Source organism: Pseudomonas sp. NPDC077649 (assembly GCF_044542855.1).
Classification (GTDB): domain Bacteria; phylum Pseudomonadota; class Gammaproteobacteria; order Pseudomonadales; family Pseudomonadaceae; genus Aquipseudomonas.
Window position 1 is genome coordinate 170174 of the sequence record NZ_JBITVF010000003.1, and the last position, 54715, is coordinate 224888.

53 protein-coding genes and 2 pseudogenes (2 of these 55 cut by a window edge) are annotated in these 54715 nt (G+C 68.0%); 12 read left to right on the plus strand and 43 right to left on the minus strand.

Features of this window, described 5'->3' with window-relative positions:
* From ACIGFL_RS11045 to selD, 9 genes and pseudogenes are all read right to left on the minus strand, one after another.
* Nucleotides 1–561, minus strand: partial view of a DUF3488 and DUF4129 domain-containing transglutaminase family protein gene (locus ACIGFL_RS11045; RefSeq protein WP_397497206.1) — the start only. It extends 1425 nt beyond the left edge of the window; only the first 561 of its 1986 coding nucleotides appear in the window; its start codon is at nucleotides 559–561; its stop codon lies beyond the left edge, outside the window.
* Nucleotides 558–1511: a DUF58 domain-containing protein gene (locus ACIGFL_RS11050; protein ID WP_397497207.1), complete on the minus strand. Its 954-nt coding sequence runs from the start codon at nucleotides 1509–1511 to the stop codon at nucleotides 558–560. The genes ACIGFL_RS11045 and ACIGFL_RS11050 overlap by 4 nt, the downstream gene beginning before the upstream one ends.
* Nucleotides 1511–2428 (minus strand): AAA family ATPase, encoded by a 918-nt coding sequence (locus ACIGFL_RS11055; protein WP_397487650.1) that lies wholly within the window; start codon nucleotides 2426–2428, stop codon nucleotides 1511–1513. Before ACIGFL_RS11055 ends, ACIGFL_RS11050 begins: the two co-directional genes overlap by 1 nt.
* A gap of 98 nt (nucleotides 2429–2526) precedes the next feature.
* Nucleotides 2527–3399: a methyl-accepting chemotaxis protein gene (locus ACIGFL_RS11060; protein ID WP_397497509.1), complete on the minus strand. Its 873-nt coding sequence runs from the start codon at nucleotides 3397–3399 to the stop codon at nucleotides 2527–2529.
* Nucleotides 3382–4491 (minus strand): annotated as a pseudogene (locus ACIGFL_RS11065) (HAMP domain-containing protein); the annotation flags it as partial. The pseudogene ACIGFL_RS11065 and the gene ACIGFL_RS11060, both read right to left, overlap by 18 nt.
* A gap of 122 nt (nucleotides 4492–4613) precedes the next feature.
* Nucleotides 4614–5219, minus strand: a complete 606-nt coding sequence (locus ACIGFL_RS11070) for a flavin reductase family protein (protein ID WP_397497208.1) — start codon at nucleotides 5217–5219, stop codon at nucleotides 4614–4616.
* The gene (locus ACIGFL_RS11075; RefSeq protein WP_397497209.1) at nucleotides 5219–5497 is read right to left on the minus strand and encodes a hypothetical protein; all 279 of its coding nucleotides are present in this window, start codon (nucleotides 5495–5497) and stop codon (nucleotides 5219–5221) included. Before ACIGFL_RS11075 ends, ACIGFL_RS11070 begins: the two co-directional genes overlap by 1 nt.
* A gap of 76 nt (nucleotides 5498–5573) precedes the next feature.
* Nucleotides 5574–6674 (minus strand): tRNA 2-selenouridine(34) synthase MnmH, encoded by a 1101-nt coding sequence (mnmH, locus tag ACIGFL_RS11080; protein WP_397497210.1) that lies wholly within the window; start codon nucleotides 6672–6674, stop codon nucleotides 5574–5576.
* A complete protein-coding gene (gene selD, locus ACIGFL_RS11085; RefSeq protein ID WP_397497211.1) occupies nucleotides 6674–7708 on the minus strand; it encodes a selenide, water dikinase SelD in 1035 nt (344 codons plus the stop codon). Before selD ends, mnmH begins: the two co-directional genes overlap by 1 nt.
* Nucleotides 7709–7812: 104 nt before the next feature.
* Here selD and ACIGFL_RS11090 point away from each other — a divergent pair, with 104 nt between their 5' ends.
* Nucleotides 7813–8817 carry a patatin-like phospholipase family protein gene (locus tag ACIGFL_RS11090; protein WP_122107768.1) on the plus strand — a complete coding sequence of 335 codons (1005 nt, stop codon included), beginning with the start codon at nucleotides 7813–7815 and terminating at the stop codon, nucleotides 8815–8817.
* Here the strand turns inward: ACIGFL_RS11090 and ACIGFL_RS11095 are convergent, their stop codons facing one another.
* From ACIGFL_RS11095 to ACIGFL_RS11160, 14 genes are all read right to left on the minus strand, one after another.
* Nucleotides 8818–10014, minus strand: a complete 1197-nt coding sequence (locus ACIGFL_RS11095; RefSeq protein ID WP_397497212.1) for an ABC transporter permease — start codon at nucleotides 10012–10014, stop codon at nucleotides 8818–8820. It abuts the gene before it with no gap.
* Nucleotides 10014–11228: an ABC transporter permease gene (locus ACIGFL_RS11100; RefSeq protein ID WP_397497213.1), complete on the minus strand. Its 1215-nt coding sequence runs from the start codon at nucleotides 11226–11228 to the stop codon at nucleotides 10014–10016. The genes ACIGFL_RS11095 and ACIGFL_RS11100 overlap by 1 nt, the downstream gene beginning before the upstream one ends.
* Nucleotides 11228–11908, minus strand: coding sequence for an ABC transporter ATP-binding protein (locus tag ACIGFL_RS11105; RefSeq protein WP_397497214.1), 681 nt, complete (start codon nucleotides 11906–11908; stop codon nucleotides 11228–11230). Before ACIGFL_RS11105 ends, ACIGFL_RS11100 begins: the two co-directional genes overlap by 1 nt.
* Entirely contained in the window at nucleotides 11908–13053 is a 1146-nt protein-coding gene (locus tag ACIGFL_RS11110; protein WP_397497215.1) for an efflux RND transporter periplasmic adaptor subunit, read from the minus strand. Before ACIGFL_RS11110 ends, ACIGFL_RS11105 begins: the two co-directional genes overlap by 1 nt.
* 118 nt (nucleotides 13054–13171) lie before the next feature.
* Nucleotides 13172–14254, minus strand: coding sequence for an AI-2E family transporter (locus tag ACIGFL_RS11115; protein ID WP_397497216.1), 1083 nt, complete (start codon nucleotides 14252–14254; stop codon nucleotides 13172–13174).
* Nucleotides 14255–14331: 77 nt separating this feature from the next.
* Complete coding sequence (locus ACIGFL_RS11120) at nucleotides 14332–15135, minus strand: DUF4892 domain-containing protein (RefSeq protein WP_397497217.1); 804 nt, start codon at nucleotides 15133–15135, stop codon at nucleotides 14332–14334.
* An 8-nt stretch (nucleotides 15136–15143) separates the two neighbouring features.
* Nucleotides 15144–15806 carry a glutathione S-transferase family protein gene (locus tag ACIGFL_RS11125; protein WP_397497218.1) on the minus strand — a complete coding sequence of 221 codons (663 nt, stop codon included), beginning with the start codon at nucleotides 15804–15806 and terminating at the stop codon, nucleotides 15144–15146.
* Between the two features lie 51 nt (nucleotides 15807–15857).
* A complete protein-coding gene (locus ACIGFL_RS11130; protein WP_397497219.1) occupies nucleotides 15858–16721 on the minus strand; it encodes an alpha/beta fold hydrolase in 864 nt (287 codons plus the stop codon).
* On the minus strand, nucleotides 16718–17521 hold the full coding sequence (locus ACIGFL_RS11135; RefSeq protein ID WP_397497220.1) for an alpha/beta fold hydrolase: 804 nt from the start codon (nucleotides 17519–17521) through the stop codon (nucleotides 16718–16720). Before ACIGFL_RS11135 ends, ACIGFL_RS11130 begins: the two co-directional genes overlap by 4 nt.
* Before the next feature lie 115 nt (nucleotides 17522–17636).
* Nucleotides 17637–18080, minus strand: coding sequence for a hotdog fold thioesterase (locus ACIGFL_RS11140; protein ID WP_397497221.1), 444 nt, complete (start codon nucleotides 18078–18080; stop codon nucleotides 17637–17639).
* A gap of 55 nt (nucleotides 18081–18135) precedes the next feature.
* Complete coding sequence (locus tag ACIGFL_RS11145) at nucleotides 18136–19803, minus strand: AMP-binding protein (protein WP_397497222.1); 1668 nt, start codon at nucleotides 19801–19803, stop codon at nucleotides 18136–18138.
* Between the two features lie 139 nt (nucleotides 19804–19942).
* Nucleotides 19943–20401, minus strand: coding sequence for a phosphohistidine phosphatase SixA (gene sixA, locus ACIGFL_RS11150; protein ID WP_122107761.1), 459 nt, complete (start codon nucleotides 20399–20401; stop codon nucleotides 19943–19945).
* The gene (locus ACIGFL_RS11155; protein WP_397497223.1) at nucleotides 20398–20745 is read right to left on the minus strand and encodes a DUF4389 domain-containing protein; all 348 of its coding nucleotides are present in this window, start codon (nucleotides 20743–20745) and stop codon (nucleotides 20398–20400) included. The genes sixA and ACIGFL_RS11155 overlap by 4 nt, the downstream gene beginning before the upstream one ends.
* 10 nt (nucleotides 20746–20755) lie before the next feature.
* Nucleotides 20756–21778 carry an NAD(P)H-dependent glycerol-3-phosphate dehydrogenase gene (locus tag ACIGFL_RS11160; RefSeq protein WP_397497224.1) on the minus strand — a complete coding sequence of 341 codons (1023 nt, stop codon included), beginning with the start codon at nucleotides 21776–21778 and terminating at the stop codon, nucleotides 20756–20758.
* Nucleotides 21779–22062: 284 nt separating this feature from the next.
* Between ACIGFL_RS11160 and ACIGFL_RS11165 the strand changes: the two genes are divergently transcribed.
* The 3 genes from ACIGFL_RS11165 to fabB all read left to right on the plus strand — a co-directional run bounded on the left by ACIGFL_RS11165 (nucleotide 22063) and on the right by fabB (nucleotide 25922).
* Entirely contained in the window at nucleotides 22063–23961 is a 1899-nt protein-coding gene (locus ACIGFL_RS11165; RefSeq protein WP_397497225.1) for a response regulator, read from the plus strand.
* A gap of 213 nt (nucleotides 23962–24174) precedes the next feature.
* Nucleotides 24175–24690 (plus strand): 3-hydroxyacyl-[acyl-carrier-protein] dehydratase FabA, encoded by a 516-nt coding sequence (gene fabA / locus ACIGFL_RS11170; RefSeq protein ID WP_021443686.1) that lies wholly within the window; start codon nucleotides 24175–24177, stop codon nucleotides 24688–24690.
* 11 nt (nucleotides 24691–24701) lie between these two features.
* A complete protein-coding gene (fabB, locus tag ACIGFL_RS11175) occupies nucleotides 24702–25922 on the plus strand; it encodes a beta-ketoacyl-ACP synthase I (RefSeq protein WP_021443687.1) in 1221 nt (406 codons plus the stop codon).
* Nucleotides 25923–26027: 105 nt separating this feature from the next.
* On the opposite strand, the gene ACIGFL_RS11180 is transcribed toward fabB, so the two are convergent.
* The 7 genes from ACIGFL_RS11180 to ACIGFL_RS11210 form a co-directional block, all read right to left on the minus strand.
* On the minus strand, nucleotides 26028–27653 hold the full coding sequence (locus ACIGFL_RS11180; RefSeq protein WP_397497226.1) for a methyl-accepting chemotaxis protein: 1626 nt from the start codon (nucleotides 27651–27653) through the stop codon (nucleotides 26028–26030).
* A 180-nt stretch (nucleotides 27654–27833) separates the two neighbouring features.
* Nucleotides 27834–28595, minus strand: a complete 762-nt coding sequence (gene mddA, locus ACIGFL_RS11185; protein ID WP_397497227.1) for a methanethiol S-methyltransferase — start codon at nucleotides 28593–28595, stop codon at nucleotides 27834–27836.
* A 47-nt stretch (nucleotides 28596–28642) separates the two neighbouring features.
* Nucleotides 28643–28822 carry a hypothetical protein gene (locus ACIGFL_RS11190; RefSeq protein ID WP_147459029.1) on the minus strand — a complete coding sequence of 60 codons (180 nt, stop codon included), beginning with the start codon at nucleotides 28820–28822 and terminating at the stop codon, nucleotides 28643–28645.
* A 117-nt stretch (nucleotides 28823–28939) separates the two neighbouring features.
* A complete protein-coding gene (locus tag ACIGFL_RS11195; RefSeq protein ID WP_122107755.1) occupies nucleotides 28940–31738 on the minus strand; it encodes a PAS domain S-box protein in 2799 nt (932 codons plus the stop codon).
* Nucleotides 31739–31874: 136 nt separating this feature from the next.
* Nucleotides 31875–32579, minus strand: a complete 705-nt coding sequence (locus ACIGFL_RS11200) for a response regulator (protein ID WP_021444021.1) — start codon at nucleotides 32577–32579, stop codon at nucleotides 31875–31877.
* Nucleotides 32580–32626: 47 nt separating this feature from the next.
* A complete protein-coding gene (locus tag ACIGFL_RS11205; protein WP_397497228.1) occupies nucleotides 32627–33091 on the minus strand; it encodes a DUF3859 domain-containing protein in 465 nt (154 codons plus the stop codon).
* 66 nt (nucleotides 33092–33157) lie between these two features.
* Nucleotides 33158–34198, minus strand: coding sequence for an amidohydrolase family protein (locus ACIGFL_RS11210; protein WP_397497510.1), 1041 nt, complete (start codon nucleotides 34196–34198; stop codon nucleotides 33158–33160).
* 670 nt (nucleotides 34199–34868) lie between these two features.
* Between ACIGFL_RS11210 and ACIGFL_RS11215 the strand changes: the two are divergent.
* From ACIGFL_RS11215 to ACIGFL_RS11245, 7 genes and pseudogenes are all read left to right on the plus strand, one after another.
* Nucleotides 34869–35210: pseudogene (locus tag ACIGFL_RS11215) on the plus strand (methyl-accepting chemotaxis protein); the annotation flags it as partial.
* Nucleotides 35211–35555: 345 nt separating this feature from the next.
* Nucleotides 35556–35774: a PDC sensor domain-containing protein gene (locus ACIGFL_RS11220; RefSeq protein WP_397497511.1), complete on the plus strand. Its 219-nt coding sequence runs from the start codon at nucleotides 35556–35558 to the stop codon at nucleotides 35772–35774.
* 53 nt (nucleotides 35775–35827) lie between these two features.
* Nucleotides 35828–36229, plus strand: coding sequence for an OsmC family protein (locus ACIGFL_RS11225; RefSeq protein WP_397497229.1), 402 nt, complete (start codon nucleotides 35828–35830; stop codon nucleotides 36227–36229).
* Nucleotides 36226–37086 (plus strand): pirin family protein, encoded by an 861-nt coding sequence (locus ACIGFL_RS11230; RefSeq protein ID WP_397497230.1) that lies wholly within the window; start codon nucleotides 36226–36228, stop codon nucleotides 37084–37086. Before ACIGFL_RS11225 ends, ACIGFL_RS11230 begins: the two co-directional genes overlap by 4 nt.
* 87 nt (nucleotides 37087–37173) lie before the next feature.
* A complete protein-coding gene (locus tag ACIGFL_RS11235) occupies nucleotides 37174–37722 on the plus strand; it encodes a sigma-70 family RNA polymerase sigma factor (protein ID WP_397497231.1) in 549 nt (182 codons plus the stop codon).
* On the plus strand, nucleotides 37719–38432 hold the full coding sequence (locus ACIGFL_RS11240) for an anti-sigma factor domain-containing protein (RefSeq protein ID WP_397497232.1): 714 nt from the start codon (nucleotides 37719–37721) through the stop codon (nucleotides 38430–38432). The genes ACIGFL_RS11235 and ACIGFL_RS11240 overlap by 4 nt, the downstream gene beginning before the upstream one ends.
* Nucleotides 38433–38597: 165 nt before the next feature.
* Complete coding sequence (locus ACIGFL_RS11245; RefSeq protein ID WP_397497233.1) at nucleotides 38598–39377, plus strand: DUF4394 domain-containing protein; 780 nt, start codon at nucleotides 38598–38600, stop codon at nucleotides 39375–39377.
* A 61-nt stretch (nucleotides 39378–39438) separates the two neighbouring features.
* On the opposite strand, the gene ACIGFL_RS11250 is transcribed toward ACIGFL_RS11245, so the two are convergent.
* The 5 genes from ACIGFL_RS11250 to ACIGFL_RS11270 all read right to left on the minus strand — a co-directional run bounded on the left by ACIGFL_RS11250 (nucleotide 39439) and on the right by ACIGFL_RS11270 (nucleotide 44692).
* Nucleotides 39439–40227 (minus strand): dienelactone hydrolase family protein, encoded by a 789-nt coding sequence (locus tag ACIGFL_RS11250; protein WP_397497234.1) that lies wholly within the window; start codon nucleotides 40225–40227, stop codon nucleotides 39439–39441.
* A 254-nt stretch (nucleotides 40228–40481) separates the two neighbouring features.
* The gene (gene htpG / locus ACIGFL_RS11255) at nucleotides 40482–42386 is read right to left on the minus strand and encodes a molecular chaperone HtpG (protein WP_397497235.1); all 1905 of its coding nucleotides are present in this window, start codon (nucleotides 42384–42386) and stop codon (nucleotides 40482–40484) included.
* A gap of 84 nt (nucleotides 42387–42470) precedes the next feature.
* Entirely contained in the window at nucleotides 42471–43718 is a 1248-nt protein-coding gene (locus ACIGFL_RS11260) for an MFS transporter (RefSeq protein ID WP_397497236.1), read from the minus strand.
* Between the two features lie 51 nt (nucleotides 43719–43769).
* The gene (locus ACIGFL_RS11265) at nucleotides 43770–44216 is read right to left on the minus strand and encodes a PaaI family thioesterase (protein ID WP_397497237.1); all 447 of its coding nucleotides are present in this window, start codon (nucleotides 44214–44216) and stop codon (nucleotides 43770–43772) included.
* Nucleotides 44213–44692, minus strand: a complete 480-nt coding sequence (locus ACIGFL_RS11270) for a PaaI family thioesterase (RefSeq protein ID WP_397497238.1) — start codon at nucleotides 44690–44692, stop codon at nucleotides 44213–44215. The genes ACIGFL_RS11265 and ACIGFL_RS11270 overlap by 4 nt, the downstream gene beginning before the upstream one ends.
* Before the next feature lie 172 nt (nucleotides 44693–44864).
* Between ACIGFL_RS11270 and ACIGFL_RS11275 the strand changes: the two genes are divergently transcribed.
* The gene (locus ACIGFL_RS11275; protein ID WP_397497239.1) at nucleotides 44865–45155 is read left to right on the plus strand and encodes a hypothetical protein; all 291 of its coding nucleotides are present in this window, start codon (nucleotides 44865–44867) and stop codon (nucleotides 45153–45155) included.
* A 200-nt stretch (nucleotides 45156–45355) separates the two neighbouring features.
* Here the strand turns inward: ACIGFL_RS11275 and ACIGFL_RS11280 are convergent, their stop codons facing one another.
* From ACIGFL_RS11280 to ACIGFL_RS11315, 8 genes are all read right to left on the minus strand, one after another.
* Nucleotides 45356–45748 (minus strand): MAPEG family protein, encoded by a 393-nt coding sequence (locus ACIGFL_RS11280; protein WP_397497240.1) that lies wholly within the window; start codon nucleotides 45746–45748, stop codon nucleotides 45356–45358.
* Nucleotides 45745–46479: a DUF599 domain-containing protein gene (locus ACIGFL_RS11285; RefSeq protein ID WP_397497241.1), complete on the minus strand. Its 735-nt coding sequence runs from the start codon at nucleotides 46477–46479 to the stop codon at nucleotides 45745–45747. The genes ACIGFL_RS11280 and ACIGFL_RS11285 overlap by 4 nt, the downstream gene beginning before the upstream one ends.
* Before the next feature lie 101 nt (nucleotides 46480–46580).
* On the minus strand, nucleotides 46581–47894 hold the full coding sequence (gene brnQ / locus ACIGFL_RS11290; protein WP_397497242.1) for a branched-chain amino acid transport system II carrier protein: 1314 nt from the start codon (nucleotides 47892–47894) through the stop codon (nucleotides 46581–46583).
* Nucleotides 47895–48324: 430 nt separating this feature from the next.
* Nucleotides 48325–49212 carry a succinate--CoA ligase subunit alpha gene (gene sucD, locus ACIGFL_RS11295; protein WP_003240843.1) on the minus strand — a complete coding sequence of 296 codons (888 nt, stop codon included), beginning with the start codon at nucleotides 49210–49212 and terminating at the stop codon, nucleotides 48325–48327.
* On the minus strand, nucleotides 49212–50378 hold the full coding sequence (gene sucC, locus ACIGFL_RS11300) for an ADP-forming succinate--CoA ligase subunit beta (RefSeq protein ID WP_397497243.1): 1167 nt from the start codon (nucleotides 50376–50378) through the stop codon (nucleotides 49212–49214). Before sucC ends, sucD begins: the two co-directional genes overlap by 1 nt.
* A 241-nt stretch (nucleotides 50379–50619) precedes the next feature.
* Nucleotides 50620–52056: a dihydrolipoyl dehydrogenase gene (lpdA, locus tag ACIGFL_RS11305; RefSeq protein WP_397497244.1), complete on the minus strand. Its 1437-nt coding sequence runs from the start codon at nucleotides 52054–52056 to the stop codon at nucleotides 50620–50622.
* A gap of 66 nt (nucleotides 52057–52122) precedes the next feature.
* Complete coding sequence (gene odhB, locus ACIGFL_RS11310) at nucleotides 52123–53355, minus strand: 2-oxoglutarate dehydrogenase complex dihydrolipoyllysine-residue succinyltransferase (RefSeq protein ID WP_397497245.1); 1233 nt, start codon at nucleotides 53353–53355, stop codon at nucleotides 52123–52125.
* A 66-nt stretch (nucleotides 53356–53421) separates the two neighbouring features.
* Nucleotides 53422–54715: the end of a 2-oxoglutarate dehydrogenase E1 component gene (locus ACIGFL_RS11315; protein WP_397497246.1), read on the minus strand. 1538 nt of this gene lie beyond the right edge of the window; 1294 of the gene's 2832 nt are visible here — the last part of the coding sequence; the start codon falls outside the window, past its right edge; its stop codon occupies nucleotides 53422–53424.

A 54715-nucleotide genomic window follows, 5' to 3' on the forward strand; every position in this document is an offset into this window, starting at 1 on the left:
CAGCGGGCCCATGCGCGGGAAGAACAGAAACAGCAGAACCATCAGCGGCAGCGCCTGCAGCAGCAGGCCGCCGGCCAGGCGCAGGGTCGGCCAGGGCCGCTCGGCGAAACCGCTGTGCTGCAGCCCCACCAGCGCGGCGAGCAGCGCGGTCACCGGCAGCAGGCTGTACAGCGCGGCGAGGATGCCGTCGTCGAACAGGTAGGCGGTCACCACGCAGAAAAAGCCGAGGAAGATCAGCACCAGGGCGTCGCGCCGGCTGCGCATCTCCACCAGCTTGAGGACGAAGGTGGCGATCAGCAGCACCACCGCCGCGTCCAGCCCCACCAGGGTGCCGCGCGACAGCAGGATGCCGGCCAGCACCAGCAGCATCAGGCCGCCCTTGGCCCAGCCGTTGGGGTAGCCCGCGCGCATGCGGAAGATCTGCACGCGCCAGGCGACGGCGCCGAGCCACAGGGCGACCATCCACAGCGGCAGGTGCACCAGGTGCGGCAGGATCACCAGCACCTGGGCCACCAGCAGCCAGGTCAGGGCGATGCGCGGAATGCCCGGCAGTGTGCTCATGCCGGCTCACCGAACAGCGCCAGGGCGCGCAGGCAGGCGTCGCGATGGCCTTCGCCGGAGTCCGGGGCGATCACCTGCCCCGGCAGCTGCAGGCCGAACGCCTGCTGCCGCTCGGCCAGTTGCAGCACCCAGTGGCAGAGCAGCGACAGGCGCATTTCGCTATCGCCGCCCAACTGCTCGAAGTCCAGCCACAGGTCGCGACCGCCGAGCATGGCGAACTCCTTGACCAGCAGGCCCTGGCCGCGCGAATAGGCCTTCCAGTCCAGGCGCCGCTTGGAGTCGCCCGGCTGGTAGTCGCGCAGGCCCTGGAAATCGTCGGCGCCCTGGCCGCGGGCGCGCATGCCCTCCTCGTCCTCGGCGCCCAGGCCGGCAGCCAGCGGCAGCTCGCCCTCCAGCGGCCGCGGATAGACCAGCACCGCCTGATCCAGATCGACCCAGCTCCAGGCCACCAGCAGGCCGAGGGGAAAGCGGCTCTCCACCCGCAACCGGCCCGGGCGCAGCCAGCCACGGCGCTGCGCCGGCAGGCTCAGTTCCAGCTCGGCCTGGCCCTGGCGCGGCACGTCGCGCGCCAGCAGCTCGGCCGGCGGCCACCCCAGGGCCACGGCCTGGTGCTCGCGCTCGCGGCTTTCCAGGCGCACGCGAAAGCGCGCCTGTTCGCCGACGAACACCGCGCCGCCACCGCCGGCCTTGAGCACCAGCCCGGCCAGGTTGCGATAGGTGTGCAGGATGGCGACCACGAACACCGCCATCAGCAGGAAGGTCAGGCCGTAGGCCAGGCTGTTCTGGTAGTTGATGCCCACCAGCAGCATCAGCAGCAGGGCCAGGCCATAGGCGGCGCCGACCCGGCTGGGCAGGATGAAGATGCGCCGCTGATTGAGGCGCACGCTGGCCGCCGGCGGAATGCGCCGCGCCAGCCAGCGGCTCCACAGCGGTTTCAGCGCGGCGCGCATCAGAGCGCCGGCACTTCGCGCAGCAGCCACTGCACCAGGCTGCCGCCGCCGTGGCCGGTGGGGTCGGCGCGCTCGCGCAGGCGGTGGCCGACCACCGACGGCAGCACCGCCTGCACGTCCTCGGGGATCACGTAGTCGCGCTCGGCCAGCAGCGCCCAGGCCCGCGCCGCGGCCAACAGCGCCAGGCTGGCGCGCGGCGACAGGCCCCAGGCGAACTGCGGCTGGCTGCGGGTGGCCTCGACCAGGCGCAGCACGTAATCGATCAGCGCATCGCTGGCGCGCACCTTGGGCACCTCGGCCTGCAGCCGGGCCAGCTCGGCATGGTCGAGAATCGGCTGCAGCCGCGGCAGCAGCTCGCGCCGCGCGTCGCCCAGCAGCAGCGCCTTCTCCGCCGCCTGGGCCGGATAACCCAGCGACAGGCGCATGAGGAAACGGTCCAGCTGCGACTCCGGCAGGGCGAAGGTGCCGCCGCTGCTCACCGGGTTCTGCGTGGCGATGACGAAGAACGGCTCGGGCAGCGGTCGGGTGGCGCCCTCGATGGTCACCTGGCCCTCCTCCATGGCCTCGAGCAGCGCGCTCTGGCTCTTCGGCGTGGCGCGGTTGATCTCGTCGGCCAGCACCAGCTCGGCGAAGATCGGCCCGGGGTGGAAGACGAACTGGCCACTGTCCTTGTCGAACACCGAGGTGCCGAGGATGTCGCCGGGCAACAGGTCGGAGGTGAACTGGATACGCTGGAAGCTCAGCCCCAGCACCCGCGCCAGGGCATGGCTCAAGGTGGTCTTGCCCATGCCGGGCAGGTCTTCGATCAGCAGGTGACCGCGCGCCAGCAGGCAGGTCAGCGCCAGGCGCACCTGCGCCTCCTTGCCCAGCAGCACCTGATTGACCGAGTCCAGGCAGGCGTCCAGTTTGCTTCGCATCGTTGGCTCCTTATGCAGACCGCCGATGCTACTGGGCCACTCAGGTGCGGCAAAGTGCTATGCAATCTTTGCTGACGAAACTGTGAGCGCGCCCGCCCTTACAGACGAAAATGCCCGGCCATGCCCTGCAGCTCGCGGCCCAGCTCGGCCAGCTGGATGCTCGAGGCGGCGGTCTGTTCCATGGCGCTGGCCGACTGATCGGCGATATCGCGGATCGAGGTGACGCTGCGGTTGATCTCCTCGGCCACCGCCGTCTGCTGTTCGGCCGCCGCGGCGATCTGCTGGTTCATCTCGAAGATCCGCGCCACCGCCTCGGCGATGGCCGTCAGCGCGCCCTCGGTCTGGTTGGCGCCCTCCACCGTCTGGCTCACCAGGCTGGCGCTCTGCGCCATGTCGGCCACCGCGCGGCGGCTGCCCTCGCGCAGCGCGGCGATCAGCGCCTCGATCTCGGCGGTAGACTGCTGGGTGCGCTTGGCCAGGGCGCGCACCTCGTCGGCGACCACGGCGAAGCCGCGGCCCTGCTCGCCGGCACGCGCCGCCTCGATGGCGGCGTTGAGCGCCAGCAGATTGGTCTGCTCGGCGACGTTCTTGATCACCTCCAGCACCGCGTCGATGCGCTGGGTGTCCTGGCTCAGGCGCTGGATGCTGGCGGTGGTGGCGTCCATCGCGCCGGCCAGCTGGTCGATGCGCTGCAGGGTCTGGCGCACCACCTGGCTGCCACTGTCGACGCGCCGATCGGCCTGCTCGGTGGAAGCCGCGGCGGCCTCGGCGTTGCGCGCCACCTCGTGCACCGTGGCGGTCATCTGGCTCATGGCGGTGGCCACCTGATCGGTCTCCAGCTTCTGCCCGTTGACCCCCTGGCGGGTCTGCTCGGTCACCGTCGACAGCGACTGCGCCGAGCTGGACAGCTGGGTCACCCCGCCCTGCAGGCGGCCGACCATCTCGCGCAGGTTGCCGGCCATGGCCTGCATGGCGCCGAGCAGCTGGCCGATCTCGTCGCGCCGGTCGATTTCGATGCGCGCACTCAGGTCGCCGGCGGCGATGCGCTCGGCCAGGCCGATCACCCGTTTCAGCGGCCGCACTATGGCCAGGCTGATGGCCAGCGCGGCCCCCAGGCCGACCAGCAGGGCCAGGGCCGCCGCCAGCAGGATCAGGGCGCTGCTCGCCTGCTGCGCGGCCTGCATGGCCTGGCGCTGGGCGCCGAGGGCCTGCTCGACCTGGCCAAGCAGGTGTTCGATCTGCGCCACCAGCTGCAGGTAAACCTGCTTCTGCTGCTGCAGCTGCTCGGCGTATTCCTTGAGCCGCTCGTTGAAGGAGTCGACATTGACCACCACCTCGCCGAGCACCGCGGCGTAGCCGGGATCGCTCAGCGCATCGCGCAGTTCGGCGGCCAGCGCCTGGGCCTCGCCGGCCTGGGCGATCTCGACCCGCTCGAGCGCTTCGCTGCGGCGGCTCGCCTCCAGACGCTGGCGGGCCTGATCCAGCGCCTGTAACAGCAACTGGTGAATCTTGCCGACCTGCCCGGCCTGCAGCACCGCCTCGCCGCCCTGCTCGCCCTGGCTGCGCTTGAGCAGGTCGACGCCGTCCTCGGCCAGCCCCTCCTGCAGCAGGTCGAGGCTGTTGGCGGCGCTGACCACCAGCCAGTCGGCGGCCTGCAGCGACAGCTGCATGTTGTCGGTGAGTTCCACGTAACGGGCGAAGGCGGCGCGGTAGTCGGCCAGCGCCGGCGCCAGTGGCGCCAGGATCGCCGCGGTGCCTTCGTCCAGCTCGCCCTGCAGGGCGGCGCTGGCCTGCAGGATCGCCTCGGCCTGCTCGGCCAGGCGCGCGGCCTGCTGCGGATCGCCGGCCAGGGCGAAGGCCTGCTCGCTGTGGCGCATGTGCAGCAGCTGCTCGCCGAGCGCACTCATGCGCTGCTGCAGCGCCGCCCCGGCGTTCACCTCGCGCAGCGCCAACAGCCCGGTGCCGGCCACCAGCGCGGTGAGCCCCAGCACCAGGGCGAAACCCAACATCAGTTTGCTGGCCGTGCTCAGACTGGCCAGCCGATTGCTCCACGCGCTCCCCATGACCACCCCCGCCTACTGCTCGCCGCGAATGGCCGAACATAGGAGCGCCGCCCTGCTGGCGACAAGCCAGCAAGGCAGGGAATGGCAGGATCAGCTAACTGGAGGTCGCTTCCAGAACGGATTCATGGCCGCTGCATCTGGAACAGCTCGGTGGTGCGGCAGTAGGCGCTGCCGCCGAGACGGCCGATCAGGTCGAGCTTGAGCGGGTCGAGGCGGCCCTGCTCGCTGAGCACGGCGTCGTCGATATGCGCCAGCAGCACCTCGGCGAAGATCAGGTGGCAGTTGGGATTTGCCGCCGGATAGGGCTGGATCTGCGCCACCCGGCACTCGAAGGTCACCGGCACGCCGGCCACCCGCGGCACGTCGATGCGCTCGCACGGCAGGCTGGCGATAGCGCAATGGGCGAACTCGCTGACCTCGTGCGGCAGTATCGCCGCGCTGGCGTTCATCGCCTCGGCCTGGGCGAAGCTGACCAGCTGGATCGCCAGTTCGCCGCTGGCCTGGGCGTTGCGCAGGCTGTCCTTGAGGCTGCCGTCGTCGCGGGTGTTGACGTTGACCAGCAGGGTCGGCGGGTTGTCGCTGATCACCTGGAAGAAGCTGAACGGCGCCAGATTGGCCACCCCTTGCGGGGAGCGGGTGGAAACCCAGGCGATGGGCCGCGGGGTGACGCTGGCGGCCAGCCAGCGGTAGGCCTCCAGCGGGCTCAGCGTCGCGAAGTCGAGCTGCATCAGCGCCCCGCTCGCGATTCGCGGATGTAGAAGCGCGCCCGCTCGGCCTTGCTGGTGCAGCCCTCGTAGGCCTCGAACTGCTGCTGGGTCTTGGCCGCGGTGAGCAGCGACAGCGCCTTGGAGTAGCTGACCGTACCGGCGAAGCCTTCGGCCTCGGCGATGCTCAGCTCCTTCCAGGCCGCGTCCAGCTGATTGGCGCAGGTGTCGCGGTACACCGTCTTGCCGGCGCAACCGCTCAGCGCCAGGACCAGCACCGGCAAACAGATCCAATGTTTCATCGACCACACTCCTTACAAGGACATGACTACGGATTGACCCAGTGTAGGACGCCGGCGCCCGGGGAAAGTGCCCGCTTCAGCGTCCGGCGCGTTGACGCAGATACTCCACCACCGCCTGCTGCTCGCCGACGAACTCGATGCGCCCGGCCTTGCTCTCGCGCTGGAACACGTACATCGGATCGTAGTACTCCACCAGCAGCGCCTCGATCCAGCCGCGGTGGGTGTCGACCTGGCCGGCGGCGGCCTGCTCGCCGAGGGCCTGGTCCATGATCGCCGCCAGGCGCTGGTAGCGCTCGCCGCCCAGGCGCCGGGTGATGTTGGCCAGGCTCTCGCGCAGGCGCGCGGCGAAGGCGGCGAATCCGCCCTCCTCGCCGTGGACGGCGACGAACTCGGCGCACAGCTCGACCACATAGGCCTTGAGGATGCGCTCGACGCGATGCTCCAGGCTGTCCTCCAGCCACACCAGCGGGTAGTCCTGCATGGCCTGGTACAGCGGCAGCGGCAGCGAGCAGCGGCCGATCAGCCGCGCCTCGTCCTCCAGCACGAACTGGCGCTGGCCGCGCGCGCGACGCTTGAGCAGGTCGATGGCCAGGGCGTTCTCGAAATCGATCTGCGCCGGCTGGGCGCTGGCGCGCTTGCCGAAGCTGGAGCCGCGGTGGTTGGCGTGGCCTTCCAGGTCCGGGGCGTTGTCCAGCTGGCCGATCACCTCGGTCTTGCCGGTGCCGGTCATGCCGCCGACCAGGACGAAATCGCACTCGGCCACCGCCTGCTCGCTGGTTTCCAGGAGAAAGCCGCGCATCGCCTTATAGCCGCCGATCACCCGCGGGTAGTCGATGCCCGCCTCGCTTTTCAGCCACTGCTGGACGATCTGCGAGCGCAGGCCGCCGCGAAAGCAGTACAGGTAGCCGTCCGGATGGGCCTTGGCGAAGGCCGCCCAAGCCGCTATGCGCTCGTCCTTCAGCGCACCGCTGACCAGTTGGTGGCCTAGCTCGATGGCCGCCTGCTGGCCGTGCTGCTTGTAACAGGTGCCGACCTTCTGCCGCTCGAGGTCGTCCATCAGCGGCAGGTTGACCACCCCGGGGAAGGCGCCCTTGAGAAATTCCACCGGCGCACGGGCGTCCATCATCGGCCGGTCGCCCAGAAAGATGTCGCGGTAGTCGGCGCTGTTGTCCCGCATCACAGCACCTCGACCGCGTGACGCTGTCGCTCGACCATCTCGCCGATGGGCGCCAGCTGCAGGCCCAACTCGGCGGCCACGGCGAGGAACTCCGCCTCGCCTTCCGGCGCCACGGCGATCAGCAGGCCGCCGCTGGTCTGCGGGTCGCACAGCAGCAGCTTGGCCAGCTCCGGTAGCGGCGCGATCTTGTCGCCGTAGCTGTCGAAGTTGCGCAGCGTGCCGCCGGGCACGCAACCCTGCTCCAGGTAATGCTCAACGCTGGCCAGGCGCGGCACCTTGGCGAACTCGACGCGCGCGCTGAGGCCGCTACCATCGGCCATTTCCACTAGGTGCCCGAGCAGGCCGAAGCCGGTGACGTCGGTCATCGCCTTGACCCCGGCGAGCTTGCCGAAGCGGCTGCCGGGCTTGTTCAGGGTGCACATCCAGTCGCGCGCCAGGCCGACGTCCTCGCTGCGCAGCTTGGCCTTCTTCTCCGCGGTGGTGAGGATGCCGATGCCCAGCGGCTTGGTCAGGTACAGCTGGCAGCCGACCGTGGCGGTGTCGTTGCGCTTCATATGGCGCTTGTCCACCAGGCCGGTCACCGCCAGGCCGAAGATCGGCTCGGGGGCGTCGATCGAGTGGCCGCCGGCCAGCGGAATGCCGGCCTCGTCGCACACCGCGCGGCCGCCGCGGATCACCTCGCGGGCGACCTCCGGGGCCAGCAGGTTGACCGGCCAGCCGAGAATGGCGATGGCCATCAGCGGGTCGCCGCCCATGGCGTAGATGTCGCTGATGGCGTTGGTCGCGGCGATGCGGCCGAAGTCGTAGGGGTCGTCGACGATGGGCATGAAGAAGTCGGTGGTGGAAACCACCCCGCGCTCTTCGTCGATGGCGTAGACCGCCGCGTCGTCGCGCGAGGCGTTGCCGACCCACAGGCGCGGGTCGAGGTTCTGCGCGCCGCTGCCGGCGAGGATCACCTCCAGCACCTTGGGGGAAATCTTGCAGCCGCAACCGGCGCCGTGGCTGTACTGGGTCAAACGAATCGGCTCGCTCATGTCTCTCTCTTGCATCGACGACTGGCGGCGGATTCTAGCAAAGACCGCCTTGGCGCAGCGCCTTTGCGCGAGTAAGGTCGAAACATCGACGGGGGATTTTTCCTATGAGCAAGAAAGTGGCGCTGGTACTGGGCTCGGGGGGCGCGCGCGGCTACGCCCATATCGGCGTGATCGAGGAGCTGCAGGCGCGCGGCTACGAGATCGGCTGCATCGCCGGCTGCTCGATGGGCGCGGTGGTCGGCGGCATCTTCGCTGCCGGCAAGCTGCGCGAGTACCGCGAGTGGACCGAGAGCCTGGACTACCTGGACGTGCTGCGCCTGATCGATGTCAGCTTCCGCCTCGGCGCCATCCGCGGCGAGCGGGTGTTCGGGCGCATCCACGACATAGTCGGCGAGATCAATATCGAGGAGCTGGCGATCCCCTTCACCGCGGTCGCCACCGACCTCACCAACCAGCAGGAAATCTGGTTCCAGGAAGGCTGCCTGCACCAGGCGATGCGCGCCTCGGCGGCGATTCCCAGCCTGTTCACCCCGGTGATCCAGGGCAAGCGCATGCTGGTCGACGGCGGCCTGCTCAACCCGTTGCCGATCGTGCCGGTGGTGTCCAGCCACTGCGACCTGATCATCGCGGTCAACCTCAACGCCACCAACCAGAGCCACTACCAGCTGCCGGTGATCGAGCGGCCGGCCGCGCTCAAGGGGCGCATCGACCAGTTGATGACCACGCTCGGCTCGCGCCTGCCGAGCTTCCGCCGCAAGAGCGAGGACGACGTCCTGCTGCTGGCCGCCGAGCAGCAACAGGCCGACGCCATCGGCCCGGCCGCGGCGCCGAACCGCAACGCCGCCGGCGCCGTGCCGAAATCCGCCAGCGGCTCGCGGGTCGCCGAGTTCAGCGGCCCGGCCTCGCTGCTGGAGCTGGTCAACCAGAGCTTCGAGGTGATGCAGACCTCGCTGGCGCAATACAAGATCGCCGGCTACCCGCCGGACATCCTGATCAACGTGCCCAAGCGCGTGTGCCGTTTCTTCGAGTTCTACAAGGCGCCGGAGCTGATCATGCTCGGCCGCCAGATCGCCCGCGACACCCTCGAGCGCTACGAGCGCGAGCGTTGATCACTCGCTGTGCAGCGCCTCGACCGGCTGCAGGCGCGCCGCCCGCCGCGCCGGGGCGATGCCGGAGAGCACCCCGACCAACGCCGCCAGCAGCAGCGCCAGCAGCAGAACCCCCGGCTGCACGGCAAGCGGCAGCCCCGGTAGCGCCAGCTGCAGCGCGCCGAGCAGCGCGCCCATCAGCAGCAGCCCGGCCAGCCCGCCGAGCAGCGACAGCAGCAACGCCTCACCGAGAAACAGCGCCAGCACCTGCCGCGAGGTGGCGCCGACCGCGCGCAACAGGCCGATTTCCGCCGCGCGCTCGGCCACCGCGGTGGTCATGATGGTGAGGATGCCCACCGCCCCCACCAGCAGCGAGATACCGCCCAGCGCCGCCACCGCGACGCTGAACATGGCGAGGATGCGGTCCAGACTGCGCAACATGTCGTCCTGGGTGGTCAGGTTGAAATCCTCCTCACCGTGGCGCTCGATCAGCAGCCGGCGCACCCGCTCGCTCATCTGCGGCGCGGCGATACCGGCGTTGAACACCAGGTTGATCTTGGCCAGGCCGTCGCGGTTGAACAGGCTTTCGGCCCAGTCCACCGGCACGTAGGCGATGTCGTCGATATCGAAGCCGAGCAACTGCCCCTGGCGCGCCATCACCCCGATCACCCGAAAGCGCGTGCCGCCGACCCGCACCGTCTGCCCCAGCGGGTTGGCCGCGCCGAACAGTTCCTGGCGCAGGGTGTGGCCGAGCACCACGTAGGGCGGCGAGCGGCCGTCGCGCGGCTCGGGAAGAAACTGGCCGAGGGCCAGCGGCAGGCGCCAGGCCGTGGCCATCTGGTGGCCGCAGCCGAGCACCCCGGTGTAACGGGTCAGGCCGGCGAACTGGATGTCGCCGTTGCCCTGGATGATCGGCACCGCCGCCTCGACGTGGGCCAGGCGGCGCAACGCATCGGCGTCGGCGATGGTCAGCGGGCGCACGTTGCTGAGCACGCCGCCGAGGCCGCCGGTGCGGGTCATGCCCGGACGGATGGTCAGGTTGCGCGTGCCGAACTGGGCGAAGTTGTCCTGCACGTAGCCACGCAGGCCGTCGCCGATGGCGGTGAGCAGGGCCATGGCGGCGATGCCGATGGCCACCCCGAGCAGGGTCAGCAGGCTGCGCAGGGGCCGGCTGAGCAGCGCCGAGCCGCTCAGGCGCAGAGCGTCGCGCAGTTGCATCAACCGCCCCCCGCCGCGCCGTGCAACGCCTGCACCGGCGCCATGGCCGCGGCGCGATTGGCCGGCAGCCAGGCGAACAGCGCAGCGCAGGCCAGCGCCAGGCCGAGGCTGACCAGCCGCGCCCACCAGGGCGCATGCAGCGGTAGCGCGGTGGCCAGGCGCGCGCCCCACAGCAGCAGCTCGGCCAGCAGCAGGCCAGCCAGCGCACCGACCAGGGCCAGCAGCAGCGCCTCGCCGAGAAACACCAGGCGCACCTGTCCGGCGCTGGCGCCGAGGGCTTTGAGCAGGCCGATCTCGGCGGTGCGCTGGTTGACCGAAATCCAGGTCACGTTCATCACCAGGATGCCGGCCACCAGCAGGCTGATCGCGGCGATGCCGCCGAGCGCCTGGGTCAGGCGCACGAGAATCTGCTCGAAGGTGCCGCGCAGGGCGTCCTGGCCAACCAGGGTGAAATCCTCCTTGCCCTGGTGACGCCGGCTCAGGCTGGTGCGAATCTCCCGTTGCGCGCTGTCCAGGTAACTGGCGCCGCGCAACTCGACGAAGATGCGCAGCAGGCCCTCGCGGTCGAACAGCGCCTGGGCGTTGGCCAGGGGTATCAACAGGCTGTCGGAGAAATCCATGCCCAGCGACTCGCCACGCTCGACCAGCACGCCGATCACCCGCAGCCGCCGGTCGCCGGCGCGCAGCCACTGGCCCAGCGCCGGCCCGTCGCCGAACAGCTCGCGGCGCAGCCGCGCGCCGAGCACGCCGACCGCCTCGCCCTGGCCCGCGGCCAGTGCCGGCAGCGCCTGGCCCTGGGCCAGCTGCAGGCCGCGCATGGCGAAGAAGTGGTGGTCGGTACCGACGATCAGCGTCTCGCGGTGGCGACTGCCGGCGCGCACCTCGGCGCGCCCCGACTGCTGTGGCGCCACCCGGCGCACCTGCGGCAGGCGGGCGATGGCCAGGGCATCGCCGAGGGTCAGCTCGCGTGGCGCCAGGCCGGTGACCGGCGGCATGCCGCCGGTGGTCTGGTTGCGCCCCGGCACCACGATCAGCAGGTGGCGGCCGAGCTGGTCGAACTCGCCGATGACGAAGCGCCGGGCGCCCTCGCCCAGGCCGCTGAGCAGCACCACGGCGAACACGCCGATGGCGATCGCCAGCAGCAGCATGGCGCTGCGCGAACGGTGCCCGCGCAGCCCGCCAAGCCACAGGGCGCAGAGGTCGGCGGCGCGCATCAGGCCACCCGCAGTTGCGGTGGCCGCGCCTGGCCGTCGTGCAGCCACAGCTGGCGCCGTGCGCGCGCCGCATGCTGCAGGTCGTGGGTCACCACCACCAGGGTCTGGCCTTCGGCATTGAGCGCTTCGAGCAGGGCGAACACCTCGCTGCCGGCCTGGCTGTCGAGGTTGCCGGTGGGCTCGTCGGCCAGCAGCAGTGCCGGGCGCATGACCATGGCGCGGGCGATGGCCACCCGCTGACGCTGACCGCCGGACAGCTCGGCCGGGCGATGGCACAGGCGCTGACCGAGGCCGAGGCGTTCGGCCAGCTCGCGGCTGCGACGGCGCCGCTCGGCGGGGTCGATACCGGCCAGGAGCATCGGCAGCTCGATGTTTTCCAGCACGTTCAGGCGCGGGATCAGGTGGTAGGCCTGGAACACGAAACCGATATGGCGGCTGCGCAGCTCGGCGCGGCGACGCTCGTCGAGCGCCACGGTGGCCTCATTGTTGAGCCAGTATTCGCCGGCATCCGGCACGTCGAGCAGGCCGAGAATATTGAGCAGGGTCGACTTGCCTGAGCCGGACGGGCCGACCACCGCCAGGTAGTCGCCGGCGGCGATCTGCAGATCCAGCGCCGCCAGGCCGACGACCCGCTGCTCGCCGCTGGCGAAGCCGCGCGTCACCCCCTGCAGGCGGATCATCACTGCGCTTCCGCGCTGCGCGAGACCACCGCGATGCCGTCCTTGAGTCCCTCGCGGTCAAGGCTGGCGAGAATCCGCTCGCCCTCGTGCAGGCCGTCGAGCACCTCGGTCCAGCGCCAGTTGGCCAGCCCCGTGTTCAGCTCGACCTCGCGCAACACGCCGGTGGCCGGGTCGTAGCGCAGCACCCGGCGCCCCTCCAGCAGGGTCTCGGTGGGGATGCGCAGGCTGCCGGCGCTCTGCTCCAGAAGGATTTCCACGTCGGCGCTGTAGCCGGCCAGCAGGGTCACGTCCACCGGCAACTGGGCGAAGCGCACCTCGACGTCGACGGTGCGCGCCTGCTTCTCCAGCTCGCGCACGAAGGGCGCGATGCGGCTGACCTGGCCATGGAAATGGCGGCCGCGAAAGGCGTCCAGGCTGATCCGCACCGGCATGCCGATACGCACCCGGCCGGCGTCCACCTCGTCGATCGGCGCATCGACGTAGAGGCAGCTGTCGTCGATCAGGTCCACCGCCGGCGGGGTCGGAATGCCCGGCGGCGACGGGGTGACGAATTCGCCCAGCTCGCCGTTGATCTGCGCCACCACCCCGGCGAAGGGCGCGCGCAGCACGGTCTGGTCGAGCAGCGAGCGCTGCAGCGTCAGGTTGGCCTCGGCCTCGCGGATCTGCACCTGCTGCGCGGTGCAGGCCAGTTGCGCCAGGCGCGCCTTGGTCTCGGCCTGGTCGAGGCGCTCGAGCGAGGTCAGCTTGCGTTCACCCAGGTGCTGCAGGCGGCGGTGATCGCGCTGGTACAGCTCGGCCTTGCGGCACAGCTGCTCGCGCTCGCTGCGCCGTACCTCGAGACGCGCGCCGGCCTCCTCGACCCGCGCCTGGCGGTCGTCCTGGCGCAGGCGCATGAGCACCTGGCCGAGCTCGACGTGCTGGCCTTCGTCGACCAGTAGCTCGCTGACCTGGCCGCCGACGTTGAATGACAGCCGCGAGCGGCGACAGGATTTCAGGGTACCGGCGCGGGTATTGGCGACCAGGGTTTCCACCGGGCCACGCTCCACCGCGATCAGTTGCACGGGCATCGGTTGAGGCCGCTGCCACCACCATACAGCCGCCAATAAACCGGCGAAAACAATGAGGGAAATCGACAGGCCGCGCATAAGTGCCTCTTTCTTGACACCCCAGCTTCAGCCTAGGTCAGCCTCCCCCTGTCAACAACGCGGTACGCCCGCCATTGGTCTCTTGATAGAAGTTCTTAGTTTCAACGGTTGATACGTCTCATGCCTGTTTATCCGGCGGCAGTTGGTCGAGGGCGGCCTGGTTGTCCGGCGCCTTCTCCGCCACCCAGTCGCTGAGCAGGCTGTAAGCCACCGCCAGCAGGGTCGGGCCAAGGAACAGGCCCATAAAGCCGAAGGCGAGGATGCCGCCGAACACCCCGAGCAGCACCACCACCAGCGGCAGGTTGCCGCCGCGACTGATCAGATAGGGCTTGAGGATATTGTCCACGCCGCTGATGACGAACATGCCCCAGACGCCGAGGAACAGGGCGAAGCCGTACTCGCCCTGCCACACCAGCCAGGCGGTGGCGGGTATCCACACCAGCGGCGGGCCCATCGGCACCAGGCTGAGGACGAAGGTGAGAATGCCCAGCACCAGCGCTCCCGGCACCCCGGCGATCCAGAAGCCGATCAGCGCCAGCAGGCCCTGGGCCGCGGCGGTGCCGATCACGCCGTTGACCACCCGCTGCACGGTGCCGGCCACCAGCTCCAGGTAGTGGTCGGCACGCTCGCCGATCAGCCGTTCCAGCAGGCTGTGCACGAACACCGCCAGGCGCGGGCCGTCGCGGTAGAAGAAGAACACCAGCACCAGGCTCAGGCCCAGCTCCAGCATGCCGCCGCCGAGCTGGGCGCTGCGCGCCAGCAGCCAGTTGCCGACCTGGCCGAGGTAGGGCCGCAGGGTAGAGAAGAAGGCCGCGCCCTGCTGGTCGATGGTCAACCACAGAGTGGCCAGGCGCTCGCCCACCAGCGGCAGGCCGACCAGCCAGCTTGGCGGCGGCGGCAGGCCCTCGACCTGCAGGTCCTTGATCAACGCGTTGGCGTCCTTGATGTGATCGGCCAGGTTGAAACCCAGCCAGATCAGCGGCACCGCCACCAGGATCACCCAGCCGCAGGTGAGAATGCCCGCGGCCAGCGACAGCCGCCCCTGCAGCGCCTGGGTCAGCAGACGCATCAGCGGCCAGCTGGCGAAGGCCAGCACCGCGGCCCAGAACAGCGCCGACCAGAACGGCGCCAATACCCAGAGGCTGGCGGCCAGCAGGCCGAGCAGCAGAATCTGCACCAGCAGACGATCGTTAGTGGCCATGACCCGAAACTCCCTTCGTTGCAACGACAGAGCGCCCCTGGAGGGCGCTCTGGATGTGCCTGGTTGTGCCGCGCAGCTTAGCGCAATAGACGCACCGCCAGGGCTTCGCCGGCACCCTCGCCGAGTTCCAGACGCGCCTCGCGCACGCGCTGGGCGATCAGTGCCTCGCGCCAGGCCTGCGCCTGGCTGCCGGAGAGGCTGACGCGCAGCGTGCTGTCGAGGTTGAGGCTGCGCGCCAGCACCTCGGCCCAGGCGCTATCCGCCCGGGCTGCATCCGGCAATTGCAGCAGGCCGTCGCTACGCAGCTGGCGCAGCAGGGTCGCCGGGGTCGGCAGCAGCTCGCCCAGCGGCGCCTCGGCATCCAGCTGCTCGGCGTGCAGGTAGGCGCGGCGGTTGCCGCGGGTGATGCTGTACAGCGCCAGCAGGCTGTCGTGGTTGGGCTCGGCCAGGCGCAGCAGCGCATAGGCCTGCTGGTCGTCGGAACCGTACAGGGTGGCGTTGCCGAACACCGAATTGGCCCACAGGCTGCTGGCGCCGCATTCGCGCCCCTGGCACCAGTAGAGCAGCTCGGCGCCCTGCTCCAGCAGGGACTCGCGCGCGCTGGTAAATACCTGGTCGGCGCTGTGGGTGCGCGGCAGCTCGTAGGTCACCGCGGCGTGCCGGCCCTGCGCCAGGATCTCCCGCTCGTAGCGCAGGCGCCCGCTGATGCGGCGGATCGAGCCCTGCGGGTAGATGCGTTCCAGGCTCGGGCTTTCCTTGTAGGCGACGATCGTGCTCGCCGGAAAACGCGGCAGGCTGTCGAGGTCGCGGCTGCCGGGCAGATCGGCAACCAGCACGCCGCCGCTGCCCAGCAGCGCGACCACTAGGGCGAAACCTTTCATACGCGCCCTCATTGGATCAGCATCGCTTGCGCGGCTTTTACCAGGCGCGCCTCGTCGACCTCGCGCTGCGGCACCTGCAGGCCGCGCTGCACCGCCGGGCGCGCCGCGATGGCGTCCAGCCAGCGCTGCAGATGCGTCAGCCCGTCGAGCGAGACGCCGGCCCAGTCGTGCACGCGCACCCAGGGGAAGGTGGCGATATCGGCGATGCTGTAGTCGCCGGCCAGGTATTCGACCTCGCCCAGGCGCGCGTCGAGCACCTCGTAGAGGCGGCGGGTCTCGTGTTGGTAGCGGTCGATGGCGCCCTGCAGCTTTTGCGGGAAATAGCGGAAGAACACATTGGCCTGGCCCTGCATCGGGCCGACCCCGCCCATCTGGAACATCAGCCACTGCAGCACCCGCGAGCGGCCCTTGGCATCGCTGGGCAGCAGTTGGCCGGTCTTTTCGGCGAGGTAGATGAGGATGGCGCCGGACTCGAACACGGCGAAGTCGTCATTGTCGCGATCGACGATGGCCGGAATGCGGCCGTTGGGGTTGATACGCAGAAAGGCCGCGGCCTTCTGCTCCTTGCGCTCGAAACTGAGGGCGTGCACCTGATAAGGCAGGCCGAGTTCCTCCAGGGCGATGGATGCCTTGTGCCCATTGGGGGTGGCGGCGGTATACAGGTCGATCATGCGATCCTCCATGGCAGACCGCCACACCTTTCCCCATGAGCCGTCGGCAAGTCAAGGCAAGCGCAAAAATGGATTGAAACAATCCGCGACACGTTGCGCGCCGGCCTCGTCGTCCAGGTGCAGGTGGTGGCCGCCCGGCAGGCGGCGCACCTCGAACGCCAGCCCCTGCAGCAGCTGCTGCACCGCCGGCTGCGCCTGCATCATGCCCTGCTCGGCCAGCACCAGGCTGACCGGGCATTGCAGGGCGCGGACGAAGGCCTGGGCATGGGCCCAGCTCAGGCGCAAGGGCGAAGCCAGGGTCAGGCGGGCGTCGGTGCGCCAGGTGTAGCCGCCGGGCACCGGCATCAGGCCGCGCTGGGCGAGCAGTTCGGCGGCCTCGCGGCTGACCGCGCCGACGCCCTTCATGCGCGCCTCGACGGCTCGCGCCACCTCGGCGTACACCGGCTTGCGCTTGCCATCCAGGGCGAGCTTGGCGCGCAGCGCCTCGCCGAGTTTCGCCGGTGCGGTGTCGGCCTCGCCGGTATAGGGCACCAGGCCGTCGATCAGGGCCAGGCGGGCGATGCGCTCGGGCATGGCAGCGGCCAGCAGCACCGCGGTGATCGCGCCCATGGAGTGACCGAGGATGGAAAAGCGCTGCCAACCGAACTGCTCGGCCACCTGCAGCACGTCGTAGGCGTAATCCCACAGGGCGTAGCCGGCGCCCGCCGGGCGGTGTTCGGAATGGCCGTGGCCGGCGAAATCCAGGGCGACGATGCGCAGTCCGTCCAGCTTCGGCGCCAGGCGGGCGAAGCTGGCGGCGTTGTCCAGCCAGCCGTGCAGGGCCAGCACCGGCAGGCCGTCCTCGGGGCCATAGAGATGGGCGGCCAACTCGATATGCGGCAGGCTCAGGCGGACTTCTTCGAAACAGGCGCTCATGCGGACTCCTCAAGCGGGCCGGCCCAACGGGCGAACAGCTGGCGCAGCAGCTCGGCGGTGGCCTGCGGGCGCTCCAGCGGGAACATATGGCCGCCCGGCAGGCTCAAGTATTCGCCGCGCGGCATGCGCCGCAGCAGGCGGGCGTGATGCGGCAGCACCACCCTGCTGTGGCGGCCGCGGACCATGGCCAGCGGCACCGCCAGTTGCTGCGGGCGCCCCGGTGCGGTGTGCGGTACGCTGCGGTAGATGCTGATCTCGGTGGCCGGATCGAACTTCAGGCGCAGGCCCTGCCCCGCCGGCTGCAGGCCATGGCGCACGTAGGCGTCCAGGCATTCGGGATCGAAGCGGCGGAACAGGCTCTTGGCGGCGAAGTAGTCGCGCGCCTCGGCCGGGTCGGCGAAGGCCTCGCGCCGGCCCAGGGTGCGCCCGGCCGGGGTGATGCGGTCGATGAAGCCGAAGCGCTTGGCGGCGCGGATCACCATGCGGTCGGCCAGGGTCAGCAGCGGCGAGTCGAGCATCACCACGCCGCGGTACAGCTCCGGCCTGAGCAACGCGGCGTGATAATGCAGCACGCCGCCGAGGGAATGGCCGACGCCCCAGACCGGCTCGTCGCCGCCTTCCAGGTGATGGATCAGCTCGGCAACCAGGTTGGCCCAGTTGTCGTCCACCGGAAAGCGCGGATCGTGGCCGTGCTGCTGCAGGTGGCGCACCCGGTAGTCCGGCGCCAGGGCGGTGAACAGCTTGGCGTAGGTGGCCGAGGGAAAACCGTTGGCGTGGGCGAAGAAGATCGGCTGCGGCATGCGCGGCGCTCGCAAAATGAAGACCGGGCGATTTTCCGGCAGCCCCGTCGCCGCGGCAATGACCGTAACCGCCATTGATGGCGGCGCTATGGCCAGAACTATCGGCGGCGCCCGCTCATGCCTTGGGCGGTTGCTCGCCCAAGGGCACTATGGCCATGGTCAGGCGTGAGATGCAGCTGGGCTTGCCGTCGTCGCCACTCAGGCGGATGTCCCAGACGTGGGTGGTGCGCCCCAGATGCACCGGCCGCGCCACGGCATGCACGCGCCCTGTGCGCAGGCCGCGCAGATGATTGGCGTTGACCTCCAGGCCGACGCAGTAGAAGCGACTGCTGTCGATGCACAGGTAGCTGGCGGTGGAGCCGAGGGTCTCGGCCAGCACCACCGAGGCACCGCCATGCAGCAGGCCGTAGGGTTGATGGGTACGCGCATCGACCGCCATGCTGGCGCTGAGCGAATCGTCGTCGAAGGACTCGAAGCGGATGCCCAGCAACTCGCCGATGGTGTTTTTCTGCAAGGCGTTGAGCGCATCGAGATCGGGGGCTTGTCGCCACAGGCTCATGGGGCATTCCTTATGCTGTCGGGAAACCGGGCCGACGCCGCCGGCCCGCTCGCATTCACTCGTGCCAGAGCACTGCTTCGCTGCGCTGCTGCCACTCGGCGAAGCGCGCGCCGTAGGCACCTTCGACCACGTTGCGCTTGATCTTCAGGGTCGGCGTGAGGAAGCCGTTCTCCACCGCCCAGACCTCCTTGACCAGCACCAACCCCTGCAGCCGCTCATGCTGGTCGAGACGCCGGTTGACCTCCTCGAGCAGCGCCTTGAGGCTGCTTTCCAGCGCGCCGCGGCTGTCGTTGGCGGCCTCCTGGCGGCCCGCCTCGGACAGTACGCAGAGCGCCAGGGGTTGTGGCAGGCCGTCGCCGACCACGCAGACCTGCTCGATGCGCGAATGCTCGCCGAGACGGTTCTCGATGGGCGCCGGCGCCACGTACTTGCCCTTGCTGGTCTTGAAGATCTCCTTGATCCGCCCGGTCAGGCGCAGGTTGCCCTCGGCGTCCTGCTCGCCCTTGTCGCCAGTGCGCAGGAAACCGTCTCCGGTGAGGGTCTCGGCGGTCTTGGCCGGGTCCTTGTAGTAGCCCTGCATGGTGGCGCCGCTGCGCACCTGCACCTCGCCGTCCTCGGCGATACGCACCTCCACGCCGGGGCTGTTCTGGCCGATCCAGCCCTGCTTGAACTTGCCCGGCCGGCACACGTGGGAGTAGCCGCAGTTCTCGGTCATGCCGTAGACCTCCTGGATCTCCAGGCCCAGGCGGCGATACCAGCCCAGCAGCGCCTCGGGCACCGGCGCGGCGCCGGACAGCGCGTAGCGCACGGCGTCCAGGCCGAGCCCGGCGAGCACTTTCCTGCCCACCAGGCGGCCGATCAGCGGCAGTTTCAGCAGGCGGTCGAGCTTGTGCGCCGGCATCTTGGCGTACACGCCCATCTGGAACTTGGTCCAGATGCGCGGCACGCCGAACATCACCGTCGGCCGTGCGCGCTTGAGGTCGTCGAGGAAGGTGTCCAGGCTCTCGGCGAAGAAGATCGTCTGCCCGGCGTAGATCGATGCCAGCTCGACGAACATGCGCTCGGCCACGTGACACAGCGGCAGGTAGGACAGCAGGCGGTCGTCCTCGCCTACGCCGAACAGCTCGATGGCATTGCTGGCGGCGAAGCCGAAATTGCCGAACTGGTGCATCACCCCCTTGGGCGTGCCGGTGGTGCCGGAGGTGTAGATGATGGTGGCCAGCTGGTTGGCCGCGGGCTTGGGATCGTCCTGGATCGGTGCGCAGCGCTGCAGGTCGTCCCAGCTGTAGTCGAACTCGCCCGGCGGGTGCAGCGGCAGGCTGACGGTCGGCAGCCCGGCGGGCAGCCCCGGCGCCATGGCCGGCCAGTCATCGAGCTTGCCGATCAGGGCCAGCGCCGCTTCGGAATGCTCCAGCACCTGGCGCATCGACTCGGCGGTGAGGTTGGGGTACAGCGGCACCGAGACGTGCCCGGCCATCCAGATCGCCAGGTCGGCGACTATCCAGTGCGCGCAGTTCTTCGACACGATGGCGATGCGGCTGCCCGGTGCCAGTTCGCGGCTGCGCAACCAGTGGGCGGCGCGCCGCGCCTGTTCGCCCACCTCGGCCCAGCTCAGCTCCAGCAGCTGGCCACCGCCGAGAGGCTGGACCATGTAGCGTTTGTTCGGGTGCTTTGCTTCACGCTCGTAGAACAGCTCGAGCGGCAGACGGATCGCATCGGCCACAGGGCTTCCTCCTTGTTGTTTTTATGGGGGTCAACCAAGCACTTGCTTGGTCGACTATTCCACGCAGACAAGGACGGCGCAAGTTAAGAAATGTTTCCCCGGTCGCCCGGCTAGCCGGCTACAACCGCGTGTCGCGAGATCAATGCGGATGGATCAGCGCCAGCAGCTCCATCAGCCCGGCCGCCGGTAGATCGCCGTCGAGTTCGGCCAGGCTGGCGGTGCGCATCGGCAGCGGCTCCTGGCGATTGCCATGCACCAGCAGGCCGCCGAGGGCGCCGATCAGCGGCTGGTGGCTGACCAGCAGCATTTCCGCGCCTTCGCGCTCGTCGAGGTACTTGAGCACCTCGCGCGGGTCGCTGTCCGGTGTCAGCCAGGGCACGGTGCCCACCGCGCCGGCGAAACCCAGCGCGCCGCGCACCAGTTCCGCGGTCTGCTGGGCGCGCACGTAGGGGCTGGCGAGAATCGCCGTGAGCGGCCGTCCGGCCAGTTGCGCGGCGGCCTGCAGCACCTCCTTGCGGCCGTGGGCGGTCAGCTCGCGCACGGCATCGCTGGCGGCCTGCGGCTCGGCCTGACCGTGACGCAACAGCCACAGCCTCACAGCTTCGGCTCCTCGTCGCGCACCGGGTGCGGCGCCGGCGGGATGCTATGGGCGGTCTCGCCTTGCGGCGCGCGCGGGGTCGGCCAGTCGGCGAACGGCCAGGGCTTCTCATCGCTGTTGAAGGTGCCGAAACGGCCGATCTGCATCAGGTACTGGCTGAGGCTGTCGCCGAAGCCCAGCAGGCTGGCGTTCGGCGCACCGTAGAACAGGCGGTAGCCGAGTTGCAGCAGCACCACGGCGCCGAGCAGCAGCTCGGCCAGTTGCCAGACGATGACGAAGATCACCATCCACAGAATGCGCAACAGGATCGACTCGCGTTCCAGCTCCTGCTTCTCATCGTTCATCACTTGCTCCTTAGAAACCCGCGGTGGGAATGAAATCGACGTCGGTCTTGGGTTCGCCGCGCATCAGCAACTCGATCACCTGCGCCAGCGTGCGCCCCTCGAACAGGATGGCGTGCAGCCCGGCGACCAGCGGCATGTACACCTCCAGCTCCTCGGCGCGCGCCTTGAGCACCTTGAGAGTATTGACCCCTTCGGCGACTTCGCCCAGGCGCTGCACCGCCTCGTCCAGGCTGAGGCCTTCGCCGAGGGCGAAACCGACCTGATAGTTGCGGCTTTTCGGTGACGAACAGGTGACGATCAGGTCGCCCACCCCGGCCAGGCCGAGGAAGGTCATGGGGTTGGCCCCCAGCTTGACGGCGAAGCGGGTCATCTCGGCCAGGGCACGGGTGATCAGCATGCTCTTGGTGTTCTCGCCCATGCCGAGGGCCGCGGCCATGCCGGACATGATGGCGTAGACGTTCTTCAGCGCACCGCCCAGCTCGACGCCGAAGCGGTCGGCGCTGGCGTAGACGCGAAAGGTGCGACCGTGCAGGGCCTGTTGAACGCGCAGGCAGAGTTCTTCGTCCTCGCTGGCGATCACCGTGGCGGTCAACGCGTGCTCGGCCACTTCCTTGGCCAGGTTCGGCCCGGACAGCACGCCGATGCGCGCATCGGGGGCGATTTCCTCGAGAATCTGGCTCATCAGCTTGAAGGTCTTGGCCTCGATGCCCTTGGTGGTGCTGATCAGCAGCTTGCCGGCGAGCAATCCGGCCACCGGCTGCAGCGCCTCGCGCAGGGCGCTGGAGGGCAGCGCGACCAGCACCAGCTCGGCCTGCTGCAGGGCGCCGGTCAGGTCGCTGGTCGGTTCGATGCCCGGGTGCAGCTTGACGCCCTTGAGGTAGCGCGGATTCTCGCCGCTGCGGCGCATCTGCTCGGCCTGCTCGGGGTCGCGCATCCACTGCAGGACGCGCTGGCCGTTCTCCGCCAGCAGATTGGCCAGGGCGGTGCCGAAGCTGCCGCCGCCGAGTACGGCAATGGGTTGAAGCTCTGTCATAACACTTCCGAATGGGGCCATGCGCGATGGCGGTCTGCAGGCATTATACGGAGCCGCGAGTGACCGGCCAGGGCAAAAGTTCGCCGCGCCGCATCGGTCCCGGCGGGCAAACGCGAAATGGCGCAGAGTGCGCGCGCCTGGCGCTGGCAAAGCGCGCCGGGTCGGTTAACATGCCGACTCGACGTAATTTGCCAAGGACGACCCGTGCCCACAGGCAGCCCCTTGCCCCGCCCTGCCCGCTACAGCCACCGGCAGCGCCGCACTCCGACAGGGACAGTACGACCATGAGCCAGCGCCGCGGCTGGAACATCCACACGCGCACCCAGCTGATCAGCGTCGGCCCGGCCCTGCTGCTGACCCTGCTGCTGACCGGCTTTCTCACCTTCACCCGCCTGCAGGACCTGCGCCAGGAGCAGGGCCACACCGGCCAGCTGATCGCCAACCAGCTGGCGCCGGCCAGCGAGTACGGCGTGCTCAACGGCAACCTGGGCACCCTGGAAAACCTGCTGCGCGCCACCCTGAGCACGCCGGACGTGCGCTTCGCCGAGGTGCGCGACCGCGACGACAACATCCTGGTCTACGTCGAGCGCCCCAAGGAGCAGGGCCACAGCACGCCACAGGTGGAGGTGTTCCAGGCGCCGATCCGCCTGCAGCGCCAGCCAGCCGGCGCGCAAAGCGCGGTGCCGCACGGCAAGGCGCTCGCCGACGGCTACCTGGGACGGGTGGTGGTGGGCATGTCCAACGACACCTTCAACGCCCGCCAGCAGGAAATCCTGTTCAAGGCCGGGGTGCTGTCGCTGCTGGCCCTGCTGCTGACCTTCCTCCTCGCCCGCCGCCTGGCCCGCCGCCTGGCGCAGCCGCTGAGCGCCATGGGCCAGGCCCTGGAACGCATCCAGGCCGGCGACTACCGCCCGGCGCTGGCCGAGCGCGGCAACGACGAGCTGACCGACCTGGCGCGGCACATCAACGACCTCGCCAGCGCCCTGGATCGCAGCGGCCGCGAGCAGCAGCAGGCAATCGCCGAACTGATCCAGGCGCGCGAGGAATCCGAGCAGGCCAACCGCGCCAAGTCCGACTTCCTGGCGATGATGAGCCACGAGCTGCGCACGCCGATGAACGGCGTGCTGGGCATGCTGCAGCTGCTGGAGACCACCAGTCTCAACGACGAGCAGGCCGAGTACGCGGCACTGGCCACCGAATCCACCGAGCACCTGCTCAAGGTGATCAACGACATCCTCGACTTCTCCCGCATCGAGCGCGGCGCGCTGGAGCTCGAGGCCATCCCCTTCAACCTGCCGGAGCTGCTGCAGGGCTCGATCCAGGTGTTCCAGCACAGTGCCCAGCAGCGCGGCCTGCAGCTGCAACTGGACAGCCAGCCGGGGCTGGAGCAGCTGGAGATGCGTGGCGACCCCACGCGCGTCCGGCAGATCCTGGTCAATCTGATCGGCAATGCGCTGAAGTTCACCGAAGATGGCGGCATCCGCGTGGAAACCCGCTGGCAACCGCTGGACGAGCAGGTGCTGTGGTTCACCTGCGCGGTGCACGACAGCGGCATCGGCATCGACGCCGAGCGCCTCGAGCACATGTTCGACGCCTTCCAGCAGGCCGATACCTCGATCTCCCGCCGCTACGGCGGCACCGGCCTCGGCCTGCCCATCGCGCGCACCCTGGCCGAACGCATGGGCGGCACCATGCGCGCCGAGAGCGAGGTCGGCGCCGGTTCGGTGTTCACCCTGGAGATTCCCCTGCCGTTCCGCCAGCGCAGCGAACAGGAACAGGCCAGCGAGAGCCTCAAGCCGGGCGGCGGCGACGGCCAGTCGGTGCTGCTGGTGGAGGACAACCCGGTCAACCAGACGGTGATCGAAGCCATGCTGCGCAGCCTGGGTTACCGGGTCAGCCTGGTCGGCGACGGCCAGCAGGCGCTGCACAGCTTCGCCCAGCACGATTACGCAGCGATCCTGATGGATTGCCGGCTGCCGCTGATGGACGGCTACGAAGCCACCCGGCAGATCCGCCAGCAGGCCGGAGGCCAGCAGATACCGATCATCGCCCTGACCGCCAACGCCCTGCAGGGCGACCGCGAGGCCTGCCTGGCCGCGGGGATGAACGACTACCTGGCCAAGCCCTTCAAGCGCGCGGATCTGCAGCACATCCTGCAGCGCTGGCTGCCACCCCGACCATAGGCGAGTGGCAGCGGCGCGGTGGCGGGGTTACAAGGAGAAATGCCGGCGGCTGTGACAAGGCCGCGGCAGCGGAGTACAACTGTACTCACCGCGCTGTGACTTTCACCACAACGCAACAGTCTATGACTAGGCTGCCGGCATACGCCTACCAGGCGTGGCCGGCCAGGACGATTCGCCCAGCCTTAGAAGCGTGGGGACAATTGAGGAGCTCGCATGACAAGACAAAACGCCTACACCCGGGAAGACCTGCTCGCCTGCAGCCGCGGCGAACTGTTCGGTCCGGGGAACGCGCAACTGCCCGCCCCGAACATGCTGATGATCGACCGCATCGTTCACATCAGCGAGACCGGCGGCAAGCACGGCAAGGGCGAAATCGTCGCTGAGCTCGACATCAATCCGGACCTGTGGTTCTTCGGCTGCCACTTCGAGGGCGACCCGGTCATGCCCGGCTGCCTCGGTCTCGACGCCATGTGGCAGCTGGTCGGCTTCTACCTCGGCTGGCAGGGCAACCCCGGCCGCGGCCGCGCTCTGGGTTCGGGCGAAGTGAAGTTCTTCGGCCAGGTGCTGCCGACGGCGAAGAAGGTCACCTACAACATCCATATCAAGCGCACCATCAGCCGCTCGCTGATCCTCGGCATCGCCGACGGTAGCGTCAGCGTCGACGGACGCGAGATCTACAGCGCCGAAGGCCTGCGCGTCGGCCTGTTCACCTCCACCGACAGTTTCTGAAGGACTTGCACATGCGTCGTGTAGTGATCACCGGTCTGGGCATCGTTTCCTGCCTGGGCACTGACAAAGAAGCCGTAGCCGCCAGCCTGCGTGCCGGCAAGTCGGGCATCCGTTTCAACCCGTCCTATGCCGAGATGGGCCTGCGCAGCCAGGTCTCCGGTTCGGTCGACCTGAACCTGGAAGAGCTGATCGACCGCAAGGTCTACCGTTTCATGGGCGACGCCGCCGCCTTCGCCTACCTGTCCATGGAGCAGGCGATCAAGGACGCCGGCCTCAGCGAGGAACAGGTCTCCAACCCGCGCACCGGTCTGATCGCCGGTTCCGGCGGCGCCTCCACCTTCAATCAGATGGAAGCCCTCGACATCCTGCGCGAGAAAGGCGTCAAGCGCGTCGGCCCGTACCGCGTGCCACGCACCATGGGCAGCACCGTCTCCGCCTGCCTGGCCACGCCGTTCAAGATCAAGGGCGTGAACTACTCGATCTCCTCGGCCTGCGCCACCAGCGCTCACTGCATCGGCCACGCCATGGAACAGATCCAGATGGGCAAGCAGGACGTGGTGTTCGCCGGCGGCGGCGAAGAAGAACACTGGAGCCAGAGCTTCCTGTTCGACGCCATGGGCGCCCTCTCCACCCAGTACAACGAAACCCCGGACAAGGCCTCGCGCGCCTACGACGCCAAGCGTGACGGTTTCGTCATCGCCGGCGGCGGCGGCATGGTGGTGGTCGAGGAGCTGGAACACGCCCTGGCCCGCGGCGCGAAGATCTACGCCGAAATCGTCGGCTACGGCGCCACCAGCGACGGCTACGACATGGTCGCACCGAGCGGCGAAGGTGCGGTGCGCTGCATGCAGCAGGCCCTGGCCACCGTCGACACGCCGATCGACTACCTCAACACCCACGGCACCTCCACCCCGGTCGGCGACGTCGCCGAGAGCCGCGCGGTGCGCGAGGTGTTCGGCGACAAGGCGCCGGCCATCAGCTCGACCAAGAGCCTGTCCGGCCACAGCCTGGGCGCCGCCGGCGTGCAGGAAGCGATCTACTGCATGCTGATGATGGAAGGTAACTTCATCGCTGCCTCGGCCAACATCGAGGAAGTCGATCCGGAACTGGCCGACCTGCCGATCCAGCTCAAGACCGTGGAGAACGCCAAGCTCGACACCGTGATGAGCAACAGCTTCGGCTTCGGCGGCACCAACGCCACCCTGGTGCTCAAGCGCTGGGCCGGCAAGTGACAGCTGCCCGGCAGTAAAGACAACGGCGCCTGCGGGCGCCGTTTTCGTTGCTGCATCAGAAAGCCTTGCGATCAGCCTGACTCGCCGGCAGCCCCCCTGTCGGCCTCAGACCTTGAAGCGCGCCACCAGGCTGTTCAGGTCCACCGCCAGGCGCGACAGCTCCTGGCTGGCGGCGCTGGTCTGGTTGGCACCGGCCGAGCTCTGCAGCGACAGGTCGCGGATGTTGACCAGGTTGCGGTCCACCTCGCGCGCCACCTGCGCCTGCTCTTCCGAGGCGCTGGCGATCACCAGATTGCGCTCGTTGATCGAGGCAATCGCCTGGGCGATCTGCTCCAGCGCCGTGCCGGCGGCCTGCGCCACCTCCAGGGTGGAACGGGCGCGGCCGTTGCTGCTGTGCATCGCTCCCACAGCCTGGTCGGTGCCGCTCTGGATGCCGCCGATCATCTGCTCGATCTCCTGGGTCGACTGCTGGGTGCGATGGGCCAGCGCCCGCACCTCGTCGGCGACCACGGCGAAACCGCGCCCGGCGTCGCCGGCCCGCGCGGCCTCAATGGCGGCGTTGAGCGCCAGCAGGTTGGTCTGCTCGGCGATGGAGCGGATCACGTCGAGCACCTTGCTGATCTCGCGCACCCGCTCGGCCAGCTGCTCGACCTGCCCGGAGGTGCTGTTCACGTCCTCGGCCAGCTGACTGATCGAGCTGACGGTCTGGCGCACCTGCTCGCGGCCCTGCTGGGCGACCTGGTTGGACTCGCGCGAGGCCTCCGAAGTGCTCACCGCGTTGCGCGCCACCTCCTCCACCGCGGCGGTCATCTGGTTGACCGCAGTGGCCGCCTGTTCGATCTCGGTGTTCTGCTGGTGCAGGCCGCGGCTCGAGTCCTCGGTCACCGCGTGCAGCTCCTCGGACGCCGAGGCCAGCTGGTTGGAGGAGTCGGCGATGCTCTGGATGGTGCTGCGCAGGCTCTGCTGCATGCTTTTCAGCGCCGCCAGCAGGCGCGCCGGCTCGTCGTTGCCGAGCACCTGGATCGACTGGGTCAGGTCGCCCGAAGCCACCACCTCGGCCACCCGCACCGCCTCGGCCAGCGGCGCGACGATGCTGCGGGTCAGCAGCAGCGCCAGCGCCACGGTGGCCAGGGCCGCCAGCAGCAGCATGCCGATGACCCAGGCGCGCGCCGACTCGAACACCGCGCCGGCGCGCTGCGCCGCGGCCGAAGCGGCGCTGCGGTTGAGTTCCGAGAGTTCGCGCAGGCCGCGGGCCATGGCGTCGGCGTGCTGGTTGAGCACGCCGCCGGCGACTGCGATCGCGGCATCGAAATCGCCGCGGCGCACCGCCTCGACTATCCGCCCCTGCTCCTGCAGGTAGGCCGTCTCGGCCCGCTTGAAGTCGTCGTAGAGACGACGCTCCTCGCTGGTGGTGATGCGCTGCTCGTAAGCCGTTTGCGCCTTGGCGAGCATGGCGCGCAGCTCCTCGGCCAGGCGCAGGTTGCTCTGCACCTGCTCCGGTTCGCGGTTGAGCATCAGGCGCAGGGTGATGGCGCGCAGGCGCAGCGCGTCCTGACTCACCTCGGCCAGCGCCAGCACGCTGGGCAGCCAGTTTTCGTCGACCTCGGTGGACTGCTTGCGCATCTCCGCCATCTGCAGCAGAGAGAAGGCGCCGAGCAGCAGCACCAGCAGTGCCACCAGTCCAAAACCCAGGGCCGCCCGCGGGGCGATGGCAAGATTACGCAGCGACATTGATGGTGCTCCTGTTGTCGGCAACCCGCTGCCATTCCTGACTGCAGGCCTGAAAAGATTCAGCTAACTACTTTCACCTGTATCGGCTCGTGCCTTGGACGCTTGATGGGGCGCACGAAAATTTTCTGCACACATGCCGAAGGCGCCCCGTGGGGCGCCTTCGGTTGGCGAGCGGATGCTTCAGACCGCCTCCTCCAGCTCCTCTACCTTGCGCTTGCCGCGCAGGCGCGGCAGCAGCATCGGCACCCGTTGACGATAGCTGCGGTACTGCGGATACGCCCGCAGCAGGTCGCGCTCCTCGAAGACGATGGCCAGCAGGATGTAGGCGCTGGTGGCCAGGGCGAACAGCAGGTGGGTGGCGCTCATCTGCGGCGTGCACCAGAAGGCGAAGAACCAGCCCAGGTACAGCGGATGGCGCACCAGCTTGTAGGCCCCCGGGGTCTGGAACGGCAGCGCGGTGTAGGGCCGGCCGAGCAGTTGCAGCCACACCTGGCGCAGGCCGAACAGGTCGAAATGGTTGATCAGGAAGGTGCTGTACAGCACCAGCGCCCAACCGAAGCCGAAGCCGGCGTTGAGCAGCAAGCGCCCACTGCGGTTGTCGATCTCCCAGATCATCCCGCCCAGCGGCTGCCAGAAGTAGAACAGGGCGATCAGCGCCAGGCTGGAAAACAGCACGTAGGTGCTGCGCTCCGCTTCGATCGGGATGATTCGCGTCCACAGGGCCTTGAAGGCCGGGCGCGCCATCACACTGTGCTGCACGGCGAACAGGGTCAGCAGCAACAGGTCGATCGCCAGGGCGTCGGCCAGGGGCAACAGCGGTGCGCCGTCGATGGTGCGCGGCGCCGCCGGCAGGTTGCCGACGAAGGCCATGGCGTAGAGAAAGGTGGCCAGGAACAGGGCGTAGCAGGCAAGGCCGTAGATAAAGATGGCAAGGCGTTTCATGAGGAGTCCTCGATGCGCGGGCGCGCACCTGATGTTCGTCTAGGCAATCAGCTCAGGTCCATGTAGCGGCGCGTCAGTCCGGGGTTCTGCGCCAGGTAGATGCACAGCATGCGGTCGCCGGCGGCGGACGCCTTGCGGCGGCGCGCGGCGCCGTGCTGGCGCGGCGCCGTCTCGCCGGCGGCCTGGCTCGGGCTCATGCGCCCAGGGGTGAAGAATGGGAGTTTCATGGGATGTTGCCTCGTGGTGGTTGGGGGCTGCAGGCTGTTGCCGAGCCCTGAGGCCAGCTTGCCGCGCCCCTGTATCGCCACGATGGCGCCGTGCTGCGCCTTTGTATGCCTTGAGTATCAGCGGGTATCAGCCGCCAGCTGGGCGCTCAGCCAGGCGTACAGGCGGCCCTGGTCCAGCGGCTTGTGCAGCAGCGCGCGCACGCCCTGGGCCAGCACTTCGGCCTCCTCGAGACGCTCGCTGAAGCCGGTGTAGAGGGCGATCGGCAGATCGGCGCGGGCGGCCAGCAGGCGCCGCGCCAGTTGCAGACCGGTCAGGCGCGGCATGCACTGGTCGATGATCGCCAGGTCCCAGGCGTAGGGATCGGCCAGCAGCTCCGCGCTGGCCTGCTCGGCGTCGCACCACAGGCGCGTGTGCAGCCCCCAGCCGGCCAGGCGCTCGCAGACGAACTCGCCGACCAGGCGCTCGTCGTCGATCACCGCCACCCGCCCACACAGCGCCGGCCAGGCATGCGCGGCGGCCACCTGCGCCGTCACCGCGCGCGCCGGCGCACCGGCCTCTGCCTGCGGCGGCAGACAGATCTCGAAGCTGCTGCCCTGGCCCGGGCGGCTGTGCACGCGGATATGCCCGCCGTACTCGTGAACGATGCCGTGGGCCATCGACAGGCCCATGCCGCTGCCCTGCCCCGGCGCCTTGGTGCTGAAGAACGGCTCGAACATGTGCAGCTGCACCGCCTCGGCGATACCCGGCCCGGAGTCGCTGACCCGCAGCACCAGGTAGTCGCCGGCAAACGCCTGCTGACAGGAGGCACAGATGCCGTGCGGCTGCAGGCCGCGCTGCAGTTCGATGCGCAGGCGGCCGCTGCCGGCCATGGCGTCGCGGGCGTTGATGCACAGGTTCATCAGCACCTGCTCCAGCTGCAGCGGATCGACCCGCGCCAGCGGCAGCGCCTGGGCCAGTTGCAGGTCGATCTCGATGCTGCTCGGCAGGGTCGACTGCAACAGCTGGCGGAACTCGCCGATCAGCTGGTCGAGCGCCACCGCCTGCGCCTGGCCGCGCCCGCCGCGGCTGAAGGTGAGCATCTGCTGGATCAGGTCGCGGGCCTTCTCCGCCGAATGCTGCACCCGCGTCAGGTAGTGGCTCAGGCGCTCGTCGCCCTGACGCTCGGCCAGCTCCTCGGCCATCACCGTGTAGCCGAGCATGCTGGTCAGCAGGTTGTTGAAGTCGTGGGCGATGCCGCCGGTCAAATGGCCGATGGCCTCCATGCGCTGGGCCTGGCGCAGCTGCTGCTCCAGATCGGCGCGCTGCTGCTCGGCCTGGCGGCGCTCGGTGATGTCGCGCAGAAAGCCGATGAACTGGCTGCCCTGGGCGCCCTGCACCACCGTGATGGCCAGTTCGGCGGGAAACTCCTGACCGTCGGCGCGCATCGCCTGGACCTCGACCCGGCGCCCCAGGAAGGCGCCCTCGCCGGTCGCCAGATAGCGGCGGAAGCCCTGGTTGTGGGCAGCGCGATGCGGCAGCGGGATGATCAGCTCGGCCAGCTCGCGGCCCAGCGCCTGCTCGCGGCGATAGCCGAAACACTGCTCGGCGGCCGGGTTGAAGGTGGTCACGCGGCCCTCGGCGTCCATGCCGATGATGCAGTCCAGGGCGCTGGCGACTATGGTGCGGTACTGCTGCTCGCTGGCGCGCAGCGCGCATTCGGCCTCCTTGCGCTGGCTGATCTCGCGGGTGAAGGCGAGGATACGCTCGACACCGCCGATATTGGCCCGCTTCAGGCACACCTCGTCCCAGTGCAGGCTGCCGTCGCGGTTGCGCCGGTGCCACTCGAAGCGCTGCGGGCCCTCATCGCGGGCCCGCGCCAGCCAGCCCAGGGCCTCGACCCCGGTGTAGGGTGGATAGCCGGCGCAGAAGGCGTCGAGCGGCAGGCTGAGCATCTGCGCGTGGCTGTAGCCATACAGGGCGCAGGCGCGCGGGTTGATGTCGAGCAGCGCGCCGCTGTCCAGTTCGTGGACGAAGATGGCGTCCTCCGAGGCCTCGAAGATCGCCCGGTAGCTGGCCTCGGCGTCCAGCCGCTGCAGCTCGGCGGCGGCGCGCACCGAGAAGATCCGCAGCACCGACTCGACCCGGCTGCGCTCGGGCAGCGCGTGGCGATGGCCGACGGCGATCAGCCCCAGCGGCCGGCCGTCGCTGGCGAACAGCGGGTAGCCGGCGTAGCTGTCGAGGCCCAGGTGGCTCAGGCTGTCGTCCCCCGGGTAGCAGTGCGCCAGGTTGCACTCGACCAGGTGGAAGGCCTGACCAAAGACCTCCTCGCAGGGCGTGCCGGCGATGCTGTAGGTCAGGTTGGGCAGCAGCTGGCCGTCGAAGTACAGCGCCAGGGTGCTCAGGCGCCGGGCATCGGGGTCGCAGACGCGGCTGACGAAGGCGAAATCGGCCTGCAGCGAGCGCGCCAGGTAGCGGGCGATGGCCTCGAACACCGCCTCGCCGGTGGCCGCCGAGACGCCGAGGGCGACGTGGCGCAGGGCCTCCTCGACCCGCTTGCGCTCGCTGATGTCGGTGGAGATGCCGCACACCGCGATGACCCGGTGGCGCTCGTCGAACAGCGGGAACTTGCTCGACAGGTAGACCCAGCTGCGTTCGCGCAGCAGCAGCTGCTCCTCGAACTCGATGGAATGGCCGAGGCTGGCCACGCTGAGGTCGTTGCTGCGCAGGGCGTCGGCCACCTGCACCGGGAACAGCTCGTGGTCGCTGCGCCCGAGCACCTGCGCGGCGCTGAGCTGGAAGAAGCGCTCGAAGGCCGGATTGACCAGGCGGTAGCGGCCGTCGAGATCCTTGATGTAGATGACCGCACTGCTGTTGTCGACGATCTGCCGCAGCGGGTGGTCGAGATCGCTGGTCACCAGGGCCGGGAGCGGGTGCATGGCGGACCTCCGCACAGGGGCTATGGCGCCAGTATAGGAAGGCGCGCGACGTCCCTGGCCGCCGGCAGGCACAGTGAAACAATTGAAACATTGCGCAGCAGCCTTAGCCGCGAACAGCCACTAGGGCAGCGTCGGTTCAGCGGGTCACCAGCATATAGCCGACACCGCGCAGGGTGCGGATGATCTGCGGCTTCTCCGGGTCGTCCTCGAGCTTGCGCCGCAGGCGGGCAATGCGAATGTCGATGGAGCGGTCGAAGGGGTTCCAGTCGCGGTTCTGCGTCAGGTTGAGCAACTGGTCGCGCGACAGCGGCCGGTTGGGGCGCTGGGCGAAGGCCTGCAGCAGGTCGAACTCCATGGCGGTCAGCTCGATCTCGCCACCCTGCTCGTCGAGCAGCTGGCGGCGCTGCAGGTCGAGGCGGAAGCGGCCGAGGCACACGCCGCCGTCCGAGGTTGGCGCCTCCTCGCCGGCGTGTCGGTAGCGGCGCAGCACGCTCTTGACCCGCGCCAGCAGCTCGCGCGGGTCGAAGGGCTTGGCCAGGTAGTCGTCGGCGCCCACTTCCAGGCCGATGATGCGGTCGACCGGGCTGCCGGCGCCGGAAATCATGATCACCGGCAGGTCGTGGCGTTCGCGCAGAAAGCGCGCCAGGCTCAGGCCGTCCTCGCCGGGCAGGCCGACGTCGAGCAGGACCAGGTCCGGCAGGCCGTCCTGCAGCGCCTGGCGCAGCGCCGCGCTGTCGGCGCAGCCGTGCACCGCATAGCCGTGACCGCCGAGGTAGTCCTGCAGCAGCTGCCGCACCTCGCCGTCGTCGTCCACCACCAGTACCCGCTGCCCGTCCGCCATCGCCCTGCCCTGCGCCGCTCCTTTCACAGCATAGGCCGGGCGGCGGATCAACGTACCTGAAAGCGCTGTTCGGCCAGCTTGCGGTCGCCCTGGAACACCATAAAGTGCCATTCGCCGGGCACCACCTCGTGATGTTCGCTGAACTCGAAGGCCATCACGTCCTGCGGCGCACCGGCCACCAGCTGCTGCCGCACCTCGAACTTGTCGTGGCGCTGACCGTCCGGGGTGACCACGCCGGGGGTGAAATACAGCAGGGTCAGCGGCTCGTCGCCCTCGCGCTTGCCCACCAGGCGGTAGCGCAGGCCGAACTTGGTGCCGAGCTTGGCGGGCACCTGCTCGGTGCGCTGGATGTCCTGGTTGCTGCGGGTCAGCACCCGCTCGCCGGCCTCGAAGTCCTGATACTGGCTGGTGAAGATGCCGTATTCCACCGGCCCCTCCACCCGCACCTCGGCCTGAACGGCGGCGGCGCAAGCGAACAGACCGGCCACGGCGGCCACTTGAATTGGGTGCATGTCGCGCTCCTTGTTGAGATCGGCGCGAGCCTATGACGCCCAGATGACAGCCTGATGACGGCCGCGCTAGCGGTTCAGCTCGGCCTGCACCTTGCGCGGCAGCACGGCGAGGAAGTTGTCGCGCGCCACCTGCTGCGCCACGTCCGGCGGCAAGGCATCGAGGAAGGGGACGAACCCCCTCATGTACTCGCCCAGGCTGCCGAAGCGGCCGACCACGTCGGAGCCGAGCATGAAACGCTGCGGATAACTGCTGACCAGGTGCACCCAGTCCGCATCCGCCTTGCCGTTCTCGTCCAGCAAGTAGGGGCGCAGCATGGTCCAGGACAGGTCGATGTACAGATTGGGGTACTCGCCGAGCATGCGCTCGAGGGTAGGCAGGAGAAAATCCAGCTTGTCCTGATGCCGGTGAATTTCCATGCTGGTGCCGGCATGCGCCCAGATGAAGCGCACGTGCGGGTGGTTGCGCAGCGGGTCTTCGATCTCCTGCAGGTAGAGCGGGTTGCGCTCGCGCTTGGAGGTGATGTTGGAGTGCAGCATCACCGGCAGATCGTACTCGGCGGCCAGGTGGAAGACCCGCGTCAGCGCCTCGTTGTTGGCCCGCGGGGCGCTGCCGTGGATCAGCGCGGTGAGGTCGTCGTGGCGGGTGAAGATCTCGCCGATGCCCTGCCACAGCACGGGGTCCAGCTCGAGCATGCGGCGGATATGGGCGTCGGCGTTCTTGTCGTTGGGGTTGAAGCCGGACAGGAAGGGGTGGAAGCGCTGGCGCTGCTCGGCCGGCAGGCGCTTGTAGGCGGCGGCGACGAACACGTCGGTGGCGCTGTACCAGTAGGCATTGGCGTCGTCGCCGGCGTAGTAGCGCGGCCGCTTGGGCTCGTCCTCGTCCCATTTCTTCGCCACCGGGATGCCGGACAGCATCACATGGTCGATGCCGCTGGCGGCCATCTGCTCCAGCAGCTCGTCCATCCCGGCGCTTTCCTGGAAGAAATCCACGTAGTGCAGATGGGCGTCGCTGTAGCGGTAGTCGCGCGCCTGGGCATTGCAGGCGAGCAGGCCGGCGAGCGCCAGCGCGATAACACGGAAAATGGGCAAGACGCGTCCTCCTGACAGGTTCGAGCAGCATAGACCCCGGGCCGGCCCCGCGAGTTCGCCGCACCGCGCTGGTGCGGCAGCGGCCGGCAGCGCGTCAGCGTCGCCCCGGGAGCCTGGCGCTCGCCGCCAGGGCGCGGCGCCGCGCCAATGATGGCACTCGGCTTGCAAAGCCTCGTGCAGACCATCAAGGGGACTCACCATGCTGCAGTTGCTGCGCAAACCGAACCGCCAGGCTCAGGACGAGGCCGCCCTCGACGCCCTGTTCCAGCACCACGACCTGACCACCCGCCTGCCCGAGCATCGGCAGTGGATGGCGCGCCTCAACGGCTTCAGCGCCGGCCTGCAGCAGCGCATCCGCGCCAGCCTCGGCGCCGCCGTCGGCATCGCCGCCCATGCCCCGCAGCTGGCGCGCATCGCCGCCGCCAACGAGCAGAGCGGCCAGGCCCTGGCGCAGTCCTCGGAGCTGATCGCCAGCGCCAGCGAACAGGTCACCACCACCCTCGACGCCGAACTGGTGCCGGGCGCAGGCGAGGTGGCGCGGCTGTCGGCCGAGGTCTCGGCGACCCTGCGCCAGTGCCAGCAGAGTGGCCAGACGGTGCTGCGCCAGGTCGAGGCGATCGGCGCCAGCGAGGCGCAGCTGGGTCAGGTGATCGAGCAACTGGCCGGCCAGCTGGACGAAGTGAGCAAAGTCATCGGGGTGATCGCCAGCATCTCCCAGCAGACCAATCTGCTGGCGCTCAACGCCGCCATCGAGGCTGCCCGCGCCGGCGAGCACGGCCGCGGCTTCGCCGTGGTGGCCGAAGAGGTGCGACGCCTGGCCGGGCATACCACCGCGGCCACCGACCAGGTCAGCGGCATCATCGAGCGCTTTCGCGACGGCATGCGCCAGCTCGGCGACGCCGGCGGCCATATGCACCAGGCGGTGGCCGACGGCCGCGACGGCATGCGCGAAGTCGGCGCCGGCCTGGACAGCACGCGCCAGGCCATGGACCGCCTGGACGCCCAGGTCGGCCAGATCGCCGCCGGCACCGAGCAGATCGGCCAGGCGCTGCGCTCGATCAACGGCGACGTGCAAGCCATCGCCCAGGTCGCCGGCGAGCTGCTCGGCAAGGCCGGCCAGGTGCTGCACCACAGCCAGGCGGTGCGCGAGGACGGCGACCGCCTGCTGGCCGGGCTCGGCGATTTCCGCCTGGAGATCCACAGCGCGGTGCGCGCCGGCGTCGAGCGCCTGGCCGGCGAACCGGCGCTGGCTGGCGAGCCGCTCGCCGCCGAGCGCCTGCTGCGCGAAACCCTGGCCCGCGACAGCCGCTTCGAGCTGTTCTATCTGGTCGACAGCCGCGGCGTGCAGCTGTCGGAGAACGTCTTCGCCGCCGACGTGCCGCACCACGACAGCGCCAGCTGCCGCGGCCGCGACTGGAGCCAGCGGCCCTGGTTCCGCGCCGTCGCCGACGGCCTGCGCAGCCATATCACCCAGGTCTACCGCTCCTCGGCCACCGACGCCTTCTGCTTCACCGTCTCGGTGCCCATCCTCGACACCCAGGGCCGTCTGCTGCGCGTGCTGGGCGCCGATGTACGGCTGTCGGCGCTGGTCTGACCGCCCCGGCCTGCGCTAGGCTGGCAGCACCATCACTCGCCGGGACACCCGCCATGATTCGCGTAAGCACCGCCAAAGGCCTGTTGCATCACATCGACATCGGCCCGCATCGACTCGACAGCGACGTACCAGCGGAGCTGGGCGGCGACGGTGCCGGGCCGGAGCCGCACGACCTGTTCGACGCCGCCCTCGGCGCTTGCAAGGCCCTGACCCTGATGCTCTACGCCCGACAGCGCGGCTTGCCGCTGGAGGGGCTGGACGTGAAGGTGGAGCGCGACGACAGCGAGGAGCGCCAGGGACGTTACCGCCTGGCGGTGGAACTGGAATTGCGCGGTGCGCTGGATGACAGCCAGCGCCAGCAACTGCTGCGCATCGCCGACAAGTGCCCGGTGCACAAACTGATGACCGGCGCCGAAATCCAGGTCGACACCCGCCTGAGCGGAGCACAGCCATGAGCGACCTGCTGCTGATCCGCCCGCGCGCCGAGGATATCGCCGGCCAGCCGATCCTGCGCCCGCTCCCCTCGGCGCAGTGCCGCAGCGTCGGCCCCTTCGTGTTCTTCGACCATATACTGGCGCAGCCCTACCCGGCCGGCAGCGGCATGGACATCGCCCAGCACCCGCATATCGGCCTGTCCACCCTCACCTACCTGTTCGAGGGCCAGTTGCAGCACAAGGACAGCCTCGGTTCGGATCAGCTGGTCGGCCCCGGCGACGTCAGCTGGATGACCGCCGGCCGCGGCGTCGCCCACGTCGAGCGCACCCCGCCGCAGCTGCTCGGGCAGGCCAAGCGCCTGCACGGCCTGCAGGTGTGGCTGGCGCTGCCGACAGCCGAGGAGAACGGCGAGCCGGCCTACAGCCACCACACGGCCAGCACGCTGCCGCGCAGCGACAGCCTGGGCGTGCAGATCACCCTGATCGCCGGCAACGGCTTCTGCCTCGAGTCGCCGGTGCCGGTGCGTTCGCCGACCCTCTACGCCGAACTCAAGCTGGCCGCCGGCGCCAGCCTGGCGATAACGGCCGAGCACCGCGAGCGGGCGCTGTACCTGATCGACGGCGAAGCCGACCTGGACGGCACGGCCCTGCCCCTTCATAGCCTGGCCGTGCTGGAGGAAGGCGCCAGCCCGACCCTCAGCGCCTGCAGCGAATGCCACCTGGCGCTGATCGGCGGCGAACCGCTGGGGCCGCGGCGAATGAACTGGAACTTCGTCGCCAGCACCCCCGAGCTGATCGACCAGGCGCGCCAGCGCTGGGCCGCGGGCGACTGGCCGCAGGTGCCTGGCGAGACCACACGCATCGAACTGCCGCGCTGAGCAGCTTTTTGTTGCACTCACGTGATCCGCTGACGCCGCCGGCGGGTATAAGCTGCGGGCGGATTGAACCAGGCCAACGGATGACCCATGGCGGATCGCGACTTCGACTACGACAGCACCCTGGAAGCCTGCGCGCGCGGCGACGAGCGCGCCTTCCAGGCGCTCTACCGACAGGAGGCCGGGCAGTTGCTCGGCCTGGCCATCAGCATGCTGGGCCGCCGCGATATAGCCGAGGATTGCCTGCACGATGCCTTCGTGCGCATCTGGCAACACGCCGCGCGTTATCGACGCGAACTGGGCAGCGGTCGCGCCTGGGTGCACAGCATCCTGCGCTACCGCGTGCTCAACGCCCTGCGCAGTGGCGGGCGACAGGTCGAGGTCGACGATGACTTCATCGAGTGCATGCTGGACGACAGCCCGCAGGCCGAGGCGCAGGCGCTGCAGCAATCCGAGCGGCGCCTGCTGCGTAGTTGCCTGCAACGCCTGGAAAGGCCACGCCGCCATCCGATTCTGCTGGCCTTCTACCGTGGCCTGACCCACGAGCAGATCGCCAGCCGCCTGAGCACCCCGCTGGGCACCATCAAGGGCCGTATCCGCGCCGGCCTGCGCGCGCTGCAGGAGTGTCTGCAAGCATGATTCCGCACGACCCCGAAGAACGTCGCGCCCTGATCGGCGAGTACCTGCTCGGCCTGCTCGACGGCGCCGAGGCCGACGAGGTGCGCCAGTTGCTCGAAGAGGATGAGAATGCCGCCCGTATGGCCCTGGAGTGGGAGCGGCACTTTCTCGAGCTGAGCGACCGGCTGCCCAGCCAGGCCCCCTCCCCGGCACTCTGGGTGCGTATCCGCCGCAGCCTGGGCCTGCATGATGAGCCACGCCCGAGCGCCCTGGCCAACTGGTGGAACAGCCTGCTGACCTGGCGCCTGACCGCCGCCACACTGGCCGTTGCCCTGCTGGTCGCCGTGCTGCTGCCGATCCTGCGCAGTCCGGACATCGCCGGCGAACGCTACACCGTGGTGCTGCAGCAACCGGGCGAAGCGGCCAAGCCGGGCTGGGTCATCCAGGTCGGCAGCGATGGCACGCTGCTGCTCGATCCGCTGGTCGCCGACCAGGTGCCGGAAGGCCGCGCCCTGCAGTTCTGGACGCTGATCGATCCGGCCGAAGGCCCGCGCTCGCTGGGCCTGGTCGAGGCCGGCAAGCCGCTGCGCCTGCCCGCCGAACAGATCGGCGCGGTGCAGGCGGGCCAGCTGTTCGAGCTGACGCTGGAACCGGCCGGTGGCTCGCCCTACGACCGCCCCAGTGGCCCGGTGCTCTATATCGGTCGAGCCGTGCTGGCCAGCGCCAACTGATAGGCCTTGCCGGCCGCTCGGCCGGCAAGTCGCTTGAAAAAATATTCCGCCGCCGACATCCAGCTCCATTCCTCGCGGGTATAGCTCACAGGTGTTTCGTCGAGGCACCTGCGAAACCGGCCAGCCGGTTTCGTCTCGATGCTGAAACCTTCACGAGGAACCCACATGAAACGCATCACTACCCTCTGCACCGCCGGCCTGCTGAGCCTGGGCGCAGGTGCCGCCAGCGCCACCGAACTGCTCGCGCTGAGCGCCGATGGCACGCTGTACAAGGTCGATGTCGCCAGCCTCAAGGTCAGCGCCAGCATGGCGGTCAGCGGCGCCAGCGACCTGCGCGGCCTGGATGTGCGCCCGGCCAGCGGCCAGCTCTATGCCTTGAGCGGCGCCGATCGGCTCTACACCCTCGACGCCGCCAGCGGTAAGGCGACTGCAGGCAGCAAACTGCAAACCGCACTGGCTGGCAGCGGCCAGGCCGTGGTCGACTTCAACCCGGTGGCCGACCGCCTGCGCCTGCTCGGCCCGGACGGCACCAGCCTGCGGGTGAATGTCGATACCGGTGAAGTGGTCGTGGACGGCAAGCTCGCCTATGCCACCGACGGCCCCTACGCCGGCCAGCAGCCCAAGGTGGTCGCCGGTGCCTACACCAACGCCTATGCCGGCACGCAGAGCACCGCGCTGTACAACATCGACCTGGCCAGCGCCGGCCTGATGCTGCAGAACCCGCCGAACGACGGCGTGCAGCAACTGGTCGGCAAGGTCGCCGATGGCCTCGAGGCGGCCGCCATGGACATCGCCAGCGATGGCAAAGGTGGCAACACCGCCTACGTGCTGACCGGCAAGACCCTGCAGCAGCTCGATCTGGCCAGCGGCAAGCCGAGCACTCTGGGCGACATCGCCGACCTGCCGGACGGCATCATCGATATCGCCGTACTGCCCGCGAAGTAAGATGAAAAAAGGCTGCGCCCACTGGGCGCAGCCTTTCGTTCAACGCGTGGTAAACCCGCGGTCACTGCTCGGCGAACACCTCGTCGAACAGATCGTTCATCGCCTTGAATGCCCGCGCGGCCACCACCGGGTGATATTCGTTGCGTCCCGGCACGTTGGCCTTGGGATTGGTGAACGAGTGCACCGCGCCCCCGTAGCTGACCAGTTGCCAGTCGGTCTTGGCCGCCTTCATTTCGGCGATGAAGCCGTCGACCTGAGCCTGCGGCACGGCCGGATCATCGGCACCGTGCAGCACCAGCACCGGCGCCTGGATGTTCTTCGCATCACTCGGGTTGGGCGTGTCCAGGTTGCCGTGGAAGGACACGAAACCCTTGAGCGGCGCGCCCGAACGCGCGAGCTCCAGCACCGTGCCGCCACCGAAGCAGAAGCCGATGGCGCCGAGCTTGTCGAGATCCAGCGCCACCTCACCGCTCTGCGCCTTGAGCACCTCGACCGCCGCCTGGGCGCGCTTGCGCATCAGCGGGCGATCGGCGCGCACGGCAGTGGCCGCGGCACCCGCTTCTTCGGCGTTGCTCGGACGAATCGACTTGCCGTACATGTCGGCGACGAACACCACGTACTTGTCGCCCGCCGCACGGGCGGCCTTGGCCACGGTGTCCTCGTTCACCCCCATCCAGTTGGGCACGGCGAGCAGCCCCGGACGCGGCGTGGTCACCGAGTCGTCGTATACCAGCACGCCTTCGAAGGCTTCGCCTTCGATCTCGTAGGCAATCGTCTTGGTCACGACAGCCGCGTCGGCAAGACCGGCGAATGCGGCGCACAACAGGGGAACCAGTGTCTTCTTCTGCATGGCGAGGCCTTCCTTCGCAAGGGTTGGCCCCTAAACATAGTCCTGCAACCGGCGATGACCAAGCCGCTGGCGCACGGGTTTGACACAGGACATGTCAGAGTACCCCAGCCCGGTCCAGTGTGCCTTCCGCAGTAGCCAGGGCAAGCGCCTGGCGAGCGCTTGCGACATCTGCGGCACTGGCTTGTTTGTCCTGCAAGAGTGCGCAGAGCCATAAAAAAAGCCCGCCGAAGCGGGCTTTTCTACTGCTTGGCCAGTCAGGCGGACAGTTCCACCAGCAGCTTGTTCAGGCGCTGCACGTAGGCGGCCGGGTCCTTGAGGCTGTCGCCGGCGGCCAGCGCGGCCTGGTCGAAGAGGATGTGCGACAGGTCGACGAAACGGTCCTCGTCGGCCTCGGCATCCAGGCGCTCGATCAGCGGATGGCCGGGGTTGAACTCGAAGATCGGCTTGGATTCCGGCACCTTCTGCCCGCTGGCCTCGAGGATCTGGCGCATCTGCAGACCCAGGTCCTGCTCGCCGATGGCGAGGATCGCCGGCGAGTCGGTCAGGCGATGCGACACGCGCACTTCCTTGACCTGCTCGCCCAGCGCGCCTTTCAGACGCTCGATCAGCCCTTCCTTGGCCTTGGCCACTTCTTCCTGGGCCTTCTTGTCCTCTTCCGAGTCCAGCTTGCCGAGGTCCAGGTCGCCACGGGCCACGTCGACGAACTGCTTGCCGTCGAACTCGGTCAGGTAGCTCATCAGCCACTCGTCGATGCGGTCGGTGAGCAGCAGCACCTCGATGCCCTTCTTGCGGAACACCTCCAGGTGCGGGCTGTTCTTGATCTGCGCGTAGGATTCGCCGGTCAGGTAGTAGATCTTGTCCTGACCTTCCTTGACCCGGCCCAGGTAGTCGGCCAGCGCTACCGACTGCTCGTCGCCCTCGCCTGCGGTGGAGGCGAAGCGCAACAGACCGGCGATCTTCTCCTTGTTGGCGAAGTCTTCCGCCGGGCCTTCCTTGAGCACCTGGCCGAAGGCCTTCCAGAAGGTCTTGTAGTCCTCCGGCTTGTCCTTGGCCAGCTTCTCCAGCATGTCCAGCACGCGCTTGGTCAGCGCCGACTTCATCGAGTCGATCACCGGATCCTTCTGCAGAATCTCGCGCGACACGTTCAGCGACAGGTCGTTGGAGTCCACCACGCCCTTGATGAAACGCAGGTACAGCGGCAGGAACTCGTCGGCCTGGTCCATGATGAACACGCGCTGCACGTAGAGCTTGAGGCCCTTGGGCGCTTCGCGGTGGTACAGGTCGAACGGCGCGCGGCCCGGTACGTAGAGCAGCGAGCTGTATTCCAGCTTGCCCTCGACCTTGTTGTGGCTCCAACTCAGCGGGTTCTCGAAGTCGTGGGCGACGTGCTTGTAGAACTCCTGGTATTCCTCGTCCTTGACCTCGCTGCGCGGGCGGGTCCACAGCGCGCTGGCGCGGTTGACGGTTTCCCACTCCGGCTCGGCCGGCTTGTCCTTGTCTTCGCCGTAATGCTCTTTCGGCAGCTCGATGGGCAGGGCGATATGGTCGGAGTACTTCTTGACGATATTGCGCAGGCGCCAGCCGTCGGCGAACTCTTCCTCGCCGCTTTTGAGGTGCAGGACGATGCGGGTACCGCGCTCGGCCTTGTCGATGGTGGCGACCTCGAACTCGCCCTCGCCCTTGCTCGACCAATGCACGCCCTCGCTAGCCGGGGCGCCGGCACGGCGGCTGAACACGTCCACCTTGTCGGCGACGATAAAGGCCGAATAGAAGCCCACGCCGAACTGGCCGATCAGGTGCGAGTCCTTCTTCTGGTCGCCGGAGAGGTTCTTGAGGAAATCGGCGGTGCCGGACTTGGCGATGGTGCCGAGGTGGGCGATGACTTCATCGCGGCTCATACCGATGCCGTTGTCCTCGAGGGTGACGGTCTTGGCGTCCTTGTCGAAGCTCAGGCGAATTTTCAGCTCGGCGCCGCCTTCGAGCAGCGCAGGCGTGGCCAGCGCCTCGAAACGCAGCTTGTCGGCGGCATCCGAGGCGTTGGAAATCAGCTCGCGCAGGAAGATTTCCTTGTTCGAGTACAGCGAATGGATCATCAGGTGCAGCAGCTGCTTCACCTCGGTCTGGAAGCCCAGGGTTTCTTTTTGAGTTTCCACACTCATGGTCGTCTAACTCCACATGCAGGACTAAGCCACTAACGCGGCGGATGTCCTGCAGATGGGGGCAGTGCGATCAATTTCAAGGGCTTAGGGTTCGAGCAACTGCAGGCGGGCGATCTCCTGCGGTTTGAAAGTGAAGCTGGCCTGGCCGGCGCCGCTGCCCATCTGCTGATTGAGGCGGATGCTGCCGTCGGCGTCGATGCCGACGAAGCGCCCTTCCACCGTGCCGCCGCTGGCCTTGCTCAGGCGCATGCTGAGGTTGCGGTACTGCTCGGGGTTGCGCTGCAGGCGCGCCAGGCTGAAGCGCTGGCGCCGGTCGAGCGGCCGGCTGACGCGCTCCTCCGCGGCCGGGGTCTCGGCCTGCACGGCCGGTTGCGCCGCGGCCAGCGTCGGCAGCGGCGGAAAGCGATCGCCAAGCACCATCCAGCCGCGCCGGTCGCGCTTGCTCAGGCGGATCGGCAGACGCTCGGCGCGCCCGTCGATCAGCACCTCGACCGGCAACTCCAGCTCGTCGCCGACGAAGGCGAACGGCGGCAGTTTCAGCTCGCGCACGTCGCGGCTGGCGAAACGCCGCTGCAGGTAATCGTGCAGCACATGGGCGATGGTGTCGCGCGAGTCGAAACGGCGGTCGACTTCGCCGTCCTCATAACGCAAGCGATCGCTGTACAGCTCGACGCGGCCGCTCAGGCTGGTCTTGAAACGCGGCGGCAGCACCAGGTGGAAGTCGCCGACCAGACGGTTCGGCGCCTGCGGCTGCAGGTCCAAGTGCAGGGTATAGCCGCGGGTGAGGCGCCGCGCCTCGGGCAGATCCTGCTCCGGCAGCAGCCAGCTCAGCTCCACCTCCGGCAGGCTGCCGACGTCCTGCGGCAGCACGTCGAGGCGCAGCGCGCCGCTGACCGGCTGGGGCAGGCGGATGTTCAACTCGCGCTGGGCGAAGAAATCCAGGCCCTCGCGCAGACTCAGCACGCCGTCGATCAGCTCGCCTTGCTGCGGGCGGAAAGGCTGGCCGTTGAGCTCGCCGCTGAGCTCGATGGCCAGCTCGGCCGGCGCCTGCACCTCGGGCTTGAGCCAGTCCAGGCGCACGATCGCGGCCAGGCGCTCGGCGTCCTTGGCCGCCAGCAGGGTCAGGCCGACCACCAGGGGAATCACGCCCAGCCCGATCAGTGCCACGGCGCTGCGTGCCCGCGACCAGTGGCGCAGCAGGTAGATCAGGGTCAGCGGCGGGAGCAGGCTGCCCCAGCCCCACAGCAGGCTGGTGGCGAACGCCCGCATCACCAGCCAGACCAGACCGGCCAGCATCAACAGCAGGCCACCGATTATCAGCAACGCATCCATCCACAGGTTCCTTGTCGTTATTGCTGTGCGCTGCCGAACCGCCCCGCCGGGTTAAGGCTCGTCGACCTTGAAATGGGCACGAGCGGTGGCGATCGGCTCGGTCCGGGTGGTCTGCCAGGCGGTGATCGCCACGTTGGCGACCCGCCGGCCCTGACGCCAGACCTGGCACTGCGCATAGGTGTCACGATAATGACCGGCGCGCAGGTAATCTATCGAGAAGTCGATGATTTTCGGCAAATGTGGAATGCCCATGAACATCAGCAGATGGAGCATGGCTGCATGTTCCATGAACCCGGCGATTACCCCGCCGTGCAGCGCCGGCAGCACCGGGTTGCCGATGCAGTCGCGGTTGGCCGGCAGGCGCAGGACCATGTCCTCGCCCAGGCGCAGGCACTCGATGCCGAGCAGCTTGGCGTAGGGGATCAGATTGATCAGCGGGTCGTAGTCGTTCTGCTGGTGGGCGCGGGCCACCAGTTGCTCCAGATTCATTTCGCTCATGCCGCACCGCCCTGCTGGATATCCTGCTTCAGCTCGCCGCCACCCTGCACGGCCTTGCCCATGCGCATAAAGGCGCCGACCACGTGGGCGATGGGCTGCTCGGGATCGTCCTGGTAGGCGTAGCCGCGGGTAAAGATGACGTTGGGGGTGACCCGGTAGCACTCGGCGAAACCGTACACGTCCTTGCCGGGTTCGGCCGGGTGCATGTAGTCGATGCGCAGATCCAGGGTCGGGCAGATCTCGAACTCAGGCAGCACGCAGACGGTGGAGATGCCGCAGGTGGTGTCCATCAGCGTGGTGATGGCGCCGCCGTGAATCACGCCGCTGTCCGGGTTACCGACAATCTGCGCGCCGTACGGCAGGCGCAGGGTCAGTCCCCGGCTGTCGGCCGACTCCACGCTCATGCCCAGCACCTGACAATGACGCAAGGCGGCGAGAAACCGCTGCGCCCGCGCCTGAATCGACTGCTCGCTCATCACTACGACCCTACTGCTTCACGGAAAAAGGCCGCGCATGATAACGCCTCGCGGCCCCGCCGGGCCAAGACCGGCGAGGCGCACGGGGAACTTAAGCACATCCGCTCGCTCCAACAGGGTGCGCATGGGATCAGCCCAGCCGCCTATAACTTCCACACATGGAGTGCCGACCGTGAACAAACCTCTGACTTATGCCCTGCTGCTTGCCGCTACCCTGGGTCTCGCCGCCTGCGAGAAGACCCCGGAAGACAAGATGGAGTCGGCCAAGGAGTCAGTCTCCGAAGCCATGGAGAACCTGGGCGATGCCGCCAAGGAAACCGGTGACGCCATCGAACAGAAAGCCGACGAAGTGATGGGCACCGAGCCGAGCACCGGCGAAAAAATTCAGGACGCCGCCGAAGACGCCGCCGATGCCATCGAAGAGGCCGGCGACGAAGCCAAGGACGCCGTCGAAGGCCAGTAAGGCCCGAGCAACGAAAAGGCCCGCGATTGCGGGCCTTTTCGTTTAGAGCCTGCTTGAAAGGCTCGCGAGCTAGAGCCATGCAAGGCGAGAACAGGCGAGGGCCGGTCGGAGTCGCGTTCGACTTTACGAGCTGTAAATGAGCATTCCGAGCCTGTTTTCAACGCAGCAGGGCCGACGCGCAGCAGACTTTGAACGGGTTCTTACAGCGCCGGGCTGAGCATCAGCAGCAGACTGCACAGCAGGCCAACCACCCAGACCAGGCTGCGCTGCCAGTGCAGGTCGTACCAGTAGAACAGCAGGTACAGCACCCGACTGACCACGAAGGTCACCGCCAGCACGTCCACCAGCACGCCGTAGGTCTGGGTGACGTGGGCCATCAGCACACCGGCGGCGAACAGCGGGAAGGCTTCGAAGCTGTTCAGGTGGGCGGCCAGGGCGCGGGCACCGAAGCCCGTCAGGCGGCCCTGCTGGGCACGCGGATGACGGTTGTCGTAGCGCCCGCCGCCCTCCTCGGCCATCGCCTTGGCCACCGGGGCCTTGGCGATGAAGATCAGCAAGGCGCTGATGAAAACGCACCAGAACGGCAGACTCATTCGCTCTTCTCCTTGGCCACTTCGGCGGCCGGCGTTGGGGTATAGACCATCACTTCCAGCACGTCCGAGTGGAATTCGCGGCGATACAGCACCAGCACCACACCGGCTGTGACCAGCATGAAGAACCAGGGATTGATGAACCAGGCCAAGGTGGCCATGCCGAAATAGTAGGCGCGCAGGCCCTGGTTGAACTGGTTGGCGGCCATCGAGATGACCCGTGCAGTGCGTTCGGCGAAAGCCTTGCGCTCCTGTTCGGTGACATGCCGCTCGCCAACCATGGGCGCCGAACCGACCAGCACCGCGGCGAAGTTGTACTGGCGCATGCACCAACTGAAGGTAAAGAAGGCGTAGACGAACACCACGCCCAGGCCCAGCAGCTTGACCTCCGATAGCTCGCGGCTGGCCGGTTGCACGAATGGCAGATCGGCCAGCAGTGACACCGCGCGGTCAGACGCGCCGAGCACGGTAAGGATACCGGCGAGGATGATCAGGGTGCTGGAGGCGAAGAAGGAAGCGTTGCGCTCCAGGTTGCCGATCACGTTGGCATCGGCGATGCGGTTGTCGCGCAGCAGCATGCGGCGCATCCAGTCTTCCCGGTACAGGTGCAGGACGCTGGCCAGGCAGGGCGTGGCGCGCCCCTTCCACAGTGCATAGCGGGTGTAGCCGGCCCAGCAGACGACGAACCAGAGGGCAGCCAATAGATGAGGCAAGTAATAATCGCTGATGGGCATGCCAACTCCTTATAGAACTGGCGGCGATTATAGCCAGGGCGCCCCACAGGTTGCCCAAGAAAAAGGCCGCCTCGCGGGCGGCCTCTCGTGACGCTGGCGACTCAGGCCACAGCCGGCTGGCGCAGGGCCAGCAGCCGGTCGAGCGTCGCGGCCAGCACCAGGGTCACCAGCACCGGCAGCAGCCAGCCCAGGCTCTGGTCGGCCAGCGGCAGTTGGCCGAACCAGGCCGGCACCTGCTCGCCCCACCCCGCCGCGGCGATGCCGTCGGCCACGCCGAACACCAGGGTCACCGCCATCACCGGCACGAACACCAGGGGCTGCGAGACCCACAGGCGGTTGGCCAGGCTCAGCGCCACCAGCACGATGGCCAGCGGATACAGGCCCACCAGCACCGGCACCGAGACGCTGATCAGCTGGGTCAGGCCCTGGTTGGCCACCCCCAGGCTGAACAGGCCGAAGACGATCACCACGCTGCGGTAGGACACCGGCAGCAGGTTGCTGAAGAACTCGCCGCAGGCGGTCAGCAGGCCCACTGCGGTGGTCAGACAGGCCAGGGTGATGACCACCGCCAGCAGCAGGCTGCCGGTGGTGCCGAAGGTGTGCTGCACATAGGTGGTCAGCACCTGCACGCCGTTCTGCGCGTCGCCGGCGATGCCCTGGCTGGTGGCGCCAAGGTAGAACAGCGCCAGATAGACCAGCGACAGGCCGATGGCGGCGATCACTCCGGCGATCACCGAGTAACGGGTGATCAATCCGGCGTCGCTGATGCCGCGGTCGCGGATGGCGCTGGCGATGACGATGCCGAACACCAGCGCGCCGAGGGTATCCATGGTCAGGTAGCCCTGCAGGAAGCCCTGCACCAAGGGCGCCTCGCGGTAGCTGTCGGCCACCGTGCCGATCTCGCCGGCCGGGGCGAACAGCGCGGCGCCACCGAGCACCAGCAGCGCCGCTAGCAATACCGGGGTGATGAACTTGCCGATGCGGTCGACCAGTTGCCCGGGGTTGAGCGAGAGGAACAGCACCGCGGCGAAATAGGCCAGGGTATAGAGCAGCAGCGGCAGGCCCTCGTTGCCGGTGAAGGGCGCGATGCCCATCTCGAACGACACCACGGCGGTGCGCGGGGTGGCGAACAGCGGGCCGATGGCCAGGTACACCGCCACCGCCAGAATGGCGCCGGCGACCTTGCCGATGGGCGCGGTCAGGCGCTCCATGCCGCCACCGACGCGGGCCAGGGCGACCACGGTGAGCAGCGGCAGGCCGACGCCGGTGAGCAGAAAGCCCAGCGCCGCCGGCAAGAGGTTCTCGCCCGCCGCCAGACCGGCGCTGGGCGGGAAGATGATGTTGCCGGCGCCGAGGAACAGCGCGAATGTCATGAAGCCGAGGGCCAGGAGGTCCGAGCCTTGCAAACGAGTCATAGAGGGGAATACCACAAGCAGGAAATCGAAGAGTTGCGGAGGTTTCCTTCAGGGATCGGGGAAACGTCGCCCGAGCGTTTGGCCCGAACCACTAAAGGCATCGCCAGGCGCTTGTGGCGCCACGGACACCGAATAGTTGCGATACTAACGAAATTTGCTCGGCAGCAGCACAGTTGCCGGACGAGCTGTCGAACTGGCGTAACTCGCTGTCGCATGCCCGACAGTTGCACGGCAGCAGCGACAACTGCCCTACCCCACTTGCCTTCCTGCAGGAGCGAACGGGTGGCGTTCCGTTTTATTCGCGATCGCACTACGAGCTTCGCGGATAAATCCGCTCCTACCCGAACCTGCGCAACATCCACAGGCACCAGGAACATGCCCAAACAAAAAGGCCACCCGAGGGTGGCCTTTTTGCGAGAGTCAGAAACGCTTAAGCGTTCTTGACTTCCCAACCGGTCAGCTCGGCCAGGGCCTTGCCGATGTCAGCCAGGGAACGCACGGTTTTCACACCGGCGTCCTGCAGTGCAGCGAACTTCTCGTCTGCAGTGCCCTTGCCGCCGGAGATGATGGCGCCAGCGTGGCCCATGCGCTTGCCGGGAGGAGCGGTCACACCGGCGATGTAGGAAACCACCGGCTTGGTGACGTTGGCCTTGATGAAGGCAGCCGCTTCTTCCTCGGCCGAACCGCCGATCTCACCGATCATGACGATCGCTTCGGTCTTCGGATCTTCCTGGAACAGCTTGAGGATGTCGATGAAGTTGGAGCCCGGGATGGGGTCACCGCCGATGCCCACGCAGGTGGACTGGCCGAAACCGGCGTCGGTGGTCTGCTTGACGGCTTCATAGGTCAGGGTGCCGGAACGGGACACGATGCCGACCTTGCCTGGCAGGTGGATGTGACCCGGCATGATGCCGATCTTGCACTCGCCGGGAGTGATCACGCCCGGGCAGTTCGGGCCGATCAGGCGTACGCCCAGCTCGTCGCACTTGACCTTGGCTTCCAGCATGTCGATGGTCGGGATGCCTTCGGTGATGCAGACGATCAGCTTGATGCCGCCGTTGGCCGCTTCCAGGATCGAGTCCTTGCAGAACGGAGCCGGAACGTAGATTACCGACGCTTCGGCGCCAGTGGCTTCCACGGCTTCCTTGACGGTGTTGAACACCGGCAGGCCCAGGTGGGTGGAACCACCCTTGCCCGGAGTGACGCCGCCGACCATCTTGGTGCCGTAGGCGATCGCTTGTTCGCTGTGGAAGGTGCCCTGCGAGCCGGTGAAGCCCTGGCAGATGACCTTGGTGTCTTTGTTGATCAGGATGCTCATTACTTACCCTCCGCGGCCTTGACGACCTGCTGGGCAGCGTCGGTCAGGCTGGTTGCCGCGATGATGTTCAGACCGCTGTCGGCCAGGACCTTGGCGCCCAGGTCGGCGTTGTTGCCTTCCAGACGAACGACCACGGGGATCTTCACGCCGACTTCCTTGACCGCGCCGATGATGCCTTCGGCAATCATGTCGCAGCGCACGATGCCGCCGAAGATGTTGACCAGAACGGCTTTGACGTTGTCATCGGAGAGGATGATCTTGAACGCTTCGGTCACGCGCTCTTTGGTCGCGCCACCGCCTACGTCGAGGAAGTTGGCCGGCTGACCGCCGTGCAGGTTGACGATGTCCATGGTGCCCATGGCCAGGCCGGCGCCGTTGACCATGCAGCCGATGTTGCCTTCCAGCGCGACGTAGTTCAGTTCCCACTTCTGCGCATGGGCTTCACGCGGGTCGTCCTGGGACGGGTCGTGCATGGCGCGCAGCTTGGGCTGACGGTACATGGCGTTGGAGTCGATGTTGATCTTGGCGTCCAGGCAGTGCAGGTTGCCGTCGGCCTTGATCACCAGCGGGTTGACTTCCAGTAGGGCCAGGTCGTAGTCCTGGAACAGCTTGGCCAGGCCAACGAAGATGTGGGTGAACTGCTTGACCTGATCGCCTTCCAGGCCCAGCTGGAACGCCAGCTCGCGGCCCTGGTACGGCTGCGCGCCGACCAGCGGATCGACGGTGGCCTTGAGGATCTTCTCAGGGGTTTCGTGGGCCACTTTCTCGATGTCCACGCCACCTTCGGTGGACGCCATGAACACGATGCGACGGCTGGAGCGATCGACTACCGCGCCCAGGTACAGTTCCTTGGCGATGTCGGTGCAGGATTCGACCAGGATTTTGCTGACCGGCTGACCGTTGGCGTCGGTCTGGTAGGTCACCAGGCGCTTGCCCAACCAGTTGGCGGCGAAGGCCTTGGCGTCTTCTTTGCTCTTGACCAGCTTTACGCCACCGGCTTTGCCGCGGCCACCAGCGTGGACCTGAGCCTTGACGACCCACTCGCTGCCGCCGATTTTTTCGCAGGCTTCTGCGGCTTCTTCCGGGGTGTCTACCGCGAAGCCCTTGGATACGGGCAGGCCGTATTCAGCGAACAGCTGCTTACCCTGATACTCGTGAAGATTCATGCTTGTCTACCGTCTTCGTTTAGGTATTGCGCATTCGGCGCTGTACTTGTGATACCGCGCCACCTGTGACTGCCGAAGCAGTCCGCCGGGCTTTCCGCCGCGAGTCGAACTCGACGCGGGCCACCCGCCGTGGTTCTGCTTGCAAACACCACCGTGGCGATGAGGCGATTACGCGACGCCCCGCCTACCACGGCGGCTTACAACAACTTGCGTGGCCGGACGGGCCGGCCACCTCTGCCGCTTAGCGCTTCTTGCGGTTGGCGATATGAATGGCGCCGCCATTCACCGCCAGGGCTGCCTCGTGCAGCGCCTCGGACAGCGTCGGGTGGGAGAAGACCATCATGCCCAGGTCTTCGGCGCTGGTGCCGAACTCCATGCCGATCGCGCCCTGCTGCACCAGTTCGGCAGCGCTCGGGCCGATCACGTGAACGCCCAGCACGCGGTCGGTCTCGGCATCGGCGATGACCTTGACCAGACCACCGGTGTCGTTGGCGGCCATGGCGCGACCGCTGGCGGCGAACGGGAAGGTACCGACGTTGACGGCAACGCCTTCGGCCTTCAGCTGCTGCTCGGTCTTGCCGACCCAGGCGATTTCCGGGTGGGTGTAGATCACCGACGGGATCAGGTCGTAGTTCATCTGCGCCTTGTGGCCGGCGATGCGCTCGGCGACCATCACGCCTTCTTCCGATGCCTTGTGCGCCAGCATGGCACCACGCACCACGTCACCGATGGCGTAGACGCCCGGCACGCTGGTGGCGCACTGGTCGTCGACGTAGATGAAGCCGCGCTCGTCCAGGGTCACGCCGCTGTCGGCGGCCAGCAGATCGGTGGTCACCGGACGACGGCCCACGGCCACGATCAGCTTGTCGAAGGTCAGCTTCTGCTCGCCTTCGGCGTCGGTGAAGCTCACGGTGACCTGCTTCTTCTTCACTTCCGAACCGGTCACGCGGGCGCCCAGGCGAATCTGCAGGCCCTGCTTGGTCAGGGTCTTCAGGGCTTCCTTGGCGATCTGCTCGTCGGCGGCCGGGAGGAACTTGTCCAGCGCCTCGATCACGGTGACTTCCGCGCCCAGGCGCGACCACACCGAGCCCAGCTCCAGGCCGATGACGCCGGCGCCGATCACGCCCAGCTTCTTCGGCACGCTCTGGAACTCCAGGGCGCCGGTGGAATCGACGATCACGTCCTGATCGACCGGGGCCGGCGGGATGTCCACCGGACGCGAGCCGGATGCCAGGATCACGTTGCCGGCTTCGATGACCTGGGTCTTGCCGTCCTTGTCGGTGACTTCGACCTGCTTGTTCGCCAGCAGCTTGCCGTGGCCTTCCAGCAGGGTCACGCCGTTGGCCTTGAACAGGCCGGCAACGCCGCCGGTGAGGTTCTTGATGATGCTGTTCTTGCGCGCCACCATGGCCGGGACGTCGATGGTCACGCCCTTGGCTTCGATGCCGTGCACGGCGAAGCCGTCTTTGGCTTCGTGATACTTCCAGGAGCTGTCCAGCAGCGCCTTGGACGGGATGCAGCCGACGTTCAGGCAAGTACCGCCGAGGGCGACCTTACCCTCCTTGTCCTGGTACTTCTCGATGCAGGCGGTCTTCAGACCGAGCTGCGCTGCTTTGATGGCCGCTACGTAGCCACCAGGGCCGGCACCGATGACTACCACGTCGAATTTCTGGGTCATAACGTATTCCTTCTCGAATAAACCGGACGGCCCTGTGAACAGGGCCGCCGTGGGAGAGACTGGCTTTTAGATATCCAGCAGCAGACGCGCCGGGTCTTCCAGCAAGTTCTTGATGGTCACCAGGAAGGTCACGGCTTCCTTACCATCGATCAGGCGGTGGTCGTAAGACAGCGCCAGGTACATCATCGGGCGGATCACCACCTGACCGTTGATCGCCATCGGACGCTGGATGATGTTGTGCATCCCCAGGATGGCCGCTTGCGGCGGGTTGACGATCGGGGTCGACATCATCGAGCCAAAGGTACCGCCATTGGTGATGGTGAAGGTACCGCCGGTCATCTCCTCGATCGACAGCTTGCCGTCTTTGGCCTTCTTGCCGAAGGTGGCGATGCCGCTCTCGATCTCGGCCAGGCTCATCAGCTCGGCGTTGCGCAGCACCGGCACCACCAAGCCGCGGTCGCTGGATACGGCGACGCCGATATCCTGGTAGCCGTGGTAGACGATGTCGTTGCCATCGATCGAGGCATTGACCGCCGGCAGGCGCTTGAGGGCCTCGACAGCGGCCTTGACGAAGAACGACATGAAGCCCAGGCGCACGCCGTTGTGGGTCTTCTCGAACAGCTCCTTGTACTTCGCGCGCAGCGCCATGACTTCGGTCATGTCGACTTCGTTGAAGGTGGTCAGCATGGCCATGGAGGACTGCGCCTCGACCAGACGCTCGGCGATCTTGGCGCGCAGGCGGGTCATCGGCACGCGCTTCTCGGTGCGGTCGCCAGCGGCGAAGACCGGAGCGGCAGCGGCCGGAGCGGCGGCAGGCTTGGGCGCCTGCGGGGCCGGGGCGTTCTTCTTGGCTTCGACGGCGGCGACCACGTCTTCCTTGGTCACGCGGCCACCCTTGCCGGTGCCGGCAATGCTGTTCGGGTCGATGCCGTTCTCTTCGGCCAGCTTGCGCGCGGCCGGCGAGAGGATGGCGTCGTCGCCAGCGGCAGCCGGGGCGGCGGCCTGAGCCGGAGCAGCAGCAGCGGCGGCCGGAGCGGCAGCCGGAGCAGCGGTGGCGGCACCGCCTTCGCTCAGTTTGCCCAGCAGCTCGTTGGAGAGCACGGTGTCGCCTTCGTTCTTGACGATCTCGGCCAGGACGCCATCGGCCTCGGCCAGCACTTCGATCACCACCTTGTCGGTCTCGATGTCAACGATCAGCTCGTCGCGCTTGACCGCATCGCCCGGCTTCTTGTGCCAGGTGGCCACGGTGCCGTCGGCAACCGATTCCGGGAAGGTTGGGGCTTTGATCTCGATAGCCATTGTGTGTGTTTCCTTAAATTCGGTTTTTACCAGGAGGCGACACCCGCCGCCCCCTGGGTGAAGGCGTTAAACAGTAAAGGCGTCCTGCAGCAGTTTTTCCTGCTGTTCGGCGTGCATCGAGGCGTAACCGCAAGCCGGTGCGGCCGAGGCCTCGCGACCGGCGTACTCGAGGAACAGGGCCTTCTTGTGCGCACTGGCAACCCGGCGCATGTGGTGCTGGCTGCAGTACCAGGCGCCCTGGTTCATCGGCTCTTCCTGGCACCAGACGATGTGCTTGAGGTTCTTGTACGGCGCCATCACCTCGGCCAGATCCTCTTCCGGGAACGGGTAGAGCTGTTCGATACGGACGATGGCGATGTCCTCGCGCCCCTCGGCACGACGCTTCTCCAGCAGGTCGTAGTAGACCTTGCCGCTGCACAGGATCAGACGCTCGACCTTCTTCGGATCGAGTGCATCGATCTCGCCGATCACGGTCTGGAACGAGCCTTCGGCCAGGTCTTCCAGGGTCGAGATGGCCAGCTTGTGGCGCAGCAGCGACTTCGGCGTCAGCACCACCAGCGGCTTGCGCAGCGGGCGGATCACCTGGCGACGCAGCATGTGGTAGACCTGCGCCGGGGTGGTCGGCACGCAGACCTGCATGTTGTGCTCGGCGCACAGCTGCAGGTAGCGCTCCAGACGCGCCGAGCTGTGCTCGGGGCCCTGCCCTTCGTAGCCGTGCGGCAGCAGCATGGTCAGGCCGCAGAGACGACCCCACTTGTGCTCGCCGCTGGAGATGAACTGGTCGAACACCACCTGGGCACCGTTGGCGAAGTCGCCGAACTGGGCTTCCCAGATCACCAGCGCGTTCGGCACCGTGGTCGAGTAGCCGTATTCGAAGGCCAGTACCGCTTCCTCGGAGAGGAAGGAGTCGTACAGCTCGAACTTCGGCTGCCCTTCGTAGAGGTTCTTCAGCGCCACATAGGTGCTGGCGTCCTTCTGGTTGTGCAGCACCGCGTGACGGTGCGAGAAGGTGCCACGGCCGATGTCCTGGCCGGTCATGCGGATCGGGTGGCCTTCGAACAACAGGGTGGCGTAGGCCATGGTTTCGGCGTAGCCCCAGTTGATCGGCAGACCGCCTGCGCCCATCTTCTGGCGATCCTCGAGAATCTTCGCCACCTGGCGCTGAACCAGGAAACCCTCGGGGATTTCCAGCAGCTTGGCGGACAGATCCTGCAGGGTCTTCAGATCGAAGCGGGTGTCGTGACGAGCGGTCCAGGCATGGCCCAGGTACGGACGCCAGTCGACGAACAGCTCCTTGTTCGGCTCCTTGACCAGGCTCTTGACCACGTGCTGGCCGTTGTCCAGCGCAGTGCGGTACTCG

What these genes read in the sequence shown, in the direction of transcription:
- ACIGFL_RS11195 (WP_122107755.1), bottom strand. Translation starts at nt 31,738, where the DNA reads ATGCACCCGCTCCCGGCCCTGGTGACCAGCGATCTCGACCACCCGCTG.
- sucD (WP_003240843.1), bottom strand. Translation starts at nt 49,212, where the DNA reads ATGAGCATCCTGATCAACAAAGACACCAAGGTCATCTGCCAGGGCTTC.
- ACIGFL_RS11230 (WP_397497230.1), top strand. Translation starts at nt 36,226, where the DNA reads ATGAGCGACCTGCTGCTGATCCGCCCGCGCGCCGAGGATATCGCCGGC.
- ACIGFL_RS11155 (WP_397497223.1), bottom strand. Translation starts at nt 20,745, where the DNA reads ATGAACGATGAGAAGCAGGAGCTGGAACGCGAGTCGATCCTGTTGCGC.
- ACIGFL_RS11250 (WP_397497234.1), bottom strand. Translation starts at nt 40,227, where the DNA reads ATGCAGAAGAAGACACTGGTTCCCCTGTTGTGCGCCGCATTCGCCGGT.
- ACIGFL_RS11235 (WP_397497231.1), top strand. Translation starts at nt 37,174, where the DNA reads ATGGCGGATCGCGACTTCGACTACGACAGCACCCTGGAAGCCTGCGCG.
- lpdA (WP_397497244.1), bottom strand. Translation starts at nt 52,056, where the DNA reads ATGACCCAGAAATTCGACGTGGTAGTCATCGGTGCCGGCCCTGGTGGC.
- ACIGFL_RS11115 (WP_397497216.1), bottom strand. Translation starts at nt 14,254, where the DNA reads ATGGCCACTAACGATCGTCTGCTGGTGCAGATTCTGCTGCTCGGCCTG.
- ACIGFL_RS11160 (WP_397497224.1), bottom strand. Translation starts at nt 21,778, where the DNA reads ATGACAGAGCTTCAACCCATTGCCGTACTCGGCGGCGGCAGCTTCGGC.
- ACIGFL_RS11225 (WP_397497229.1), top strand. Translation starts at nt 35,828, where the DNA reads ATGATTCGCGTAAGCACCGCCAAAGGCCTGTTGCATCACATCGACATC.
- ACIGFL_RS11265 (WP_397497237.1), bottom strand. Translation starts at nt 44,216, where the DNA reads ATGAGCGAAATGAATCTGGAGCAACTGGTGGCCCGCGCCCACCAGCAG.
- ACIGFL_RS11110 (WP_397497215.1), bottom strand. Translation starts at nt 13,053, where the DNA reads ATGCGCGGCCTGTCGATTTCCCTCATTGTTTTCGCCGGTTTATTGGCG.
- fabB (WP_021443687.1), top strand. Translation starts at nt 24,702, where the DNA reads ATGCGTCGTGTAGTGATCACCGGTCTGGGCATCGTTTCCTGCCTGGGC.
- sucC (WP_397497243.1), bottom strand. Translation starts at nt 50,378, where the DNA reads ATGAATCTTCACGAGTATCAGGGTAAGCAGCTGTTCGCTGAATACGGC.
- htpG (WP_397497235.1), bottom strand. Translation starts at nt 42,386, where the DNA reads ATGAGTGTGGAAACTCAAAAAGAAACCCTGGGCTTCCAGACCGAGGTG.
- ACIGFL_RS11190 (WP_147459029.1), bottom strand. Translation starts at nt 28,822, where the DNA reads ATGAAACTCCCATTCTTCACCCCTGGGCGCATGAGCCCGAGCCAGGCC.
- ACIGFL_RS11200 (WP_021444021.1), bottom strand. Translation starts at nt 32,579, where the DNA reads ATGGCGGACGGGCAGCGGGTACTGGTGGTGGACGACGACGGCGAGGTG.
- ACIGFL_RS11165 (WP_397497225.1), top strand. Translation starts at nt 22,063, where the DNA reads ATGAGCCAGCGCCGCGGCTGGAACATCCACACGCGCACCCAGCTGATC.
- brnQ (WP_397497242.1), bottom strand. Translation starts at nt 47,894, where the DNA reads ATGACTCGTTTGCAAGGCTCGGACCTCCTGGCCCTCGGCTTCATGACA.
- ACIGFL_RS11055 (WP_397487650.1), bottom strand. Translation starts at nt 2,428, where the DNA reads ATGCGAAGCAAACTGGACGCCTGCCTGGACTCGGTCAATCAGGTGCTG.
- mddA (WP_397497227.1), bottom strand. Translation starts at nt 28,595, where the DNA reads ATGAAACGCCTTGCCATCTTTATCTACGGCCTTGCCTGCTACGCCCTG.
- ACIGFL_RS11240 (WP_397497232.1), top strand. Translation starts at nt 37,719, where the DNA reads ATGATTCCGCACGACCCCGAAGAACGTCGCGCCCTGATCGGCGAGTAC.
- ACIGFL_RS11105 (WP_397497214.1), bottom strand. Translation starts at nt 11,908, where the DNA reads ATGATCCGCCTGCAGGGGGTGACGCGCGGCTTCGCCAGCGGCGAGCAG.
- ACIGFL_RS11075 (WP_397497209.1), bottom strand. Translation starts at nt 5,497, where the DNA reads ATGAAACATTGGATCTGTTTGCCGGTGCTGGTCCTGGCGCTGAGCGGT.
- ACIGFL_RS11135 (WP_397497220.1), bottom strand. Translation starts at nt 17,521, where the DNA reads ATGCCGCAGCCGATCTTCTTCGCCCACGCCAACGGTTTTCCCTCGGCC.
- ACIGFL_RS11205 (WP_397497228.1), bottom strand. Translation starts at nt 33,091, where the DNA reads ATGCACCCAATTCAAGTGGCCGCCGTGGCCGGTCTGTTCGCTTGCGCC.
- ACIGFL_RS11140 (WP_397497221.1), bottom strand. Translation starts at nt 18,080, where the DNA reads ATGAGCCTGTGGCGACAAGCCCCCGATCTCGATGCGCTCAACGCCTTG.
- ACIGFL_RS11280 (WP_397497240.1), bottom strand. Translation starts at nt 45,748, where the DNA reads ATGAGTCTGCCGTTCTGGTGCGTTTTCATCAGCGCCTTGCTGATCTTC.
- ACIGFL_RS11090 (WP_122107768.1), top strand. Translation starts at nt 7,813, where the DNA reads ATGAGCAAGAAAGTGGCGCTGGTACTGGGCTCGGGGGGCGCGCGCGGC.
- ACIGFL_RS11125 (WP_397497218.1), bottom strand. Translation starts at nt 15,806, where the DNA reads ATGATCGACCTGTATACCGCCGCCACCCCCAATGGGCACAAGGCATCC.
- odhB (WP_397497245.1), bottom strand. Translation starts at nt 53,355, where the DNA reads ATGGCTATCGAGATCAAAGCCCCAACCTTCCCGGAATCGGTTGCCGAC.
- ACIGFL_RS11060 (WP_397497509.1), bottom strand. Translation starts at nt 3,399, where the DNA reads ATGCAGGCCATGGCCGGCAACCTGCGCGAGATGGTCGGCCGCCTGCAG.
- ACIGFL_RS11050 (WP_397497207.1), bottom strand. Translation starts at nt 1,511, where the DNA reads ATGCGCGCCGCGCTGAAACCGCTGTGGAGCCGCTGGCTGGCGCGGCGC.
- ACIGFL_RS11245 (WP_397497233.1), top strand. Translation starts at nt 38,598, where the DNA reads ATGAAACGCATCACTACCCTCTGCACCGCCGGCCTGCTGAGCCTGGGC.
- mnmH (WP_397497210.1), bottom strand. Translation starts at nt 6,674, where the DNA reads ATGCGGGACAACAGCGCCGACTACCGCGACATCTTTCTGGGCGACCGG.
- ACIGFL_RS11100 (WP_397497213.1), bottom strand. Translation starts at nt 11,228, where the DNA reads ATGCGCGCCGCCGACCTCTGCGCCCTGTGGCTTGGCGGGCTGCGCGGG.
- ACIGFL_RS11180 (WP_397497226.1), bottom strand. Translation starts at nt 27,653, where the DNA reads ATGTCGCTGCGTAATCTTGCCATCGCCCCGCGGGCGGCCCTGGGTTTT.
- fabA (WP_021443686.1), top strand. Translation starts at nt 24,175, where the DNA reads ATGACAAGACAAAACGCCTACACCCGGGAAGACCTGCTCGCCTGCAGC.
- ACIGFL_RS11070 (WP_397497208.1), bottom strand. Translation starts at nt 5,219, where the DNA reads ATGCAGCTCGACTTCGCGACGCTGAGCCCGCTGGAGGCCTACCGCTGG.
- ACIGFL_RS11095 (WP_397497212.1), bottom strand. Translation starts at nt 10,014, where the DNA reads ATGCAACTGCGCGACGCTCTGCGCCTGAGCGGCTCGGCGCTGCTCAGC.
- ACIGFL_RS11270 (WP_397497238.1), bottom strand. Translation starts at nt 44,692, where the DNA reads ATGAGCGAGCAGTCGATTCAGGCGCGGGCGCAGCGGTTTCTCGCCGCC.
- ACIGFL_RS11285 (WP_397497241.1), bottom strand. Translation starts at nt 46,479, where the DNA reads ATGCCCATCAGCGATTATTACTTGCCTCATCTATTGGCTGCCCTCTGG.
- selD (WP_397497211.1), bottom strand. Translation starts at nt 7,708, where the DNA reads ATGAGCGAGCCGATTCGTTTGACCCAGTACAGCCACGGCGCCGGTTGC.
- ACIGFL_RS11130 (WP_397497219.1), bottom strand. Translation starts at nt 16,721, where the DNA reads ATGAGCGCCTGTTTCGAAGAAGTCCGCCTGAGCCTGCCGCATATCGAG.
- ACIGFL_RS11260 (WP_397497236.1), bottom strand. Translation starts at nt 43,718, where the DNA reads ATGGATGCGTTGCTGATAATCGGTGGCCTGCTGTTGATGCTGGCCGGT.
- ACIGFL_RS11120 (WP_397497217.1), bottom strand. Translation starts at nt 15,135, where the DNA reads ATGAAAGGTTTCGCCCTAGTGGTCGCGCTGCTGGGCAGCGGCGGCGTG.